We start from the raw sequence: 57,144 nt of genomic DNA, 5'->3' as shown, positions 1-57,144 counted from the left end.
CGCCTCGGTGGCGTTGGAACGTTTCGGACGAGTTCTACGGGGTGGCAGGCAGATCGGATCGCAGGGCCGCAGCCCCGCCGGTCGGACGAAGCACGGCGATGGCGATGGTGCGGATGACGGTTTCCAGCCGGTCCAGGGAGACCCCCTGAGCGGGCAGATCGTTGATCGCCAGGCCTTCGCCGAAGGCGACCATGACCGGCAGGATGGTGTCGAGGTCGGCGCAGGGCGCGATCTCACCGCGGGCGATCGCCGCGCGGAGGAAGGAGCGGAAGCTCGCGTCGACATCCTTCATCGACATCTTGCAGGCAAAGTCGATGGCGTCGTTGCGCATCGATTCCGCGCGGATCTCGGCGAAGAGCGGCGCATTGCCGCTCTCGTGCATGTAGCGGATGTGGGCCATCGCGGCGGCCACGAAGCCGTCGACCACGTCACAGCCCTGCGTCAGGAGCGAGAAGATCTCGGCGTCGCGGCGCCGGTCGGCCTCGGTGATGGCCTCGATGATGGCTTCCTTCGACGGGAAGTAGCGGTACAGCGCGCCGGGGCTCATGCCGACCTCCGCGCAGATCTGCTGCATCGAGGCTCCCTGGAAGCCCGAGCGGACGAAGCAGGCCTTGGCCGCGTCGAGGATGCGCGCGACCTGCTGGTCGCGCCGCTCGCTGCGCGTCACCGCGGCGTCGGCCTCGACGTCGGCAATGGGATCGGCGGACTGGAGGAGAGGCATGGGCATCCGTTTATGCGAATGATCATTCGCGATTTAAGCGAATGATTGATCTCAGTCAAGATGCTGCACCGCAAAAGATGCATGGGCGGGCGAAGCCGTGCCCCTGCGGTTACAGCTGGCGATCCGGCCGGATCTCGGCAATGGCCGCGAATGTAAAGTTGTGTTGCTGCAGACAGGACGGTGGCAGGAGCGGTGGCAGAACCGGCGGGACATGCGGAGACAGTCTGCTGTTTTCCGATGAGCAACGCCCATCAGCCGGGCCGGAACGGCGCCGGATCGGTGAGCTGGCCCCGTATCTCCGCTCTCCGCCCTGCCGGCGTCAGCGCAGCGACGCCAGGAAGGTCGCGGCCGTCGCGCGCATGGCGGCGAGCTGCGCTGCGTCCATCCGGTCGAGCGTGGCGATCATCATCGCCATGCGGCGGTTGCCGGCGAAACGCCGGCGGTGGCGGGCGAGGAAATCCCAGTAGAGCGGGTTGAAGGGACAGGCATCCGGCCCGACGCGCTGCTTCACGTCGTAGCGGCAGGACCCGCAATAGTCGGACATCCGGTCGATATAGGCGCCCGACGCGGCATAGGGCTTCGAGGCGAGCAGGCCGCCGTCGGCGAACAGGATCATGCCGACGACGTTGGGCATCTCCACCCATTCGTAGGCGTCGTGGTAGACGAGGAGGTACCACTCCTGCACCGCGCGCGGGTCGAGCCCCGCGAGCAGGCAGAAATTGCCGATCACCATCAGCCGCTGGATATGGTGCGCATAGGCATTCGCCCTCGTTTCGCCGATCGCCTGCGCCAAGCAGTTCATCCCGGTCTCGCCGGTCCAGAAGAAATCCGGCAGCGGCCGGTCGGCGCCGAGCGCGTTCGAGGCAGCGTAGTCCGGCATCTTCAGCCAGTAGATGCCGCGCACGTACTCGCGCCAGCCGATGATCTGGCGGATGAAGCCCTCGACGGCGTTCAGCGGCGCGTGGCCGGCATGGAAGGCATCCTCGGCGCGGCGGCAGCATTCGGCGGGCAGAAGCAGGCCGCAATTGATCAGCGCCGACAGGTTCGAGTGGAACAGCAGCGGCTCGCCCGCGCGCATCGCGTCCTGATAGTCGCCATAGCGCGGCAGCGCGTTCTCCACGAACCAGTCGAGCGCCTTCAAGGCGTCCTCGCGGGTGACCGGGTAATCGAACGGCTCCAGGTCGCCGAAATGGCCGGCGAAGTCGCGGGCGACGAGGTCGAGCACGCGCCGCGTCTTCTCGTCCGGGGCAAATCGCGGGCGTTCGGGCACGGCGATCGTCTCCGGCAGCGGCTTGCGGTTCTCCTTGTCGAAGTTCCAGGCGCCGCCCTCGGGGTCCTTGCCGCGCATGAGGTACCCGGTCCTGCGCCGCATCTCGCGGTAGAAGAACTCCATGCGCAGGTCCTTGCGGCCCTCCGCCCAGTCGGCGAAATCCTGCGTGGAGCAGAGGAAGCGCTGGTCCTCGCGGATCTCGACCGGGCAGCCGAACAATTCGCTCCAGTCGGCCATCGCCTGCAGCACGCGCCACTCGCCGGGCTCGGTGACGACGATCCGCTCCGGCCGGTGCCTCTCCACCGCGCGCCGCAGCGCCTCCGTCAGGCTTACCGGCCCGCCCGCCTCGCCGAAGGCGGCATAGTCGATCGCGATCCCCTCCCCGCGCAGCCCGTCTGCGAAATGGCGCATCGCCGAGAAGAGGAACGCGATCTTCTTCCTGTGATGCGGCACGTAGGTCGCCTCCTCGCCGACCTCGGCCATGACGACGACATCGCGCGCCGGGTCGAGCCCGTCGAGGCTGGAGATCGACCGCGAGAGCTGGTCGCCGAGAATGAAGCGGAGCGTGCCGGGCATGGCGGGTGATATGGAGGCCGGCGCGCGAAGGTCGAGGGGCACGTTGCCGCGGATCCGTGGACCCGGCGCGGGCGCACCGATACGTTGCAGCCGGCGCGAAGCGCGCGTATTCTGGCCGAAACGAAGGATCGACATGAAGACCGTCTTCGCCGCATTCGCCCTGCTTCTCTCGCTGTTCACCGCCGGTGCGGCCCAGGGCGCCGACGCCTGCGTGCTCTTCGAGCATGCCGGCTTCGGCGGCAGGACGCTGTTCGTCCCGCCCAACGGCTCGGTGGCCCGCTTCGGTCCCTTCAACGACCGCCTCTCTTCGGTGCAGGTGCCGCCCGGCTGCCGCCTGACCATCCACGAGCACGTTGATTTCGGCGGTGCGTCGCTCAGCCTGTCCGGCGACGTCGGCTTCGTCGGCGAAACGTGGAACGACGAGGCCTCGTCGGCGAGCTGCGCCTGCCGTTTCGTCCAACAGCAGCCGCGCGGCTGCACGATGTATCGGGACGCCGGTTTCCGTGGCCGCGCGTACGAGCTTGCGCCCGGCGAACGGGTCCCGTTCGTGGGCCGCAACTGGAACGATCAGGCCTCGTCGGCCCGCGTGGAACCCGGATGCCGGCTCACCGTGTTCGAGCATGCGGACTTCCAGGGAGCCTCGCTGAGCCTGCGGCGCGACGCCGAGTATTTCGGCCACGACTGGAACGACCAGGTTTCGTCGGCCATGTGCTCCTGCCGCTGACCCCGGTCGCCGTGCACGACCGATGCCAGGCATCGCGACGGCAGAAGCAAGGAGACAGCCGATGCACAGACCCGTCGTCCCGCCCGCTCTGAAGGGCGTCTACGAGCAGTGGCACTTCGCGCCGGCGGTCGTAGCCAACGGCTTCGTCTTCTGCTCGGGCATCGTCGGCACCAGCCCCGGCGGCGAGACGCCGGGCGCCGACGGGCTCAGGGGCGCCGAGGCAACGCTTTCCGGCGCCGACGCGCCGCTCGCCGCGCTGATGGCGGTGAAGGACCCGGAAGCCCAGTTCGCCACCGCCTTCGAGGCGCTGAAGGCGATCCTCGCCGAGGCTGGCTGCGCCCTCTCCGACGTCGTCGAGATCACCACCTACCACGTCGACATCGCCCGCCACATGGAGACCTTCATGCGGGTACGCGACCGCTACCTGAGCGAACCCTGGCCGGCCTGGACGGCGATCGGGGTGAGCGAACTGATCGTGCCGGGGGGATTGATGGAGATCCGGGCAGTGGCGATGGTGCGGGGGTGAGCGGGCCGCCGTGAGCCCAACTTGTCCGAGGGGACGGCGAAGCGTATATCCTTCAATGAGCAGGTTGAGCGGGTTTCGAGCAGGACGGACGAGGATATGCGCGAGATCGGCGCCTTTGATGCAGGAAATAGGGGGACAGTTTACTTATTTCCGGCTACACTGCGTTTCCCAGAGACTGAATTCGATGGACGGAAATAAGTAAACTGTCCCCGTATTTCCTGCCGGAACGGACGTGGCCATGCGTGAGATCGGCACCTTCGACGCGGAAACCACTCTCGGCGCGCTGCTGGACCGCGTCGAGCAGGGCGAGGAAGGGGTGATCACCCGCAACGGCAAGCCCGTCGCCCGGCTCGTACCCGAAGGTGCGGCAAAGGATGGTCAGACCGCGCGGGCAGCGGCCGAGCGCATTCGAGCGCGCGCGAAGGACATTCCGCGCGACGAGGCGATCAGCATCGAGGAGTGGAAGCAATTCCGCAACGAGGGCCGCGCTTGACGCTGGTCCGAGAAAGCACGACGTGATCAACGTAGCTAACGCCACCGACCATTTCTCGACGTGTTCGATGACTGTTTTGCCGGTGCCGGTACACCCGCCATCGACAATGTGGATCGGGTAGCCAGTGAGGTCGCTACCGTATCGGGTTGTGAACGGGAGACAGGCCCACGCGGACGTTCATGTTTGCGGGAAGGTGCATACCCGCTTTGATTGCGACCGGCAGATGAACATTGATTTTGTCCTCTGGCTTCGCCAGTCGGATCACTTTCATGGCTCGGACCAGCAGGGCCATTATCGCAACCGCACCATGATCGTCGGCAGGATCACAAGCCATCGCGCCGAACGTTACGCTCACCGACTTCGCGTTTTTTTCCTCATCCCAGTGCAACCAGCCGACGCCAGACCCAATCTCTAGAACGGGAATCCACTCACCGGACTTCTCATCCTGAACGCTGAGTTTTGGCCATGAGCGGCCGACGCGGCATCCATGCTTGAAAGCGTTGTAGACGGACTTCTTCGTGAATAACGCAGCCTGCACGGTGATGAACTTGATAACGTCATCGTCCAAGATATTTTCCGTTCCGGGACGGCCCCAGAACTTTGCGGCGAGCCATTTGTCGAAGTCGGTAACGCCACTAACTTCTAGCGTTGAGGGTATTTCTCTTCTGGCAACAGCCTCCACGGCTTCGTTGAATTCCCTGCCGAAGGATTTCTTGGCGTATCGTGGAACCGGACCATGGGGAAAGCTGCCAAGCAGCACTGTAAGCAGGGTTTCGATGGCATGAAAGCGTATGAACATCAGCGCCGACGCTTTCATTTCATCCATCCCGTCGAGCAATTCAGCACCGAAGCTGGTATCTTTGCTCGACATCTCATCGAGCTGGAAATGCTGAGTAATGTCCTTCACGTACCGGATGCAGCTTGACTGCTTGAGATGGTAGAGCGGATCAATCTGTGACCAGAAAAGTTTATCTATATTCATGCGCCATCCCTCCCGCCGATTATCACAATATCGGCAAAGACGATGCAAAACCATGTGGCAGGTGACGGCTGCAATATCCCCTTACCCGAACTTCCCCGTCCTTGGAAATCCCTTCGGCACCATCCGCCCGGCGGCCGCCCGGTCGCCGGTCCATTCCACGAGGTCGGCCCTGCCCTTGACGAAGGCGCGGCCGGCGGAGTCGGTCCAGGTCAGGCCCTTGTCGATCTCGAAGGTCTTGATGTCTGACACGCCGCCGTCCTTGTAGCGCTGCAGGCGCACGCCCTTGCCGCGGGTCATCTCGGGGATCTGGGCGAGCGGGAAGACCAGCAGCTTGCGGTTCTCGCCGACGATGGCGACGTGGTCGCCGGTCACCGGCAGGCAGCGGGCGGCCTCGTCGGGCGTCTTGACGTTCATCACCTGCTTGCCCTTGCGGGTGTTGGCGGCGACCTCTCCCTCGGGCACCACGAAACCGTATCCCTCGTGCGAGGCGACGAGCAGGCGACGCTCGGGATCGTGGACGAAGGCGGTGACGATGTCCTGGTCGTTCTCCATGTCGACGATGATGCGGATCGGCTCGCCATGGCCGCGCCCGCCGGGCAGCCGGTCGGCGCCGATGGTGTAGAACTTGCCGCCGGTGGTCAGCACCAGGATCTTGTCGGTGGTCTGGGCGTGGAAGGCGAGCTTGAGCTTGTCGCCCTCCTTGAAGGCGAGGCCGTCGAACTCGGCCAGATGGCCCTTCAGCGCCCGCAGCCAGCCCTTTTCCGACACGACGACGGTGATCGGCTCCTTCTCGATCATCGCCTGCTGGATGTGGCTCTCGTCGTGCTCGGGCGCGTCGGCGAACTGGGTGCGGCGGCGGCCGAGGTCGGTGTGCGAGCCGAAGCGGTCGCGCAGCTTCTCCACCTCCCAGCGGATCGTCTTCCACTGCTTGGCGTCCGAGGCGAGCAGCGCCTCGATCTGCGCCTTCTCCTTGGTCAGAGTGTCGAATTCGGTCTTGATCTCGAATTCCTCGAGCTTGCGCAGCGCGCGCAGGCGAAGGTTGAGGATGGCTTCTGCCTGGGTGTCGGTGAGGTTCCACCGCACCATCATGACGGGCTTCGGCTCGTCCTCCTCGCGGATGATGCGGATCACCTCGTCGATGTTGAGATAGGCGATCAGGTAGCCGCCGAGGATCTCCAGCCGCCGCTCGATCTCGGCCAGCCGGTGCTTCGACCGGCGGACCAGCACCTCCTTGCGGTGGTCGAGCCACTGCTGCAGCGCTTCCTTCAGCGACAGCACGTTCGGCACGCGGCCGCGCGACAGGACGTTCATGTTGAGCGGAAAGCGGTTCTCCAGCTCGGAGAGCTTGAACAGCGATTCCATCAGGATCGCCGGGTCGACCGTGCGGCTTTTCGGCACCAGCACCACGCGCACGTCCTCGGCGCTCTCGTCGCGCACGTCCTCCAGCAGCGGCAGCTTGCGCGCCATCAGGAGCTCGGCGATCTTCTCGATCAGCTTGGCCTTCTGCACGCCGTAGGGAATCTCGGTGACGACGATCTGCCAGGTGCCGCGGCCCTGGTCCTCGACCGTCCACTTCGCCCGGACGCGGAACGAGCCGCGGCCGGTCCTGTAGGCCTCCACGATCGACGGCCACCGGTCGACGATGATGCCGCCGGTCGGAAAGTCCGGCCCGCGCACCATGTTCTCGTCGGCATCCTCCGGATGCGGGTCCTTGGTCAGAAGGTCCTCGACCGTGCAGTCTGGGTGGTCGATCAGGTGCAGGCAGGCCTTGGCGAGTTCGGCCACGTTGTGCGGCGGGATCGAGGTGGCCATGCCGACAGCGATCCCGGTCGAGCCGTTGGCGAGCAGGTTCGGGAAGGCGCCGGGCAGGACCGTCGGCTCCTCGTTCTCCTCGTTGTAGGTCGGGCGGAAATCGACCGCGTCCTCGGTGATGCCGGACAGGAGGTCCGTCGCCGCCACCGTCATGCGCGCCTCGGTGTAGCGCATGGCGGCCGCGTTATCGCCGTCGATGTTGCCGAAATTGCCCTGGCCGTCGACCAGCGGGTAACGCACCGAGAAGGGCTGGGCGAGCCGCACCAGCGCGTCGTAGATCGACTGGTCGCCATGCGGGTGGAACTTGCCCATCACCTCGCCGACGATCGAGGCGCATTTGGCGAAGCGCTGGTCGGGATTGAGCCTGAGCAGGCGCATGGCATGCACGATGCGGCGGTGCACCGGCTTCATGCCGTCGCGCACGTCGGGCAGCGCCCGGTGCATGATCGTCGACAGCGCATAGGCCAGATAGCGCTCCTCGAGCGCTTTCTTCAGGTCGACGGGCTCGATGCCTGAACTGTCATCGCCGGAGTCCGGCGGCGTCTGGGATTTCGACATGTCCGGCAGTTATCGAATCAGGCGATTCGGAGCAAGCGAGAGCCAGTCTTCGTCAAGCCTTTCCGACAATGCCGCGCGATCGTCTTCCATCGGCGCAACGGCCGATCCGACTTGCCATTCCGAAAGTGGCGAAGTTTACAGAAGGCCGACGCAATCTGCAGCTAGACATCATCCTGACGATTTCGGCGTCGACCATTCGGACAGCGCGCAGGCGCGACCAACTCAGGGAACCAACATGACGTACCTCAAGTCGAAACTTCGCAGCCTCGCCGTGAGCGGCCTCGTGCTCGCCGCCATGCCCCACGTCGCCCATGCACAGAGCGCGGACGAGGTCGGCCAGCGGATCAAGGCGCTGCTGACCGCCCAGGGGCTGCAGCTCTCCTGGAGCGGGATCGCCGAGCAGAACGGCGGTTTCGTCCTGCAGGGCGTCAGCGCCTCCGCGGAGGGCGTCGAGGGCAGCGCGCCGATCGGCGACATCACGCTGTCGGGCATCAGCCGGGACGGCGACACCATCGTCGTCGCGGAGGTGACGATGCCGAACTACGCCTACACGGAAGACGGCATGTCGCTTTCCATCGAGGGCATCGCGATGACCGGGCTGCAGCTGCCGGAGGCGGATGCCTCGGATCCGATGAACACGCTGATGGTCTATGACACGGCGGACGTCGGCCGGATGTCGTTTTCGGCCGGCGGCCAGGAGATCTTCTCGATGAGCCAGGTGCACACCGAGACGGACACGGCCGACGACGGAACCATGGCCTTCGCGGCGGCGGTGGAAGAGTTCTTCGTCAATCTCGCGATGGTGGAAGATGCCCAGTCGAAGGCCGTCATCGACGCGCTCGGCTACCAGACGCTCAAGGGCTACATCGAGATGGCCGGCACCTACAATCCGCAGGACGGCCGCATGGTCCTCGACCAGTACGACACCTCGATCGCGAACGCCGGCACGCTCGGCATGACGGTCGACATCAGCGGCTACACGCCGCAGTTCATCCAGGCGCTGCGCGAGATGCAGGCGAAGATGTCGGCGAGCGAAGGCCAGGACCAGTCGGTGCAGAGCATGGCCATGCTCGGCCTGATGCAGCAGATCAACCTGCACGGCGCCACCCTGCGCTTCGAGGACGACAGCCTGACGGAGAAGGTGCTGTCCTTCGTGGCCGCCCAGCAGGGCGTCCAGCCGGCCGACATCAAGAACCAGGCCAAGGCCGTGCTGCCCTTCGCTCTGGCCCAGGTCGGCGATCCGGACCTGACGGCCACGGTGAGCGCGGCAGTCAACGCCTTCCTCGACAACCCGCAGAGCCTGGAAGTCAGCCTCGAGCCCGAGAACCCGCTCCCCTTCGCCCTCGTCGCCGCCAGCGCCATGACCGCCCCGCAGGCGCTGCCCAAGCAGCTGGGATTCGGGATCGTGGCGAACGAGTAGGGATTTGGGCAGTCGGCAGTAGGCAGTCGGGGTCGGGAGCAGCGGACGACACGTCGCAAGTGGTCTGCCCGAAGTCGAGAATCCCGACTGCCGACTGCCCTCAGTGCTACCGCAGCAGCTGGAACTCCGGATCGCGGCGAACGAGTGCGGCAGTCGGGCGTCGGAGTCAGCGGACGGCCCGTCGGGCAAACGGTCTGCCTCAGGTCAAAACCCCGACTGCCGACTGCCGACTGCCGACTGCCCCTCCCCCACGCACTCCCCCACCACCGCCAGCGCGCCGGCCATCAGGCCGGCGTCGCTGAACGGGAAGCCGGGTCCCTCGCCCGTCAGGGGCACGTGGACGAAGCCGCTCATGGCGGGCGTGAAGCCGTCGCAGGCGTGGGCGCGCGAGAGCATGAAGACGGTGTTGCAGAGATAGCCGCCAGCATCGTCCGACCATTCGACCGGCAGGCCCATCTCTGCCAGCCGCCGCGCGATCGCCTCCAGCGGCAGGCCGGAGGGCAGCGTGTCCGGTCCCGCGCAGACCTTGCCGGCCGCGCGCAGAATCCCCGCATTGTCCGGCCGGTCGGCCTCGAAGCGGTTGCGCGCCAGCCGCTCCAGCCGGAAGCCGGCGCATTCGGTGGCGAGGCCGAAATGGATGGCGACGTCGGGCGCGAAGTCGCGGCCGATCGCCGAGAGCCGCGGGCCGACCGCGTCGTAGTCGACCGGCAGAACCTCGGCGCGGAGGGCCGCCATGCCGTCGAGCGCGGGCGGGGCCGCTCGCAGCGCCGCCACCAGCCGTTCCGTCGGGTTGACCGGCGCGCCCGGAAAGGGCTCGAAGCCGGTCACCAGGACGCGCAGGCCGGCGGCCATCGGGCTAGGCGTCCTTCTTCTGCGGCACCACGCGGATGCCGAGTTCGCGCAGCTGCGCCGGCAGCGCCTCCGACGGCGCGCCCATCAAAAGGTCCTGCGCCTGCTGGTTCATCGGGAACAGCGTGATCTCGCGCAGGTTCTTGGCTCCCACCAGCAGCATGATGATGCGGTCGACGCCGGCCGCCATGCCGCCATGCGGCGGCGCGCCGTACTGGAAGGCGCGGTAGAGGCCGCCGAAGCGCTCCTCGACGTCGGCCTTCGACAGGCCGACCTTCTCGAAGGCCTTGACCATCAGCTCCGGCGACTGGTTGCGGATCGAGCCCGAGGCGATCTCGAAGCCGTTGCAGACCATGTCGTACTGATAGGCCTTGATGGTCAGCGGATCCTGCTTCTCCAGCGCCTCCAAGCCGCCCTGCGGCATCGAGAACGGGTTGTGCGCGAAGTCGACCTTCTTCTCGTCCTCGTTCCACTCGAAGAAGGGGAAGTCGACGATCCAGCACAGTTCGTAGCGGTCGCGGTCGACGAGGTTCAGTTCCTCGCCCGCCCGCGTGCGGGCCTCGCCGGCGAACTTGTAGAATTTCGCCGGGTCGCCGGCCACGAAGAAGCAGGCGTCGCCGTCGCCGAGCCCGAGCTGCTGGCGAACCGCCTCGGTGCGCTCGGGACCGATGTTCTTGGCGAGCGGACCGGCGCCCTCGACCGCCTCGCTCTCCTTGCGCCAGAAAATATACCCCAGCCCCGGCTGCCCCTGTTGCTGCGCCCAGGCGTTCATCCGGTCGCAGAAGGCTCTGGAGCCGCCGGTCTTGGCCGGAATGGCCCAGACCTCGGCCTTCGGGTCGTTGGCCAGGATGTTGGCGAAGACCTTGAAGCCCGAGCCCGCGAAATGCTCCGACACCGCCTGCATCTCGATCGGGTTCCTGAGGTCCGGCTTGTCGGAGCCATATTTGCGCAGCGCCGTGTCGTAGGGGATGCGCGGGAAGCTCTGCGTCACCGGCTTGCCATTGGCGAATTCCTCGAACACGCCGCGGATCACCGGCTCCATCGTCGTCCAGACGTCTTCCTGGGTGACGAAGCTCATCTCGAGGTCGAGCTGGTAGAACTCGCCCGGCAGCCGGTCGGCGCGCGGGTCTTCGTCGCGGAAGCAGGGCGCGATCTGGAAATAGCGGTCGAAGCCCGCCACCATCAGGAGCTGCTTGTACTGCTGCGGCGCCTGCGGCAGGGCGAAGAACTTGCCTTGATGGATGCGCGACGGCACCAGGAAGTCGCGCGCGCCCTCGGGCGAGGAGGCGGTCAGGATCGGCGTCGAATACTCCGTGAAGCCGACGTCGGTCATGCGCCGGCGCATGTCGGCGATGATCTTCGTGCGCTGCACGATGTTCTTGTGCAGCGTCTCGCGGCGCAGGTCGAGGAAGCGGTATTTCAGCCGGATGTCCTCGGGATAGTCCGGCTCGCCGAACACCGGCAGCGGCAGTTCCTTGGCCGTCGACAGGACCTCGATCTCGTCGGCATAGAGCTCGATCTCGCCGGTCGGCATGTTGGCGTTCACGGTCTCGGGCGTGCGCGCCTTGACCTTGCCGTCGACCCGGATCACCCACTCGCCGCGCACCGTCTCGGCCGTCTTGAAGGCCGGCGAATCCGGATCGGCGACGATCTGGGTCATGCCGTAATGGTCGCGCATGTCGATGAACAGCAGCCCGCCATGATCGCGGACCCGGTGAACCCAGCCCGACAGGCGCGCGGTCGTGCCTTCGTCGGACTTGCGGAGTTGAGCGCAGGTATGGCTGCGGTAGCGATGCATGAGGCTGTCCGGTCTTCTCGAGAAACGATGCCGGGGCCGCCGGCGGCGACCGCCCGACCCCTCAAAATCCGCGCGAAAAGCGCATGGGCGGGGTGGTTTGTCAAGAATGGAGCCGCCAGCCCGAACTCCGCGATCCTGCTCCACCCGGCATGGCGTCTCCTCACCTTCGTCATCCTGGAACGGCGTCCGAGCGAAGCGAAGGACGACGTATCCGGGATCCATGCCTCGGCCGACGTCGAAAGGCCGGACGGTGCAGGATGAAGCGGCCAGTCCGAAACGACACGGTGGAGACGATGGTGTGTGCCTCTCCCGCACCGGATCGCAGGGCATGGACGCCGAGGCATGGATCCCGGATACGCGCCGCCTCGCTCCGCTCGGCGGCCCGTTTCGGGATGACGAAGTCGGCGGGCAGGACGCGTAGCGTTGCAGGTCCGGGCCACCTCCCTTCGTCATCCCGGAACGGCGTCCGAGCGAAGCGACGGACGACGTATCCGGGATCCCTGCCTCGGCCGACGTCGAAAGGCCGGACGGTGCAGGATGAAGCGGCCGTCCGGAACGACGCCGCGGAGGTGGCGCCAGCATGCCCCACGCAGGCCCATCCGTCGTTCTTTCAACCGAATAGGTCTCCTTGGCACAACCGGGAGCGACACGGCCGGTCCATCATCGGCACCCTGCCACTCGCAAGTCTCCGCGCATGTCCTCCATCCGGCCGCTGATCCCGCTCCTCCTCGCCGCCGGCATCCTGCTCGGCGGCAACGGGCTGCAGGGCACGCTGATCGCGCTGCGCGGCGCGCAGGAGGGGTTCGCGCCGTCGACCATCGGCCTCATGGGCACGGCCTATTTCTGCGGCTTCCTCGTCGGCTGCCTGGCGATCTCGCGCATGATGAAGGCGGTGGGGCACGTGCGGGCCTTCTCGGCGCTCGCCGCCATCGCCTCGGCCGGCACGCTGCTGATGGTGCTGATGATCGACCCGCTCGTCTGGTCGGCCATCCGCTTCCTGTCGGGCTTCTGCTTCGCGGGCCTGTTCACCATCATCGAGGCCTGGCTGAACTCCGGCGCGGCCAACGAAAGCCGGGCCCGCATACTGGCGCTCTACCGCATCGTCGACATCGGCTCGGTGACCGGCGCGCAGTTCCTGATACCGGCGATCGGCGCCGACGGTTTCGCGATCTTCGCCGTCATGTCGATCATGATCACGCTGTCGCTGGTGCCGGTGTCGCTCGGCGACCGGTCGAACCCCGCGCCGCCCGAGGACGTCAAGCTCGATCTGGCGCGCGTCTGGCGCATCTCGCCGCTCGGCGCCATCGGCTGCATCGCCATCGGCGTCACCAACAGCGCCTTCCGCACGCTGTCGCCGGTCTATGCGGAGGCGATCGGCATGTCGGTGGCCGACGTCGTCGTCTTCGTCAGCGTCGGCATCATCGGCGGGGCCGTCATGCAGTATCCGCTCGGCCATCTGTCGGACCGCTGGGACCGTCGCCTCGTGCTCCTGACGACCACGTGCTGCGCGCTGGCGGCCGCGCTGGCGCTGGCGCTGGCCGGCGGCACCCATCCGGCCACCAACTTCGTCCTCGTCTTCGTGTTCGGCTCCTTCGCCATGCCGCTCTACTCGCTGTCGGCGGCCCATGCCAACGACCGGGCGGGCAAGGGCGAGTTCGTGCAGGTGAACGCCGCGCTGATGCTGTTCTATTCCTTCGGCGCCATCGGCGGGCCCTTCGCCGCTTCCACCGTCATGCAACTCTTCGGGCCGAACTTCCTGTTCGTCTTCAACGCCTGCGTCTATTCCGTGTTCATCGGCTTCATCCTCTACCGCATGGGCGCGCGCGGCGGCGTCCCGCCCGAGCGGCGCGGCCGCTTCACGGCGCTGCTGCGCACGTCGACCCTCTTCGCCCGGCTGGCCAGACGCAGCGGCGACAGGGACGCGGATCGCGGCGCAGACAGGGGGCCGTCCACGCCTGCGGACTGAGCCGCGGTCAGCAGGGCACGTCGGCCGCTCGCGCCTTGCCGATGCCGGGAAGCTGATATTCCGGATGGCCCTCGGACTCTTCCGGCAAAGGCAGCGGCGTGTTGGCGATCCTGCATGCCGTGCAAAGACCGGCACGGCGACGCCCGATCGATGATGCTTCCGACCGGCACTGCACCATCGAACGCAACCTCGATGTCGAGGGGGAATGCGACGAGGGCGGGCCGCGGCGGTCCGCCCGCCCGCCCCGGCCCAGCCGCGCTACCGATCGGTATTCAGGTCGTTCAGCAGGATATCGAGGATCCGGTTGCCTGCTGCCGCCGGTTCGGCCACGGCCCCCTTCGGCTTCGCTTCGCCGCCCGTGCCGCCTCCGACGATGATCACCTCCGTCGGGGGAGTGGGTCGCACCTCGTAGAACGCGACGACGAGGGTGTTGGTCTTGATCCTGCGTGCATCGAACCCGCCGGACGCGCTCAGGTTCGTGATCCCGATCGCCGGCCTCAGGTTACCGTCATATGTGACGGCGAACTCGATTGTGCGACCGAAATCGCCGGGCTTCAGGTTCGGGCTCAGCGACTCCGCGAACCAGTCCTGCGCCTTCAAGGCGCCGCGGAAGGGCTTCACCGGATGGTCTACGCACCAGGCCGTGTCCTCTCCGTCCTTCGATACCCGCCCTTCCAGCAACGTCGTCTCCAGACCCCGGTCGCGCACCGCCGCCCCTGCCCCCAGCGCAAGCGACTGGTTGCTCGACGGGATGATCCAGTTCAGCGCCGTCAGACCCGCGCCCGCCTGCTTCTCGCGATTGAGCTTGATGCTGTATTTGGCGGCGTAGTCCTTCAGGGCCGGATACTGCACCTTGGCCGTGGCCAGAGCCGTCGCGATCTCGCAGTGGACGATCTCCTTGACCTCGGACGGCTTGATCTTCTCGAGGTCGGCATCTGCGATCGTGGATATACAACCGCTGCAAAGCAGCGGCGCAAGAAGCGCCAGTCTGCGCATGACGTATGTTCCCCCCTGTCTTCTCCCCAACCACGACCGGATAGTATAACCAGAGATTTATTTCTTCAATACAAAAAACCTTGGGTTGCACGCCCTGATCGCTGGAACCTGCGGGGGGCGATCGTGTCACTCCGACGCGGTGAAGACTCCGCGCCGCGAATCCCGTAAAGAAACCGCATGCACCTGATCACGACCCCCGACGAGCTCGCCGCCGTCGTCTCCGAACTGTCCAAGTCCGACTTCGTCACCGTCGACACGGAGTTCATCCGCGAGACGACGTTCTGGCCGGAACTGTGCCTCATCCAGATGGCCGCGCCGGGCGTCACCGCGCTGGTCGATCCGCTGGCGCCGGGCATGGATCTCGGCCCCTTCTTCGACCTGATGGCCAACGAGGCGGTCACCAAGGTCTTCCATGCCGCGCGCCAGGACATCGAGATCATCTTCAACCGCGGCCAGCTGATTCCGCATCCGGTGTTCGACACGCAGGTGGCGGCCATGGTCTGCGGTTTCGGCGACAGCGTCTCCTACGAGCAGCTGGTGCAGAAGCTGAGCGGCGGCCAGATCGACAAGTCGTCGCGCTTCACCGACTGGCGCCAGCGGCCGCTCACCGACAAGCAGCTCGCCTATGCGCTGGCGGACGTCACCCACCTCATCGACGTCTACGCGAAGCTGAAGGCCCAGATCGACGAGGAAGGCCGGGCCGACTGGCTGACCGAGGAGATGGAGATCCTCACCGCCCGGCGCACCTACGACCCGCATCCCGAAGACGCCTGGAAGCGCCTGAAGATGCGCATGCGCAAGCCGCAGGAACTGGCGGTACTGCAGGCGGTGGCGACCTGGCGCGAGTTCGAGGCGCGCGAGCGCAACGTGCCGCGCGGCCGCGTCATCAAGGACGACGCCATCTACGAAGTCGCCCAGCAGCAGCCGCGCGACGCCGCGGCGCTCGCCCGCCTGCGCACCATCCCCAAGGGCTGGGAGCGCTCGGGTCAGGCGACGGGCCTCATCGCCGCCGTCAACGCCGCCCTTGCCATTCCGAAGGACCAGATGCCCCGCCTGCCCCAGCAGCTGCATTCGCCGGAAGGTTCCGCAGCGGCGGCAGAGCTCCTCAAGGTGCTGCTCAAGCTGGTGTCGGACGAACAGAACGTCGCGGCCAAGATGCTGGCCTCCAGCGACGACATCGAGCGGATCGCCGCCGAGGGCGAGAAGGCCAGCGTGCCCGCCCTGCAGGGCTGGCGGCGCGAGGTCTTCGGCGAAAAGGCGCTGATGCTCGTCCAGGGCCGGCTGGCGCTCAAGTTCGACCGGCGCAAGGTCTCGGTCTTCGAGATCTGAAAGGCCCGGCACGGTCCCCGCGACGCCGCCGAGGCGGGCAGGCGCGGCCCGCTATCCCTCCGCGCGCATGTCGAGCAGCTTGCCGGTGATGCGGGCGAGCTGCTGCAGGCGGCCGTCGGGCCGCTCGCCCATCAGCCCTGCATGCGACTTCGGAATCACCAGCGTCAGGCCGCCGCGATCGTTTTCCTCCCAGCGCAGCTGCGGGATCACGCCCGGCATCGAGGCCGAGAACAGGTAGACGACGCGCAGGATGCCGCCGAGCAGGCGCGCGCGTTCCAGGTATCGCGGCGTGGCCAGCGCCCGGATCTGCGGCGCGGCGGCCTCGTCGAACAGGCCCTCGTGGCGGAACAGGTTGGCGAGCGCGATATAGGCCCGGCCGGGATGGTCGACGCCGATGAAGGCGCCGTGTGCGATGATGTTGAGCGACTGGGTGCCGCGATAGTCGGGATGGGCGCGCCAGCCGATGTCCGCGAGCAGGCAGGCGGCGCGGCGGTAGCGTGCCTCGTCCTCGGTCTCGTCGACGCCGAAGGCGGCGAAGGCGGCGCCCGTCCAGTCGGCGAGTTCGTGCGCGTGCCGCACCGAGCGGGCGCGCAGCAGCGCCAGTTCCTCCGACGACGAGATCAGCGGGTCCGTCGGCTTCTCGTCGTCCGGCAGCAGCGAGTAGAGATAGCCTTCGCGCACGCCGAGGGCGGAGATGACGATGCTTTTTGGCTTCATCACCGCCGTGATGTGGTTGAGCACGGTGGCGCCGTAGGCGAGCAGGCCGCGCCGGTTCTTCGAGACCCGCTCGATGCCCTTCATCTTGTCGATGTCGCCGCGGGCGACGCGCTTCAGGAAGGCGGACGAGGCCGCCACGTCCATCTGGTAGTGGTGCATGACGTGCAGCGGGTAGCCGGTGGCATGCATGTGCAGCCGTGCGAGGTTGCGCCAGGTGCCGCCGACGCAGTAGAAGTTGCGGCCCTCGCCCTGCTTCAGCAGGTCGGCGCGGGCGAGTTCGCTGCGGGCGATGCGCCCTGCCGCCAGGATAGATCCCTTCGACATGTCCTGCAGCCTCAGCCCGCCCAGCGGCAGCGTGATGCCGTCGCCGATCGCCTCGCCGCGCACGTCGACCAGTTCCAGGCTGCCGCCGCCGAGGTCGCCGACGATGCCGTCGGCGGGGTGGAAGCCGGAAATCACGCCGAGCGCCGAGTAATAGGCCTCCTCGCGGCCGGACAGCACGCGGATCTCGGTGCCCAGCACCTCCTCGGCGCGCTGGATGAAGTCGGCGCCGTTGTCCGCCTCGCGCGCCGCAGCGGTGGCGATGACGTGCAGCTCGGTCGAGCCCGCCTGCTCCGACAGGGCGCGGAAGCGGCGGAATTCCTCCATCGACCGGCGCACCGCGTCGGGGTCGAGCCGTCCCGTCGAAACGAGGCCCTTGCCCAGGCCCGCCAGCATCTTCTCATTGAACAGCACCGTGGGCGCGCGCGCGATGCCCTCGTAGACGACAAGACGAACCGAGTTCGAGCCGATGTCGATGATGGAGATGGGCTGGCGGTTCTGCAGGCGCCCCTGGGAATTCGCGATCATGCGGCGGTGGTCGCCTTGCCCTTCTTGCGGCGCGCCTGCCGCACGATGCGTTTCGGCGCACTGGATTTCAACGCCATTCCGCGGCCCGACAGGCTGGGATTCGTCATGAAATACTCCTGCGCGTTGAATGGTTCCTCGCCCTCGTCCGGAACGATCCGGCGGGACGTGCCGTCGGGCAGTACTTCGAAACTTTGCTGGTTGTCCATGATGTTTCCGATCATGATCTGGCCCAGCACCTGCTCGTGCACGGTCCGGTTGATCAGCGGCACCAGCGTCTCGACGCGGCGGTCGAGATTGCGCGGCATCATGTCTGCCGAGCCGATGTAGACCAGCGCCTCGTCCGACGGCAGGCCGTGGCCGTTGCCGAAGCAGAAGATGCGGCTGTGCTCCAGGAAGCGGCCGATGATCGACTTGACGCGGATGTTGTCGGAAAGGCCCGGCACCTGCGGCCGCAGGCAGCAGATGCCGCGGATGACGAGGTCGATCTCCACGCCTGCCCGCCCCGCCTCGTAGAGCGCGTCGATCACCTGGGGGTCGACCAGCGAATTCATCTTCATCCAGATCTGCCCCGGCCGGCCGGCCTTGGCATGCGCCATCTCGTCGGCGATGTGGGTGAGGATGCGCTGGCGCAGCGTGAAGGGCGACACGGCGATGCGCATCTCCTCGGCGGGCTCGGCATAGCCGGTGATGAAGTTGAAGATGCGGGCGACATCCTGCGCGATCGCCGGATCGACCGTGAAATAGGACAGGTCGGTGTAGATGCGCGCGGTGATCGGGTGGTAGTTGCCGGTGCCGACATGGACGTAGCTGCGCAGCTTCATCTCCTCGCGGCGCACCACCAGCGACAGCTTGGCGTGGGTCTTCAGCTCCAGGAAGCCGAACACCACCTGGACGCCGGCGCGTTCGAGATCGCGCGCCCAGCGGATGTTGGCCTCCTCGTCGAAGCGGGCCTTCAGCTCCACCAGCGCGGTGACCGACTTGCCGCTCTCGGCCGCGTCGATCAGGGCGCGCACGATCGGGCTGTCGTTGGAGGTGCGGTAGAGCGTCTGCTTGATGGCCACCACCTCCGGGTCGGCGGCCGCCTGCCGCAGGAACTGCACCACGACGTCGAAGGATTCGTAGGGGTGGTGGACGAGGATGTCCTTCTCGCGGATCGAGGCGAAGCAGTCGCCGCCATGCTCGCGGATGCGCTCGGGAAAGCGCGGATTGTAGGGCTTGAACTTCAGGTCGTCGCGCTGCACGCCCACGATCTCGGAAATCTGGTTCAGCGCCAGCGGCTTGTTGAGCAGGCTGATGCGCGACGACGCGACGCCGAGTTCCGTGGCGACGAAACTGCGCAGCGCCTCGGGGATGTCGCGGTCGAACTCGATGCGGATCACCGAGCCGCGGCGGCGGCGCTTCAGCGCGGTCTCGAAGAAGCGGACGAGATCCTCGGCCTCCTCCTCCACCTCGATGTCGCTGTCGCGGATGATGCGGAAGGTGCCCATGCCCATGACCTCGTGGCCCGGGAAGAGCTTGTCGACGAACAGGCCGACGGCGTCCTCCAGCGCCACGAAGCGCACCGCCCGCTCGCCGTCCGGCAGGCGGATGAAGCGTTTCAGCGCCACCGGCAGGCGCAGGAGCGCGGTCATGCGGTAGCCGTCGCGCAGGTTGCGCAGGTCGAGCGCGATCGAGAAGCCGAGGTTTGGGATGAACGGAAAGGGATGCGCCGGGTCGATCGAGAGCGGCGTCATGACGGGATAGATCTCCGCGTCGAAATGCTGCTCCAGCCAGCGCGTTTCCGCCGGCGTCAGGGCGTCCGGCCGCACGATCTGGATGCCTTCCGGCTCGAGCAGGGTCTGCAGGGCCGAGAAGCTCTCCTGCTGGTCGGCCTGGAGGCGCGCCACCTTGAGGAGCAGCTGTTCCAGCTGCTGTTCGGGCGTGCGTCCGTCGGCGCTCAGCGTGGCGATGTTCTCGCGGACCTGGCCGGCCAGGCCGGCGACGCGGACCATGAAGAACTCGTCCAGATTGGCAGCCGAGATCGACAGGAAGCGCACGCGCTCCAGCAGCGGATGGTTCGGGTTCTGCGATTCCTCCAGCACGCGGCGGTTGAACTGCAGCCACGAGAACTCGCGATTGACGAAGCGCTCCGGACTGCCCTCGGCCAGATCCGGGCCGGGCGGCAGGTCCTTGCGGAACTCGTTGCGTTCGGCGGCTGGGCTGTCCAATTCGGTCACGGTCTCGCTCGATCTCTTCCTGCGGTGCCGGCGGGTCCGGCGGAGCCGCGATCGATACCCGCGGCGCATGACGCCCGGATATCACAGGCTTGCAAACACGCCGATTATGATACAGATGCGTGCCGGGCGTCACCACCCCGCACGATGCACTCCAGGAGATGACGATGGCCGGACACACGATCCCCCATTTCCAGAACGACGCCGGCCATCCGGTGGTGACGATCGGGGTGAAGGAGTTCATGTGCGTCGGGGCGACCGAGCCGTTCGACCATCCGCACGTGTTCCTCGACATGGGCGACGACGTCGAGAAGGTCTGCCCCTACTGCTCCACCCTCTACCGCTACGACTCCGCGCTGAAGGCGTCCGAAACCCGGCCCGCGGGCTGCGTCTACCTGACGCGCGCCGCCTGATCCCGCGCGGTCTTCGCGCGTGAAGACCGTGTCTCCCGACAGGCCGATCCTCGTGGTCGGCGCCGGCATCGCCGGGCTGACCATGGCGCTGGCGCTGGCCGAGCGCGGCTTTTCCGTCAATCTGTTCGAGCGCGCCCGCGTGCTCGACGAGGTGGGCGCGGGCCTGCAGCTTTCCCCCAACGCGACGCGCATCCTCGACCGCCTCGGCGTCGTCGAGCGGCTGCGCGCCGCCGCGGTCCAGCCCGAGGCGATCGTGCTGCGGCGGGCGCGTTCTCTGCGCGAGATCGCCCGCGTGCCGCTCGGTGCGGGTGCCGTTGCCCGATGGGGCGCTCCCTACCTCACGGTGCACCGCGCAGACCTGCAGGCCGCGCTCGTGGCCCGCGTGCAGCGCGAGCCGTCGATCCGGCTCGTCACCGGCGCCACCGTGCGCGACGCCGCCTATCACGCGCGCGGCGTGACGCTGTCGATCGACCATGCCGGCGCCGTGATCGAGGCCGCGGGCGACCTCGCGATCGCCGCCGACGGCGTCTGGTCGACCATGCGCGGCACCGAGGGTCCGCCGCGCAGCGCCTTCTCGGGCCTCACCGCCTGGCGCGCCACGCTGCCGCGCGGCCCGTCCGGCGGGCGGCCGGATGCGGTCCTGTCGGGTGCGGTCGTCACGGCCTTACTGCACGGGCGCTTCCATCTCGTGGCCTATCCGATCCGTGCCGGCCAGGCGGTCAATCTCGTCGCGGTGACGCGCGGCGCGGCGCTCACGCCATCCTGGTCGGTCCCTGCCGCGAAAGACGAGCTCGCCGCCGCGCTGTCGCGCGCGCCGGCGCTGGCCCGCCTCGTCGGCGAGGCGGGTCCCTGGACGCGCTGGCCGCTCCACACGGTCGATCCGCGCGGCCCCTGGACCAGCCCGCGCGGCATCGCCCTGATCGGCGACGCCGCCCATGCCATGACCCCCTTCGCGGCGCAGGGGGCGGCGATGGCGATCGAGGACGCCGACGTGCTTGCCGAGACGCTGCACCGCCATCGCGACGACTTTCCTGCCGGACTTTCGCGCTACGAGCGCGAGCGCAAGCCGCGGGTCGCGCGCGTCGTCCGCCGCGGCGCCTTCAACCGCTTCGTCTGGCACGCCGCCGGCCCGATCGCGCTCGGCCGCGACGCCGTTCTGCGCCTGCGCGGCCCCGACCGCACGCTCGCCGACCTCGACTGGCTCTACGGCTGGCGCGGGACCGGCTCGGCGGACTGACGGAGCGGCCGGTTCCCTTGCCAGGCGTCGCAGGCCCTGCACGCCTCCGTTCATTTCGTCATCCCAGCTTCGTCGCGCCCCCTCTGCCTGCCGGCATCTCCCCCACAAGGGGGGAGATCGGCAGCTCGCGCGGCCCGGCACGGCCGGCACGACCGGCATGGCCAGGCAGGCCTCCACCCTCGCGATGATCCGCAGCCGTCGGATCCGTGACCGCCGCCACCGACGCGCCATCCCTCCCCTTCGTCATCCCGGAACGGCGTCCGAGCGCAGCGCAGGACGCCGTATCCGGGATCCATGCCTCGCCGGCCGCGCCCCCCGATCCGGTGCACGACGAGGCACGCGCCGCCGACCGTCGGCGCCGTCCCTCCGCCGGCGCCGCTCCACGGCCGCGGCCGTCGTCAAGGTCGCCGCCAAATCCTCCAGCGTCGCGCCCCCCCTCCGTCGTCGTTTCGCGACGCCACCTCCGCCCCCACTTCGTGGGGTGGAGGACAGACCGCCACCCTCGCGCCGCTCCTTTCCTTCGTCATCCCGGAACGGCGTCCAAGCGCAGCGCAGGACGACGTATCCGGGATCCATGCCTCGCCGGCCGCGCCCCGCGATCCGGTGCGCGACGAGGCACGCGCCGCCGACCGCCGGCGCCGTCCCTTCGCCGGCGCCGCTCCACGGTCGCGGCCGTCGTGACGGTCGTCGCCGCATCCTCCAGCGTCGCGCCCCCCCTCCGTCGTCGTTTCGCGACGCCACCTCCGCCCCCACTGCGTGGGGTGGAGGACAGGCAGCCGCCGTCGGGTCCGCGACCGCCGCCGCCGTCACCGCCCCTCCACCTTCGTCATCCCGGAACGGCGTCCAAGCGCAGCGCAGGACGACGTATCCGGGATCCATGCCTCGCCCGCCGCGCCCCGCGATCCGGTGCACGACGAGGCACGCGCCGCCGACCGCCGGCGCCGTCCCTCCGCCGGCGCCGCTCCACGGCCGCTCCCTTCGTCACCGTCGCCGCCAAATCCTCCAGCGCCCCCCCTCCGTCGTCGCTTCGCGACGCCACCTCCGCCCCCACTGCGTGGGGTGGAGGACAGACCGCCGCCATCGGGTCCGCGACCGCCGCGGCCGTCACCGCCCCTCGGCTTCGTCATCGCGGAACGGCGTCCAAGCGCAGCGCAGGACGACGTATCCGGGATCCATGCCTCGCCGGCCGCGCCCCGCGATCCGGTGCACGACGAGGCCGCCGAGCGCCGGCGCCGTCCCTTCGTCGGCGCCGCTCCACGGTCGCGGCCGTCGTCAAGGTCGCCGCCAAATCCTCCAGCGGCCGTCCTCCCCCGGCGAGTGGGGCACGCAGAACGCCCGCATCACCGCCAGCAGAATCAACCGCTTGCACGAAGATTCGCCCGCTCTTTCCACACCCCCGATCCCCGGCTCCATACTGCGCCGCGGTCGAAGGAGGACGAGAGCGTGGGCGGGTCGCGGGGGGATGGACGGAAGCTGAGGCGGATCATCGCGACGCTGGTCGCGCTGGCCGGCCTGGCCGATGCCGCCGCCTGCCGCGCCCATCCCGTGCGGTGGCTGGTGCTGTTCTTCCTGCGCCGCGGCGAACGCGTCGCGCTCGACCACGTCGCCTGGGAGCTCGGCGTCAAGCCGGCGGTTCTGGCGGCCGAACTCGCGCCCGCGGCCGGTCCGGGCGACGCCGGTCCGATGGATGCCGTCCTGATGGCCTGGCGCCTGCGCTGGCTCGCCATGGTGCTCGGCGCGGTGCTGGAACGCTCCGGCGGCCGCGACCGGGTGCCCGGCAGGACCGCCTGCGGCCCCGGTGCCGGCGCGCTCACGCGCGCGCCCGTCCTGCCGCCGCGGGCGCCCGACACGTCGTAAGGCGAGCCGTGCCGCCGCGGGCGCCATGACCGTCCCTGCGCCGGCCGCCCAGCAGATTCCCCGGACCCCGACAGGCCGGGCGGCAGAGCCGCCTCCCGGCCCGCGGGTGTTTGCGGAACATGGGGACAGTTTACCCGTGCAAGGCCAGCGACCATCCGAGGAAGACCGGCAGCGGCGTCCAGGCGCCGGTGCGGATTCCGGCGGCGCGCAGGGCGGCGGCCGTCCAGACGTTGCAGCCGGCGAGCGCGTTGAACCAGCCATGCGCCTCGTAGAAGCGGTCATGGGCGCCGTAGCCCGGCGCGACGAGCCGGAAGCGGCCGTCCGGCGCCACGAAGCTCGCCTCGACATGGTCGAGCAGGGCTTCGAAACCCGCCGCGTCGAGCGCGAGCGCCGTCACGGCCGGGTGGGAGAGCGGGATGTCGCCTGCCACCGCGACATGCATCACCGACCGGTCGAGCGTGAAGGCCCGCAGCACCGGCAGCGGTTTCAGGTCGGCCCAGGTCGGCGTCTCGACGTAGAAGGAGCGCCCGCCCCAGCCGACGACCAGCCAGCGCACGGCCGGATCGCCGATCGGCAGGCCGTCGGCCGCCAGCGCCGCGAAGCGGGCGCGGATGTCGGGGTCCGCCGGGAGGGCGATGTCGGTGTGGATCGGGTTCGACAGCAGGAGCACCGTGCGGCGCGGCCCCTCGCCTGTCCCGGCGGCCTGCGGTGCGGGCAGCATCGGGCGCGGCACCAGCACACCGGCCGCCACCGCGACGATCGCGACGGCGAGGACCCGGAGGCCCCGGCGCAGCAGCCGGCGCACGGGCCGCCCCGTCGCGCGACCGGCGCCCGTCAGTGCAGGATCTGGCTCAGGAACAGTTTGGTGCGCTCGTGCTGCGGGTTGTCGAAGAACGCGTCGGGCTCGTTCTGCTCGACGATCTGGCCCTGGTCCATGAAGATGACCCGGTTGGCGACCTGGCGGGCGAAGCCCATCTCGTGGGTGACGCAGAGCATGGTCATGCCCTCCTCCGCGAGCCCCACCATGGTCTCCAGCACCTCCTTGATCATCTCCGGGTCGAGCGCCGAGGTCGGCTCGTCGAACAGCATGATGCGCGGGTTCATGCAGAGCGACCGGGCGATCGCCACGCGCTGCTGCTGGCCGCCGGAGAGCTGGCCCGGATATTTGCCGGCCTGTTCGGGGATCTTGACGCGCTTGAGGAAGTGCATCGCCACCTCCTCGGCCTGCTTCTTCGGCATCTTGCGCACCCAGATCGGGGCGAGCGTGCAGTTCTCCAGGATGGTGAGATGCGGGAAGAGGTTGAAGTGCTGGAACACCATGCCGACCTCGCGGCGCACCTCGTCGATCTTCTTCAGGTCGTTGGTGAGCTCGATGCCGTCGACGACGATCTTGCCCTTCTGGTGCTCCTCCAGCCGGTTGATGCAGCGGATCATCGTCGACTTGCCCGAACCCGACGGGCCGGCGATGACGATGCGCTCGCCGCGCATGACCTTGAGGTTGATGTCCTTCAGCACGTGGAAATCGCCGTACCATTTGTGCATGCCGACGATCTCGACGGCGACGTCGGTCTTGGAGACCTGCATCTTCGACCGGTCGACCGCGATGTCCTCGGCGGCGGCGCTGTTTTCAGCCATGTCAGTTCCCCTTGTCGTTGGCGAGGGCCGTTCTTCCGGCGGCCTATCGCTTGTGTCCGGTATCCAGCCGCCGCTCCATGAAGATGGAATAGCGCGACATGCCGAAGCAGAAGATCCAGAAGACGAAGCCGGCGAAAACGAGCCCCGACATCGGCGTCTGCGGCGAGGCCCAGGCGGCGTCCGAGAAGTTCTGGCGCACGATGCCGAGCAGGTCGAACATGCCGATGATGGAGACGAGGCTCGTGTCCTTGAACAGGCCGATGAAGGTGTTGACGATGCCGGGGATGACGAGCTTCAGCGCCTGCGGCAGGACGATCAGGTACATCTTCTGCCAGTAGCCGAGGCCGAGCGAATCAGCGCCTTCGTACTGGCCTTTCGGGATCGCCTGCAGGCCGCCGCGGATCACCTCGGCCATGTAGGCGGAGGCGAAGAGCGAAACGCCGACCAGCGCGCGCAGGAACTTGTCGAAATTGACGCCCGCCGGCAGGAACAGCGGGAACATCACGCTCGCCATGAACAGCACGGTGACCAGCGGCACGCCGCGCACCGCCTCGATGAAGATGACGCAGAGCATCTTGACCACCGGCATCTTGGAGCGGCGGCCGAGCGCCAGCACGATGCCGAGCGGCAGCGACACCGAGATGCCGACGAAGGACAGCACCAGCGTCACCAGGAGCCCGCCCCACAGCGATGTCTCGACATAGTCGAGGCCGAAGGAGCCGCCGACCAGCAGGAAGAAGGAGACGATCGGGAAGACGAAGAAGAAGACGACGGCGTTGAGGCCCTTCCGCGGAACCCTGGGGATCAGCAGCGGCACGAGCAGCACCACGAACATCGCGGCCACGAGCATCACGCGCCAGCGCTCGTCGAGCGGGTAGCGGCCGAACATGAACTGCTCGAACTTCGCGCCGACGAAGGCCCAGCAGGCGCCCGACCAGCCTTCCGGCTGGATGCCGCCCTGGGCGAGCGTGGCGCAGACGGAGCGGTCGGGTCCGGTCCAGACCGCGCTGAACAGCGCCCAGTTCAGCAGGGGCGGGACGATGAGCGCCACGAGCAGCAGGCCGACGAGCGTCAGGACGATGTCGGCCGGCGTCGCCAGCATGTTGATGCGCAGCCAGCGCACGATGCCGCGCTCGCTCGCCGGCGGCGGCGCATTGGCCAGCATCTCGGCGCGGACGAAGGAGATGTCGTGCTCTTGCATGTCGGACTATCGCTCCACCAGCGCCATGCGGGAATTGAACCAGTTCATGAACACCGAGGTGGTGAGGCTGAGCCCGAGATAGACCACCATCCAGATGGCGACGACCTCGATCGACTGGCCGGTCTGGTTGAGGACCGTGCCGCCGATGGCGACGAGGTCGGGATAGCCGATCGCCACGGCGAGCGAGGAGTTCTTGGTCAGGTTCAGGTACTGGCTGGTCAGTGGCGGGATGACGATGCGCATGGCCTGCGGCACGACGACGAGGCGCAGCGCCTGGCCGGGCCGCAGGCCGAGCGCGTAGCTCGCCTCCGACTGGCCGTGCGAGACGCCGAGGATGCCCGCGCGCACGATCTCGGCGATGAAGGAGGCGGTGTAGAAGGACAGCGCCAGGTAGAGTGCGAGGAACTCCGGCTTCACGGTGAAGCCGCCGTTCAGATTGAAGGTGCCGAGCACTGGATAGTCGAACGAAAGCGGCGCGCCCATCGCGAGGAAGGCGACCACCGGCAGGCCGACGATCAGCCCGAGCGACGTCCAGAGCACCGGGAAGGTCTGCCCGGTCGCCATCTGGCGCGCGCGGGCTTGGCGGGCGACGAACCAGGCCATGGCGATGCCGACGACGAGCGCCACGGGGATCAGCCAGGCGCCCTCTCCCCAGATCGCGCGCGGAAAGAAGAAGCCGCGGCTGTTCAGGTAGCTGGAGAAGGGCAGTTCGATGGAGTCGCGCGGCAGCGGCAGCACCGACAGCACGCCGAGATACCAGAAGAAGATGACGAGCAGCGGCGGGATGTTGCGGAAGACCTCGACATAGACCGTGCAGATCCGCGAGATCAGCCAGTTCTTCGACAGCCGGCCGATGCCGATCAGGAAGCCGACGATCGTGGCGGTGACGATGCCGACGGCCGCGACCATCAGCGTGTTCAGGAAGCCGACGACGAGGGCACGCCCGAAGTTCGAATCAGAGCTGAAGGGGATCAGCGAAATTGCGATGTCGAAACCGGCCCGGCTGGTAAGGAATCCGTATCCGGTCGCAGTATTATTGCGTTGCAGATTGTCGATCGTGTTGTTGACGATCCACAAGACCGCCAGCGCCAGCACCACGAAGACGAGGATCTGGAAGACGATACTGCGGATTTTCGGATCGTAGAGGATCGACGAGCGGGAGGCGCTGTCGTCGCGCAGCGTTTCCTGGGAAGCCATCGGGGACCTTTCGGGAAGTATCCGGCCGGCAATGAGCCGCCACCGGGTTCCGGTCGAGAAGGGTCCGGGGGGCGGCAGGCGCCCCCCGGTTCCGTTGACTTGCCCTTAGCGGATCGGCGGGGCGTACATCAGCCCGCCCTTGGTCCAGAGCTGGTTGAGCCCGCGGGCGATCTTCAGCGGCGATCCGGTGCCGATGTTGCGCTCGAAGCTCTCGCCGTAATTGCCGACCGCCTTGACGACGTTGACGACCCAGTCCTCCGACAGGCCGAGCGAGGCGCCGAGCTTGGACTCGGCTTCCTGGCCGAGGATGCGCTTGATCTCGGGGTTGGACGAGCCCTTCATCTCCTCGACGTTCTCGGAGGTGATGCCGAGTTCCTCGGCCGTGATCATGGCGTTCAGCGTCCACTTGACGATGTCGAACCACTGGTCGTCGCCCTGGCGGACGGCGGGTCCGAGCGGCTCCTTGGAGATGATCTCGGGCAGCACGACGTGATCGTCCGGCGCCGCCAGCGTCAGCCGGATCGAGTAGAGGCCCGACTGGTCGGTGGTGTAGACGTCGCAGCGGCCGGAATCATAGGCGGCGTTCACCTCTTCGAGCTTCTCGAAGACGACGGGGTTGTATTCCATGTTGTTGGCACGGAAGTAGTCGGCGAGGTTGAGCTCGGTGGTCGTACCGGTCTGGACGCAGACGGAGGCGCCGGAGAGTTGCAGGGCGGAATTGACGCCCGGCAGGTTCTTGGCGTTGATCATGAAGCCCTGGCCGTCATAGTAGTTCACGCCGGCGAAGTTGAAGCCGTTGGCAGTGTCGCGGGTGAGCGTCCAGGTGGTGTTGCGCGCCAGGAGGTCGATTTCGCCCGACTGCAGCGCGGGGAAGCGCTCCTTGGCGGTGGTCGGGGTATACTTCACCTTGGTGGCATCGCCGAAGATCGCCGCGGCCACCGCCTTGCAGATGTCGACGTCGAAGCCGGACCAGTTGCCGGCATTGTCCGGCGAGGCGAAGCCGGCGAGGCCGGTGTTGACGCCGCACTGGACGAAGCCCTTGGCCTTCACGTCGTCGAGCGTGGCGGCCGATGCGGCGGAAGCAGCGAGCCCGAATGCGGCGGCGCCGAGTACGCCCGTCAAGATCGTCGTTTTCATAACCTGAAACCCTTTGTTCGCTCCGGTGGATCCCGGATTTTCATTACCCTCGCGGGAGTTGTTGCAGGCGCCAAACCCTCCGGCGATCACGTGCCGTCTCGGCACGCCCCCTGCATCTCCCGTCACGCAGGCATCGAAGGCGATTATGTCCGTTTGGTCAAGGGCGAATGGATCATTGGGCCAGCGTTTCACGGCGTTTCACACGCATTTGCAGTTCGAAATCACGTCAGATCGGGATCGTGCCGTCGATTTCGGCAGATGCGAGGCGCGCGTGCCACCGGCTTGGGCGGCGTCCCACCGTAGGCTCCGGGGATGTTGCGTGCCGCGCCGGCCCGTCCTATGGCTCGACAGTCGCAACCGCTGTCGACGGAGAAGCCGGACATGCAGAACCGAGACGAGACGAAGGGCGTGAACACGCGGCTGGCGCACATGGGCAACGATCCGCGCGACTATCACGGCTTCGTCAATCCGCCAGTGGTGCACGCCTCGACCGTGCTCTTTCCCGACGCCGCGACCATGGCGGCGCGGAACCAGAAATACACCTACGGCACGCGCGGCACGCCGACCACGGACGCGCTGTGCGCGGCGATCGACGAGCTGGAGGGCTCGGCCGGCACCATCCTCGTCCCGTCGGGCCTCGCCGCGGTGACGGTGCCGCTGCTCGCCTTCCTGTCGGCGGGCGACCATGCGCTGATCGTCGATTCCGTCTACAATCCGACGCGGCGCTTCTCCGACACGATGCTGAAGCGGCTCGGCGTCGAGGTCACCTATTACGATCCCCATGTCGGCGCAGGCATTGCCGCGCTGATGCAGCCGAACACGAAGGTGGTGTTCACCGAGGCGCCGGGCTCCAACACCTTCGAGATGCAGGACATTCCGGCGATCGCCAGAGCGGCGCATGCCGGCGGCGCGGTGGTGATGATGGACAACACCTGGGCGACGCCGCTCTATTTCCGGCCGCTCGACCACGGCGTCGACATCTCCATCCATGCCGCGACGAAATATCCGGCGGGCCATTCCGACGTGCTGCTCGGCACCGTCTCGGCCAACGCCGCCTGCTGGCCGCAGCTGCACGAGACCTTCCTGACGCTCGGCTGCTGCGCGGCACCCGACGACGTCTACCAGGTGCTGCGCGGGCTGCGCACCATGGGCGTGCGGCTCGACCGGCACCAGAAGAGCGCGCTCGCGGTGGCGCGCTGGCTGGAAGGGCAGCCGGGCGTCGCGCGGGTGCTGCATCCGGCGCTCGAGAGCCATCCGGGCCACGCGATCTGGAAGCGCGACTTCACCGGGTCCTCGGGCATCTTCTCGATCGTGCTCGACGGCGGCGGAACCAAGAAGGCGCACGCCTTCCTCGACGCGCTGAAAATCTTCGGCCTCGGCTATTCCTGGGGCGGCTACGAATGCCTCGCCGTCCACGTCTGGCTCGGCGACCGCACCGTGGCCAAGGGCGATTACGAGGGCCCGGTGCTGCGCCTGCAGATCGGGCTCGAGGACGTCGAGGACATAGAGGCCGATCTGTCGCGGGCGCTGGCGGCGGCGGCGACCGTGGAGGACTGAGCGGACCGCAAGCGGGACGATGGAACCAAACCACTGCAGACGAGTTGAGGGAGCCCTCGTATCGGTGTGTTTTTCGTAGGAAAGCGGAAGTGTTGGAAGGTCGGCAGCAGATTGTCCTCATCGTGGAGGACGAGTTCCTGATCGCGCTGGACATGGAGGCGGCGCTTCAGGACGCCGGCTATTCCGTGTGCGGGATCGCGGCGACGCGCGCGGAAGCGTTGGCGCTGGCCCAGGCGGATCGTCCCGACATCGCGCTGGTCGATCTGCATCTCGCCGACGGCGTCACCGGCCCCGAGGTCGGAGCGGCACTGGTCCGCCAGGGCACCCGAGTGATCTTCGTGACGGCCAATCCCGCGCTGGTCGTCGGCCGTGTCGAAGGCGCGCTCGGCGTGCTCACCAAGCCGGCCGATACCGGCACGCTGCTCGACGTGGTCGGGTGGGCGGCTCTCGGCGGGGGCCAGACACCGCCGGCAGGCCTTCAGCCGATCGCGGGCTGACCGGTCAGCCCACAAACGGCTGACCGTGTTCCGTCCGCACGAGGCGGGCAAGTTCCACATCGACGTCGACTTCGAGTCCCTCGGCGTTCCACCGCCGCCTGATCACACCGCCGAGTTGCCGCTCGACGCTGAGGTCGGCGAGCAGCGTCCCGAAGCCGCGATGATCCGGCTCGTCGGCGATCCGGGGCCCCTCTGCCTCGCGCCAGCGCAGCCGCAGCATCGATCCGTCTACCTCCATGACGATGTCGACCACACCCTCCTCGTTGCTCAGGGCGCCGTACTTCAGCGCGTTCGTGAGCAGTTCGTGGATGATGAGGGACATCGGCGTCGCACCGCGATCGTCGATGGCGACGAGCCCGCCGGTGATGCGGATGCGTCCGTCGTCATAGGCGGGATAGGGTTCGGCCAGCCGCGACAGAAGTCCCTCCAGCGTGGTGGTGCCGTGATCCGGCCTCGAGCGGTCGCTGTGCGGGCGCGCGTATTCATTGGCCCTGCCCAGCGCACCGACCCTGTGCCGCAGCTTCTCGGCGAAGGAGGCCGCCTCCGGAAACTGCCGAGCCGAGAGCGAGATCATCCCCGAGACCACCGCGAAGATGTTCTTGATGCGGTGGCTGAGCTCGCGTCCCAGGATCTCGTTCTGCTCGGCGATGACCTTGGCGTCGTGAATGTCGGTGCAGGTGCCGATCCAGCGCACGATCCCGCCCGACGCGTCGCGGATCGGGTGGGCGCGGCCGATCGTCCAGCGGTAGGTCCCGCTGCGGTGCCGCAGCCGGTACTCGACCTCGTAGGGCTCGCCCGTGGCAAGCGACCGGCGCCAGCGATCCCAGGCCGCCGGCTGGTCGTCGGGATGGAACATCCCGGCCCATCCTTCCCCGTCGGTCGAACCGTCGGGGACGCCGGTGAACGCGTACCACTGGGCATTGTAGTAGTCGTGGAACCCGTCCGGCCGCGTCGACCAGACCATCTGCGGCATGGCGTCGGTCAGTCTGGCAAAGGTGGTATCGTCGATGGGGAGGTAGGGCGCGGACTCTGGAACGGGTCTTGTCAAGGCGGGCTCGCGGAATCGGGTCGAAGATGCGTAAGCGGCATAACGCGACCGCGCCGGTTTCGATCCATCGCCCGGGCAAGACCCCGGCCGTCGCGGAGAGGCGCTGCGGAAGCCGCGTGCCGATCACCGAAGATGACTGATGAAGTGGCGATCCCGGCAGGACTCGAACCTGCGACCATCGGCTTAGAAGGCCGGTGCTCTATCCATCTGAGCTACGGGACCGTCCCGCCGGCCCGGAAGGCCGGGTCGTCGTCGCCGGGACGTTCAGTGCGTCCACGGCACCTTGCGGTCATAGCGGAAATTGTCGGAATAGGAAATCTGCCGCCGCTTGGCTTCCTTCGGCTCCTGGACGCGGAAGGGGATGCCGTGCTTGGTGGCGTAGGCGACGGCCTCCTCGCGGGTATCGAAGACGAGGCGGATCTGGCTCTTCATGTCGTTCGACGTGGTGTAGCCCATCAGCGGGTCGATCTTCTTCGGTGCCTCCGGATCGAACTCCAGCAGCCACCGGCCGGTCTTGGCCTTGCCGGACTGCATGGCGGTCTTGGCCGGGCTGTAGATACGGGCTGACATGGCGGTTCCTTCCGATAGATCGTCGCGTCCTCTAAACCCGGCGGACGGCAAAAGGCAACCGCAAAGCCGGACCGGCTGCGAAATGCGGCGCGGATCCGGCGGTCCGGAACGGGCCGATCCGTCAGTGCGTGTCGAAGATCTCCTGATAGAGCGCGAGCTTCGCCTCGGTCGCGGCCATCTCCTCCCGCGTCGGCTTCAGCGGGTCCTTCGCCGGCGGGAGCATGCCGAACTTCATGATGCAGAGCATCAGGAGGATGCGCGCCTTGACCGAGGTGAGGTTCGAGCCGGCGATGAAGGGGCCGCCGCGGATGGCGAAGCCCTCGGTGGTGCCGCGCCCGACATTGACGACCGGGAAGCCGCTGAAGACGGCCCTGAGCAGGATGCGCGACTTGGAGGTGGCGGCCGCCTTGCCGTAGGGGTTCAGACCCTCGAGCACGAAGCCCGAGAGAGGCGCGTGCTTCAGCTTGTAGTCCATGAAGGCGATGGTATCGACCTCCTGCGCCGGATCGCTCGTCCAGTCGTCCTCGATGTAGCTCGCATCCTTGACGATGGAGACCTTGGGGATCGCTGTCTCCAGGATGGCGTCGGCGGCGTCCTTCACCGCCACGTCCAGCGTCTCGATGCCGCTCTCGCCGAGGCGGATGCCGGTGACGGAACTCGGCAGCTTCGAGACGTTCACCTCCGACTGCCAGGTGTGCTTCGTCGCCGGCACGTAGCGCAGCACCGAGCCGGTGCCGCCGCCGCCGGCCCCCAGGATGCCGCCATGGCCGCCGGCGACCGCATAGCCGCCCGGCCGCGCGTCGACCTTGGTGACCTCGCGGGCGGCGAAGACGCGCTGGTCCTGCACCATGACGACGCCGACGCGGTTGCGCCCGTGCTCGTCGGCCCAGACCTTCGAGGACAGCCAGTCGACGGAATCGGCGAGGTTCTTCGGCCCGTCATTGCTGATCTGGCCGTGGTAGCGCTGCGAGGCGTTGCCGATGACCGGGACCGTGACGTCGAGGGCGAGATTGAACCAGTAGACGGTCTCCTCGACGCGCGGGCTGCCTTGCGTCCAGATCGCGCCGTCATAGTCGCCCGACGACAGGATCGTCTGCGCCATGTTGGTGATGCGCGCGAGCGTCATGCGCGGCGGCGACTGGTTGAGATGCGCCGGCCGGTAGGGGAAGAAGTTCGCGCCGGCCACCTCCGGCGCGATGTCGCCCTCGCCCATGTCCGTCCGCTCGGCCGCCGGCAGGCCCTTGGTGTAGCCGGCGGACGGCGCGAGGCGGAAGAAGTCGACGTCGGCGACATTCGAGATCGTGTTGCCGATGCCCAGGCTGTCGACGCCGAGACGGTCGACCTCCTCGAAGGTGCGCGCGCCGTCCGGCATGAAGGGCTGGCGCGAATGCGCGCGATCGGCGCGCATCGTGGTGCCGTCGGTCTCCCAGGCCGAACCGTCGGCCTGGCGGGCCATGTAGGGCAGCGGGTAGTAGCCGTCCTCCGGACCGATCTCGACCTTGTAGACCGGCCTGTCGTCGGGCGAGGTCCTTTCGGTGGAGAAGTTCCCGGCGGCGTCGAGATAGCCGTCGGCCGGCGCGTAGAGTTCGGCCACGTCCTTCTCCAGCGGGTGGGCGGAGAACTGCTCGACATAGACAGTGACGGGCGCGGCGAGCTTCTGCGGCCGCAGCGGGTCGAAGCGCGAGGGCTTGCCTTCCACATCGGTGAGCAGCGGCAGGCCATGCGCGGCGCGCGCCTTGTTCGACGTCACCAGCGGCGGCGTGTTCTGGATCGTGGCGTTGGGACCCGCCAGATGCGCGATCCGGATCTTCTTGCCCGTGCCCTTGGTGGTTGCGGCCATGGTGTTCGTCCTTGCTGGTGTGGCGGCCAAAAGCGCCGCGTCGTGTCAGAATTCGGTGTCGTCGACGGTGAAGACGTGCCGCTCGAAGCGGTCGGTGAGCGCGCCCATTTCGGCGCGCTGCCGTGCGAATTCGGGGCTGGCGTCGCGGGCGGCGAGATCGGCGGCGAAGGCGGCCTCGTCGGCGAAGCTGCACTCCCAGCGCACGTCGGGTCCGGGGCCGCCCCGGTTGACCAGGATGCATCCGGCGGCGAGGCCGAGCGTGCGGCGCAGCCGCGATCCCTCGCGCCGCCGCTCCAGGACCGCGTCGGCGAGGCCCGGCTTGGCGAAGTAGTTGGTGGTCTCGACGATCATGGCGCTCCCCTGCCCTCCCTGCCGGCTATCGCTGGAACTCGAGGCTCAGGATCGTCTGCGGCATCGCCTCCATGCCGAGCGCCTTGGCGCCCGCCGTCTCGAGCAGCAGGTCGAAGGTCTTGTGCAGCGTCGCGTCGTCCTGATCGCCGAAGGAGCGCAGCATGTCGCGGCGCATCTGGTCGCGGTAGAAGACGATCGCCTCGGGCGAGAGCTTCATGTTGGTGCCCTGCTCCTGCCAGACGCCGTCGTCCTTCATGAGGATGTCGTAGACCTCCTGGTAGGCGGCGACGAAGGCCTTCACGTTCTGCGGCTTCTCGGCGGCGTAGCGCTCCGTGGTGCCGATCATCAGGTAGGGCGCCAGCGGCAGGCCGAGTTCCTCGGCGACGTCGCGGATGGCGAAGGCGTTGCGGAACTTCCCCGTCGCCAGCATGTCGGGCGCGATGGAGGAGAACATGATGGTGGCGTCGATGGCGCCCTGTTCCAGCGAGCCGCGCAGCAGCGGTGGCGCCGCCTCGACCAGTTGCGCGTCTTTCGCCAGATCGAGCTCGTAGTTCTTGCGCGCCAGCGTATCGACGAGGATCCAGTCGGTGCTCTGGCGCGAGAAGATGCCGAACTTCCTACCCTTGAGATCGCCGACGCCCCTAATCGGAGACTCCTTCGGCACGACGATCGTGCTCACATAGGTGATGAAGGGCGCGATCCCGATCACGTCGATGCCGCCGTTGCGCATCAGGGCGAGCGTGTTCCAGTCGAACAGCGCGATCTCGGCGCTGCCGGACTGGATGGCGGCGGCGGCGGCCTTGCTGTCGGAGAAGACGATGCGCTCGAGCTGGAAGCCGTATTTCGTGTCGAGGTCGAACTTGTCGATCACGAAGGGGATGAAGGACTGCGAGCCGTAGGGGCTCGCCATCATGCGGACGACGCCGCCGTCGCCGATGGGTTCGGCCGCACCGGCGACGGGGTTCGCGGCGAGCATGCCGAGGGCGATGGCGGCGGACGCCGCGGCACGTGCGAAGTGGAACATGGCGAACAAATCCCGTGAGCGGTGTGTGTGTGCGGAGCGTGAGAGGACGGCATGGCGGGCGCGGTCCGCGCCCGCCGCCGGAGGGTTCAGGGCTGATAGTCGAGGGTCAGGACCGCGTCGGGCATGGCCGTCATGCCCATGGTGTCGGGTCCGGCCGTGTCCAGCAGAACCTTGAAGGTCTGGTCGAGCACGCCCGCCATCGCCGGCGTGAAGGCCTTGATGAACTCCTTGCTGGCGTTCTGGCGGAACATCTCGGTCGCCTCGGGGGCGAGCTTCATGTTCTGGCCCTGCTCCTTCCACACGTCGGCATTGGAGAGGAGGATGTCGATGGCCTCCTGATAGGCGGCCACGAAGGCCTTCGCGTTCTGCGGGTTCGCCTTCGCGTAGTCCTCGCGCATGGCGTACATGAGGAACGGCGCCTCGGCGAGGCCGAGTTCGGCGACGACGTCGTGGATGGTCATCAGCAGCTTGGCGTTGCCCGACAGGATCATGTCGGGGGTCAGCGAATTGTACATGAGCGTCGCGTCGAGCTGGCCCTGCTCGAGCGAGCCGCGCAGCAGCGAGGGCGCGCCTTCCTGCAGCGTCACTTCCTTGGCGAGATCGAAACCGTACTGCGTCTTGGCCACGGCCTGGAGGATGATCCAGTCGAAGCCGGTCTTGGTGTAGGTGCCGAGGCGCTTCCCCTTCAGGTCGGCGAGCGTCTTCACCGTCGAGTCCGCCGGCAGGAGCACCGTGTTCACATAGGAGAGGAAGGGCGCGACGCCGATGACGGGGATGTTCTGGTTGCGCAGCCGCGCGACCGAGATCCAGTCCTGCACGACCGCCTCGATGCTGGCGCTCTGCAGCGCGGCGACGGCGGCCTGGGGGTTGGTGAAGGGGATCACCTCCAGCTTGAAGCCGTATTTCTCGTCGAGATTGAACTTGTCGATGACGTAGGGCGGGTAGGACTGGGTGCCGACCGGGTTCGACATCAGTCGAATGGTCCCGCCATCGCCCATCGGCGTTTCGGCGGAAGCGCCGGTGGAAAGGAGTGCGCCGGCGAAAAGCACGGCCGCCATGGCCAGTCTGCGCGTCAGGATCATGCGAATGCTCCGTGGTGGGTTCGGTGTCGATGCTGGGGGACGTCGTCAGTGATGCTCCGGCCGGTTTCCCATGTGCCGCTGCAGGCTCTCGACCACGCGCTTGCTCTCGACGAAGAGCGCGGTGTCCTCGTAGTCGCGCGGCCGCTGGATGTGGCGGAGATTGATCTCCTCTTTGATGCGCCCGCCGGGGCCGGGGCTCATGACCAGCACGCGGTCGCCGAGGAAGGTGGATTCGAAGGCGTTGTGGCTGACGAAGAGGATGGTGGTGCGGAAAGCCGACCAGATGGTCAGCAGGCTCTGGCGCAGCCGCCGCGCGGTCAGTTCGTCGAGCGCGCTGAACGGCTCGTCCATCAACAGGATGTCCGGCTCGATGGCGAAGGCCCGGGCGATCGAGGCGCGCTGCTGCATGCCTCCCGACAACTGGAGCGGGAAGAAATCGGCGAACTTGGAGAGCTCGACCAGCCCGAGCACCCGGTCGATGCGCCCGGCCCACTCCGTCCGCGGGAAATCGGCCGCCTGGAGCACGAACTCGATGTTGCCGCGCAGCGTCCGCCAGGGCATCAGCCGCGCTTCCTGGAAAACGTAGGCGACGCGGAAGCCCTGGCCGATCTGTTCGGCCAGGGGACGGCCCTGGATGGCGACGGTCCCCTCGTAGGTGTCGTCTAGACCGGCGACGATGTTGAGCAGGGTCGACTTGCCGCAGCCGGACGGCCCGAGCAGGCCGACGATCTCGCCGGTCGCGATGTCGAAGGAGACGCCGTCGAGCGCCTTCCAGCCGCCCTTGCCGCCGCGGCCGGGGAACTGCTTGTGGATGTCGGTCAGGGAGATCTGGGACATGGCGGCCTGTACCGAAGCGGGGGGACGGAAGGGAAAGGTCATGGCGCCGGACCTCAGTTCCGCTTCCAGCGGAAGATGCGGCGTTCGATGGTGCCGAGGATCGCCACCTCGATGAACAGCATGACGAAGACGAAGCTCAGCGCGTAGGCGAGAACCTCGGTCATGTTGAACATCTGGTAGAAGAACTCGATCTTGTAGCCGACGCCGCTGCCGCGCCCGAGCAGTTCGACGAACAGCACCATCTTCCAGACGAGGCCGATGCCGAAGCGGGTGGAGGCGAGCAGCATCGGCGCCACCTGCGGCGCCATCACCGACACGATCTGCTGGCGCCGGTCGGCCCGGAAGGCACGCGCCATGCCGATCAGGCGGGTGTCGATGCCCTTCACGCCCTCTCGGATGTTGATGGCGAGCACCGGAATGACCGGCGCGGCCGCCCCGAGGACGGCGGCGGTGTCGTTGAGGCCGACCACCATGTAGAGCGTCAGGATGGTCACGAGGGCGGGGATGGTGATGCCGCAGATGATCCAGACGTGGAAGAAGATCCCCGCCGTGCGCGACAGCGCCATGGAGAAGCCGAGCACGAGCGCGACCCCCATGGCGATGGCAAAGGCGGCCGCGATGCGCCCGAGCGTGATGGCGATGTCGGTGAAGATGTCGCCCTGCAGGACGTTGGCGACGAGCGCCGACACCACGCGGACCGGACCGGGCAGCACGCTCGAGGGAAGCGTCATGGAGCCGAACTGCCAGAGCGCGACCAGCGAGACCACGGAGAGGAACGAGATCACGGCATGGCGCGTCCGGTCCGACCCGGCGATCGCACCTGCGAGGGAAGCGATCCTGCCGGAGGCAGTCGCGTCGAAACCGGTGACCAGAGCCATCAGCCTTGTCCTTTCGTGTCAGGAGTCGAGGAGGTTCTCGCGCAGCGTCGAATAGCGGTATTCCTTGCGGAAACGGCCGCGGCGCTGCAGTTCGGGGATGAGGAAGTCGACGACGTTGAGCAGGTCGCGCGGCACCGCCGGCGGGTGGGCGATCATGAAGCCGCCGCGCTCGCCGGTGGCCACGAAGATCTCCTCCAGATAGTCGGCGACCTTCTCGGCCGAGCCGACGATGGCGTGGTCGTAGCCGGCGGTGTGGTGCTTGATGACCTCGTAGAAGGCGTCCTTCGTGATCGTCTCCTGCGGGTCGATGCCGGTCGTCATATTGAGGAAGCCGACGGGCGAGGCGTTGGCCTTGACGATCTGCTCGTTGATCTCGGCGATGGTGAAGCTGTCGGGCAGCTTCGACAGGTCGTAGCCGATCTGATGCGACATGAAGGCGCCGACGGCCTCCGGCGGCACGGCGGTGAGCAGCTGCTCGTGGCGGCGCTTCGCATCCTCGTCGGTCTCGCCGACGATCAGCACCACGTCCCAGACGATGCCGACGCCGGACGGGTCGCGGCCCTGGGCGGTGAGCGCGGCGTCGAGCGCCTTGCGGTGCTTCACCTGCTTGTCCTTGCCGGGGCTGGCGGCGAAGACCATGTCGGCGAAATAGGCCGAGGCCTGGATGCCGCGCGGCGAAGCGCCGGCCTGCACCAGCACCGGCCGGCCCTGCGGCGAGGGCACGCAGGCGAGCGGACCCATGACGTTGAAGAACTTGCCGCGATGGCCGATGGCCTTGACCTTCGCCGGGTCGGCCATGACGCCGGAGTCGCGGTCGAGGATGAAGGCGTCGGGCGCCACGCTCGCCCAGAGTGCCTTGCAGACGTCGACGAACTCTTCCATCCGCTCGTAGCGCTGGTCGTGCTCCATCAGCTCGTCGAAACCGTAGTTCGCCGCGTCGGCCTTCCGCGACGAGGCGACGACGTTGAAGGCGATGCGCCCGCCCGTCACATGGTCGAGCGAGTTCAGGAGCCGCGACGTGTAGAACGGGTGCATGTAGGTGGAGGAGTAGGTCAGCCCGAAGCCGATGCGCGAGGTGATCTGCGACAGCGCGGCGATGTAGGGGCTCATGTCCTGGCGCGGCCAGCCGACGCCCCAGCGCACGGCGTCGTCGCGGTTGCCCTTCCAGGTGCTCGGAATGCCGGTGCCGTCGCCCCAGAACATGAAGTCCATCAGGCCGCGCTCGGCAATCAGCGCCAGTTCCTTGAAGAAGCGCATGTCCGGATAGTGGGCGTTGGTCCAGGAGCCCGGCAGGCGCCAGCGCCCTTCGAGCTGAATCCAGGACAGGTCGTAACCGATATGCATCTTGGTGGTCATTGCAGGGATCCGTCAGGCAACAGGAAGCTCGTCGGTCGCCGGGGGCGACCGTGCGGATAAGCGACTGTGGAAGCCCGGCCCGCGGGCCGGGAAAGCAATCGTCAGGCCGCGACCCGCGCGGCGGGTGCGTCGGCCACGACGATGTCGTGTCTGGCGAGGATGGCCTTCAGCTTCGGCAGCACGACCGCGCCGAACAGCTTCAGGTCCTTCACGAAGTCGACGCAGGTGAACTGGATGCCGTCGATGCCGGTCTCGATGATCAGCTGCGCCAGCTTCTCGGCCATGGTGTCGGGCGCGCCGATGACCGGGTGGCCGGAGCCGAAACCGACGGTGTTCGGCTGGCGCAGATAGGAGGTCCGGTCCTTGTAGCTGTCGCGGTTGTCGCGCTCGAAGGAGGCGATCAGATTGTCGAGCGCCTCGGTGTCGAGGTCCTCGCGGATCAGCTCGAACTCGCGCTCGGCAGCCTGGTCGGTCTCGCCGTGCAGGAGCAGCATGGAGGTGACGACCTTGATGGAGCGGCCCTCGGCGGCCGCCGCCGCGCGGGTGCGCTCGACGTCGGCCGGGCGCAGGCCGACGAACTGGTAGTCGGAATGCCTGGCGGCGAAGGAGAGGCCGTCGGAAGACAGCCCGGCGCTGACCAGATAGGGGTAGGGCTTGCGGATCGGCTTGGGGTCGGACACGCAGTCGGCGAGCTTGAAGAAGCGGCCCTCGAAGGTGCTGCGGTCCTGGCTCCACAGCATCTTCATGACGCGGATCCACTCGTCGGCATATTCGTAGCGATAGTCGCCGTAGCCCTCCGGCACCACGCCCATCTGCTCCAGCTCCTCCAGCGTGTTGCCGGTGACGATGTTGATGCCGAAGCGGCCGCCGGAGATGTTGTCGATGGTGGCGATGATCTTGGCCGCCACCGCGGGGTGGAAGAGCAGCGGGTTGACGGTGGCGAAGAGCTTCAGCCGCTTGGTCAGCGGGGCCAGCGAACTGGCCACCGACATCGGCTCGATCGTGTTCTTCCAGAAGCCGGATTCGCCGCCGAAGCCCATCCACTTGCCCATCCAGAACAGGTAGTCGAGGCCGATGTCCTCGGCGATCTGCGCGATCTGGTGATGCAGCTCGAAGGTGGGGTGGTAGCGCGGCGTGCGCTTCGACATGAGGAAGCCGTTGCTTCCGACCGGCATGAAGACGCCGAGTTCAACCTTGCGCATGGGGAAAGCCTCCTGTGGGCGATGCTGCGTTCTGCGTCATCTCAGTTCTCGCGGGTCAGCGCGCTCTCGTGCCAGCGCCGCAGGAGAAGGTGGGAGATGAAGCTGGTGAGGAAGAAGATGGTCACGCCGGTGGCGGTGATGAGCAGCAGGGCCGCGAAGAGCCGCGGCACGTTCAGCCGTCGGCCCGCTTCCAGGATGCGGAAGGCCAGGCCCGATTCGGTGCCGGCCGAACCGGCGGTGAACTCGGCCACGACCGAACCGATCAGCGCCAGCCCGCCGCCGATCCGCAGGCCCGTCGCGAAATAGGGCAGCGCGCCTGGCAGCTTGACGTAGCGCAGCCGCTGCCAGGCGGTGGCGTGGTAGATGTCGAAGAGGTTGAGGAGGTTGTGGTCGGTGCTCTTCAGCCCCTGCGTCATGTTCGACAGGATCGGGAAGAAGGCGACGAGGAAGGCGCACATCAGCAGCACGGCGTGCGTCGAGGGCGCGTAGATGATCAGGAGGGGCGCGATGGCGACGATCGGCGTGACCTGCAGCACCACGGCATAGGGATAGAGGATGCGCTCGAGCCAGGGCGACTGCGCGAAGGCGATGGCGACGAGGACCCCGCCTGCGAGCGCCAGCGCCAGCGCCGAGAAGGTGATGGAGAGTGTCACCCAGAGTGCCGAAAAAAGCATCGGATAGTCGGCGAGGAAGGCGCGGATGACCTCCATCGGTCCCGGCAGGATGTAGCGCGGCACCTCGTAGGCGGTGACGTAGAACTGCCAGACGAGTAGCACGACGACGAGGGTGGCGAGCGGGACGGCGACATGCAGGACGCGCCGGAGGATCGCGCGAAGCGGGCTTTCGGGTGCCGCCGTGGCGGCCAGGGGCGCGGCGGTGTGACCGGCGGGTTCCAGGGAGATGCTGCTCATCGGTGTGCGTCCGCGTCCATCGACTGGTGCAGGACCTCCGACACCTCGCGGCTGGCGGCCGCGAAGTCGGCGGTGGTCCGGACATCCCCGCTGCGGGGATAGGAAAGCGTGTTGGGCAGGTCGGCGATGACGCGGCCCGGGCGGGCGGCCATGACGACGATGCGGCTCGACAGGTAGACCGCCTCGAAGACGGAATGGGTGACGAAGATGACCGTCCAGCCCTGGTCGCCCCAGAGGCGCAGGATGTCGTCGTTGAGCTTCTGGCGGGTGATCTCGTCGAGCGCGGCGAAGGGCTCGTCCATCAGCATCACCTTCGGCCGGGTGACGAGAGCCCGGGCGATGGAGACGCGCATCTTCATGCCGCCCGAGAGTTCGCGCGGATAGTGCTCGGCGAACTTGTCGAGCCCGACCATGCCCAGCGCATCCATGACCCGCTCGGTCGCCGCGCGGCGCGAAACGCCTTTCAGCCGGAGCGGCAGCCAGACGTTGCGGAACACGGTCGCCCAGGGCATCAGCGTCGGCTCCTGGAAGACGAAGCTGATTTCGCGCTCGGGTTCGCCGGCATGGGTGTAGCTCGACGTCGGCCACTCGATCCGGCCGACGCTGGCGCTGCCCAGCCCTGCCACCAGCCTGAGCGCCGTCGACTTGCCGCAGCCGGACGGGCCGAGCAGGCTGACGAACTCGCCCGGCCGGACGTCGAGCGACATGCCCGACAGCGCGATCGTGCCGTTGGCGAAGACCTTGCCGACGTCGCGCATCGACACGATCGGACGGTCCGGGCGGCCAGCACCCGTCGGGTCGGGAGAATCCGCGGCCATGTCCTGGCCCGCGCTGTATCGCTGTAGCATCTGCACCCCTCGAACTGTCCGTGGGGGCGCCGCGAATGCGGCGCCGCCGATCCAACGTCAGTTGGCGGCCAGGTCCTTGTAGAGGTCCATGCCGACGCCCTTGCAGACGAACTGCGTCGTGTAGGCCTTGGACAGATCGAGCGTGCCGTCGAGGACGCCGGCGTCGACCATCGCCTTGTAGAAGCCGGCGTAGCGCTCGTCGGTCATGCAGCCGATGCCCTTCTCCTTGGCGTCGGCGGCGAGCACGATCTCGTATTTCTTCATCTGAGCGATCGAATAGTCGATCTGCTCGTCCGTCATTTCCGGATTGTCCTTCTTGATCAGTTCGTTGGCGGCCGCGTTGTCGCCGTAGAGATAGTTGTACCAGCCGACGATGGAGGCCTCGACGAAGCGCTTGACGAGATCGGGCTTGTTCTCGACGAGGTCGACCTGCGTCTCGATCGTGGTCGCGTAGCCGGTGTAGCCGTAGTCGGCGAGCAGGAAGGCCTGCGGGTCCCAGCCGGCCTGCTTCCTGATGTTGAGCGGCTCGGAGGTGATGTAGGCCTGCTGGCCGGACTTGGGATCGGCGATGAACGGCGCCGGATTGTAGGTGTAGGGCTTGTACTGGCCGTCCGTGAAGCCGGGATAGGTGGCCTTGAGCCAGCGGAAGAAGGTGTCGTAGCCGTCGCCGCCGAGGAAGATCGTCTCGAGCTTGGCCAGATCGGCGATGGTCTCGATGCCGGTGCCCGGATGCGCCAGCAGCGCCTGCGGGTCCTTCTGGAAGATCGCGGCGACCGTGGTGGTGGGGATGTCGTTGGCGACCGCGTCGAGCGCGCCGAGCGTCGAGCCCTGGATGAACTGCACCTGCCCCGCGATGAGACGGGCGCGGTTGGGGGACTGCGGGCCGCCCATCAGGATGGTCACCTTCAGTCCGTACTTCTCATAGGTGCCATCGGCGACGGCCTGGTAGAAGCCGCCATGCTCGGCCTGGGCCAGCCAGCCCGTGCCCATCGAAACCTCATCGAGGGCGTAGGCGCTGGTGGTCGTGGCGAGCGCCACGGCGACCGAGCCGAAGACGCTCCTCGCGCTCCTGCGTTCTGACATTTCAGTACCCCTGTTTTCAAATATTCTTGTTGCGCAAATTTGAAGACCGTTTCCCGCGGCCTGTCAATGGGAAATGCTGCACTGCGGCAGATGCAATGCCAAGACCGGCCGGCCCGTCGAAGCGCTCCTTTCAAGTATTTCGGAAGCAACGCCACTCTCTTCCCGATACGCGCGCATGCGCGCCGGGGCGCCGCCATGCTGCGCCGCAATGTCCGGCGGCACGAAAAATTTTCATCTCTCGGCGACAAAGTTTGTCCAAAGTGGAGGCATCCGGAAATTCTGCCCGGTTTTTGGGCGCGGCGTGCCGGTCATGCGCCGCAACAGCCGACGGACCCCGCGCGGGACCGGAAGCGAGCGCAGGCCGCATGAAAAAAGGCCGCCGGGCGAACCGGGCGGCCTCGAGGGAAATGGGAGCAGGCGGCGCTCCGCGCGGCAGCGCTACTCTGCGGCTTCCGGCACGTCCGGGCGCTCGTCCGGCCGCAGCGGGTCGAACATCAGGAAGCGGCTGTCCGGGAAATGACCGAGCACGCCGCGCAGCAGGCGGTCGATCTCGGCGAAATCCTTCTTCTCGATGGCGTCGACCACCCTCAGATGCTCGCGGATCTGCCGCTTGTTGGCCTCGACGCTGGTCCGCTTCAGGCCGAAGCACCAGAAGCGCGCGGCATTGTTGTGCAGCCGGATGGCCGTCTGCTCGATCTGCGAGTTCTTGCAGGCCGCCGCCAGCGCCCGGTGGAACGCCCGGTCCATCACCACCAGCGCACGGATGTCGCGCGCCTCGACCACGGCCTCGTAACCGTCATAGGCGGCGCGGATGGCAGCCAGATCCTCCGGCGAGGCGCGGTGCGCGGCCAGTGCGGCGGCATGGCCCTCGACGAGGATCCGCGCCTCGAACACGTCCTGGAGTTCGCGCAGGCCCAGATCGCCGATGCGGGTGCCGATGCGGGCATGGCGTTCGACCAGCCCCTCGAGCGACAGGCGAAAGAGCGCGTCGCGCACCGCCGCCTGGCCGAGCTTGAAGTCCCGCATGATCTGCTTTTCGTCGACCCGCGCTCCCGGCTCCAGGTCGCCGACGATGATCGCCATCAGAATCACTTCGTAGGCGTCGTTGCGCAGCAGCGTCTTTGCTTTGGCTGGTGGCTTCCTGCGGACCATTGTACTTCCTCCCGATGCTGTGTCCTGGCCCATGCACGACGCGCCGGACCCCTGCCGGCCCGTCGCCGGACAGGCATTCTGGAGGTCGCTCTTAACATTTCACGATGGCGAATGACAGCCCCGCAAACCGACGCGGCAGCGCCCGATCGACGCAGCCGGGGACAGGCTGAGGAGCGGGCGCCGCGACAGCAGGAAGGATCAGCCGGCCGCCGCGAAGCGCGCATAGGCGCCGTCCAGATAGACGAGCGGCGAGGCCATGCTGTCCGGGAGCCGCACCGCGACCACTTCACCGATGAAGATGGTGTGCGAGGAGGCTTCCACGCTGGTGGTCACGCGGCAATCGAAACTCGCCAGCGCATTCTCGTAGACGGGGGCGCCCGTCTCCAGTTCGCCCCACCGCCCTTCGGCAAACCGCACTTCGCGGAACTTCGAGGAACTGAACCGGGCGGCGATCGTGTCGTCGCCCTCGGACAGAAGGTTGACGCAGAAGATGCCCGACGACAGCAGGACGTCGTAGCAGGACGCGCTCTTGTTGATGCAGGTGAGCAGCGACGGCGGCGTCAGGCAGACCGACGTCACGGAGGTGGCGATCATGCCGTGGCGGACGCCGGCGTCGTCGCGCGTGGTGATCAGCGACACGCCCGCGGCGAGGCGCCGCATGCCGAGTTTGAAGAGGTCGACCCGTTCGTTCATGCCATCACCCGTCCCTGGTAGTGGATCAATGGTTCAGCGTCTCCGACGCTTTCGAAAGCCGCGATCCTGCCGATCGCGATGACGACGCCGTGGCGCTCGATCGCCTCGTCCAGCCGGCAGTCGAGCACACCGACGATACCGGGAAGGACCGGCGCACCGGTGGCGAGGGTGCGCAGCGCCAGGCCCTCGAAGCGGGCGGCGCCCTTCAGCCCGTCGCGCGCAGCGAAGCGTTCGAAGACCGGCAGCCCCGACCTTGCGAGGTAGTTGATGGCGAAGACGCCCGACGCGAGGATGTCGGCGCAGGCGCTCGTCCTGCGGTCGATCGACACCGTCATCGTCGGCGGTGACGCCGTCAGGTGCGTGGCCGAGAGGCCGAGAAAGCCCGAAGGCCCGTCGCTGCCGATCGTCGTGACGATCGCGGCTCCGACGGCGCGGCATCCGATGGCGCCCCAGAACGACCTGGCATCGATTTCGGGCAAAGTGCCTGCGCCTTCGACCATGCTACCGCACCGCTTCTGACATTTCTGATTCAAAGGCTATCAGAACCGTTGTGCACTGCAAGATGGAAAATCTCCCGGCGTGCAGGATGTTTTACACCGGCCTGTTTTCGTTGAATTTATCGCGTATTCTTCGGGCGCTGCGACGCTTCCCGGGGTGGCGCGCCGGACGGGTCGCGCCGCTCGACGCCTCGGGCAGGCACGAAGTTGCGACCCTTTTGGCAGATTTGATATTTTCGTTTGTCGATCGTTGACATTTTTACTGCGTGCGGCGAAGACGGTCACGTTGCGTCTTTCAGGAAAACCCGCCGATGTCGCTGGAACTCTCCGTCCGCGCCCGCGAACGCACCGTCTTCCTGCTCTCGCTGGGCGGCTTCGCCAGCGGCGCGAACGTGCGGGTGATGGACACGGTGCTGCCCCAGCTCGCCGACGAATTCGGCGTGGCTGTGGGCCTCGCGGCGCAGACGGTGACCGCCTATGCGCTCGGCTATGGCGGCATGCAGATCCTGCTCGGCATCGCCGGCGACCGTTTCGGCAAGTTCCGGCTGGTGACGCTGCTGTGCTTTGCGAGCACCGTCGCCTGTCTGCTGGCGGCGGCGGCCGGGACGCTCGGCCAGCTGACCGCAGCGCGGCTCCTGTGCGGGGCGGCCGCTTCGGCCATCATTCCCGTGTCGCTCGCCTGGGTCGGCGACATGGCCCCCTTCGAGGAGCGGCAGCCGATCCTGGCGCGCTACGCGAGCGGCGGCATCCTGGGCATGGTGACGGGGCAGATCATCGGCGGGCTGGCCACCGAATACTGGGACTGGCGCGCGGCGCTGGTGATCGTGGCGCTGGTCTATTGCGGCGCGGGCATCGGGATGATGCGCGAAGCACGGCTCAACCCGCTGGTGACGGCGCGGCCACTCGCGGGAGGCGCGAGGCTGCCGCCGCTCGCGGCGATCGCCACGATGCTCCGGCGCCCGTGGTCGCGCGTGGTGCTGGCCTCGGTGTTCATGGAAGGCGTGACGGTCTACGCCGCCGTCACCTTCGTCGGCATCGACCTGAAGGAACGGTTCGCCGCCAATTACGGCCTGATCGGCCTGATGCTCGCCTTCTTCGCGGTCGGCGGCATGCTGTTCACCCGCGGCATGCGCCAGCGGATGCGCACGATGTCGGCACGGCAGCTCATCGCCACGGGCGCGGCGTCATCCGGGATCGGCATGATCCTGTTCCCGCTCGTGCCGGCGATCTGGCTCGTCCCGGTGCTGATGATGGCGATCGGTTTCGGCGCCTACATGCTGCACAACACGCTGCAGACCTTCGCCACCCAGCTTCTGCCGGAGGCGCGGGCGACCGGCTTCTCGGTCTTCGCCACGCTGTTCTTCCTGTCGCAGTCGCTCGGCGTCGCACTCGGCGCGCTGATGCTCGGCGGCAGCGGCGCGGGCACCGTCTTCGTGACCGCGGCGCTGCTGATCGCCCTGTTCGGCACGTGGTTCGCGACGGTGGCGTGGCGGATGGTTCCGGCGGCCGATCGCTGAAGCCGGAAACCGGCATCGATCCCGGGACGCCGTCCGGGCCTTCCGGCACGCGGGAAGACAATGGTCGGAGTGGCAGGATTTGAACCTGCGACCCTCTGGTCCCAAACCAGATGCGCTACCAGACTGCGCTACACTCCGTCCGGCGTTCCTGCGGCAGGGACCGCAGGGCCTGCGAGGGCGGATCGCCCCGAGCCGCGACGGACCCGCTCGTGCGGTTCCGCGCGACGCCATGATCGCTCGCAGGACCGGCTAGCACGCGGGAACGGCAGGCGCAACGCCTTCCGCGAGCATCGGCCGGGTTCGACCGGCTCGGCAGCCGGCCGCCGCGGTGCGTATGCGACGGACCGGCGCGACCCGCCGGGTCATCACCCCTTCGAAGACAGGAGTTCGATCAGACGTTCCGCGACCGGTCGCATGACGGCGTCCGCGGCGGCGAGATCGAGGAACCTGCGGTAGGCCGACACCGCTTCGGCCGCGCGGCCGAGGTCGCGGAAGGCGTCGCCCTTCGACATCTGGATGTCGGCATCCGACGGCGCCAGTTTCTCGGCATCGAGGAGCAGCGCCAGCGCTTCCTCGTGGCGGCCGAGGCGCTGGAGGCTCACGGCCCACTGGAGGCGATAGCCGGCATTGCCCGGATCGAGTTCGGACGCCCTGGCCAGCCGCGCCACCGACGCCTCCCACGCGCCGAGGATGGCGAGGATGCGACCGTGCGCCATCTGCGCCTCGGCGTCGCCGGGTGCGTAGTCGGCGGCGTCGCGGTAGATCCGTTCGGCCGCCTCGTGATCGCCGTTCGCAAGATGCATGGCGGCGAGTTCGCCGAAGGCCAGGAGGTAGCCGGGGTCGAGTTCCAGCGCGCGCGTCAGCAGCGCCACGCCCTCCGCCGTGCGACCGGCAGCCAGTTCGATGCGGCCGGCCTTCGTGAAGTAGCGCGGATCGACCGGATCCCGTTCGGCGGCGTCGAGATAGTGACGCACGGCAGTCGCCGGATCGCCGGTCGCGAGGGCCAGCTCGGCGAAGCCTTCCGCAGCATGCACGTTGCGGCGATCGCGGGCCTGCACCGCCTCGAAGGCGGCGCGCGCGCCGGCGAGATCACCGGTCCGCAGCAGCACGTTGCCCAGATTGTTGCGCGCGGGAAGAAAGTCGGGGTCGAGCGCGATGGCGGCGCGGAACTCCGCCAGCGCGGCAGCGGTGTCGCCTGCGTCCGACCGGATCAGGCCGATCAGATTGTGGGCCCATTTCGCATCCTCGTGGTGCGAACGGATCAGACGGCGGGCGAGGATCGTGGCCCGAAGCGGCTCGCTCTCGGCGGCCGCGCCGATCGCCACGACGGGATCGAGCACCGAGAGGATGCCGGACGCGGCCTCGGCGAAGTAGGCCCGTTCCGTCCGACCGCCCATCGCCGGCAGGTCGACGATGTCGACGCCGTCGCGCACCACGCGCAGGCGGAGGCTGACGGTCTCCGGCGTGCATTCGGCCGTGGCGCAGACGAACTCGCCGGCGATTCGCGTCTCGTAGGCATCGAAGAGGCGCCGGACGTGGAAGACCAGCGATTCGATGGAAACGCCGGAATCCGGGAAGGAGAACTCGACGCGGCGGTCGTCCGGCAGGGCGACGATCGTCTCCTTGGAAGTGCGCGCGGCGCGCGTCACGTCGCTCAGCCCGTCCCAGATCCGGCTCGCGGCCACCTCCGGGGTCAGGCCGCGGGCCGCCAGCGCCTCGGGCACGGCGATCGGCTCGATGATGACCTGGTCGCGCCGGAACTGTCCGACCAGCACCGGCAGCAGCAGGACGACGAGGCCGAGGAAGACGAGATTGAACAGAACGGTCCTGGCATTGGTGGACCAGCTTTCCAGGGCCGGCAGGGAAAGGCGCCCGGCAAGCCGCGAAAGCACCGACGCGCGCTCCGCCTCCTGGATCTGCTCCGCCCTGCGCCTGGTGCGCCCCATCGTTCCGTCCCCGCCAGAGGATCCGCGTCTGCCGCCGGGACGCTACCAGAACACGGGGAAAGTCCGGCGGGCAAGCCCCTTGAGCGGGGCCGGCTGCAAGAGGACGCACATGCAGATGGACGGCGGGCCAGCCGGGCACGCGCAGCACGTCTGCACGAAACCTGCACCACGATCCTCCGGTCCTGCACCGGCGCGCCATCAAGGCCTCCGGCGCTGCGCCTATTCCGCAGCGATGCGCGACGACCTGCCCAGCCCCCTCCCCCGCCGTCTGCTCACGGATGCCTGGTGGCTGGCCGACGATATCGCGCGCCCGTCAAACGAGAGGGACCACGATGCAGAACGCCGCCAGCCCCGTCGCCCGTCCGCGACGATCCTTTCGATCGCATGTCCGCATCCTGCGACCCGGCGTCGCGATCGCGCTGGCCGCTGCCGCGGACTGGCTGTTCTTCGATCGTCCGACGGGCGTGTCGCTGCCCGTATTCGCTGGTCTCCTGGCGCTTGCGGTGCTGGCGGGGAACCGTCTCCGGGCGAACCGGCGTGAAGCCGCCGCCGCGACGGCCCCGCTCGCCCTGTGCCTGCTGCCGTCCATCGAGACCACCGGTTTCCTGGCGCTGTGTTTCGGATTCGGCGGGCTCGCGGCGTTCACGCTGGGGATGACCGGCCGCCTGCGCGTGCCGTGGCCGACGGCGCTGCGGAGGTCGGGCATCCTGCTGACCGGGAATGCGGCGGCCCGCCTGCGGCGCGCGGTCTCGCAGCGCCGCGGCCGACGTTCCGTTTCCGGTCTGCGGGCGGTCCTTTCCACGCTGGGTGCCTGGGTGATCCCGGCGGCGATCGGTCTGCTATTCATTCGACTGTTCGCATCCGCCAATCCCGTCTTCGGGTCCTGGATCGGCCTGCTCGACCTGCGGTGGATCCTGATGGACCTGCAGCCGGCGCGCTATGCGTTCTGGCTCGTCGTCGCCTTCGCCGTCGTCCCCTTCGTCCGGGTGCCGGCCTTTCGGCAGCGGCCACGCGCCAGGGCTGCCGGTGCCCGCACCGGATCGTCCGGGATCGGCGGCGGACTCGTGCTGCGGTCGCTGATCGTGGTGAACCTGGTCTTCGCCCTGCAGACCGGCCTCGACCTCGTCTACCTCTGGGGCGGCGCGGCCCTGCCGCCGGGCGTGACCCACGCTGAGGACGCCCAGGACGCCGCGCACGTGCTGGTGCTGTCGGCGCTTCTCGCCGCGGGACTGGTGCTGCTCGCCGGTCCCGCCGCCCTGACGCCGGAGCGCAGCCGATCGCGGACGGCGATCCGCGTGCTGCTGCACGCCTGGATCGCGCAGAACGTGGTGCTCGTGCTCTCGGCCATGCTGCGGCTCGAACTCTACGTCGAGACCTATGCGCTGACCGAGGCCCGCGTCACGGCGTTCGTCTGGATGGGGCTGGTTGCGACCGGTCTGGTGCTGATCGAGTGGCGGCTCGCCTTCGCCAGGACAGCCAGATGGCTGCTCGGGTCGAACCTGTTGTCGCTCGCGGTCGCGCTCTATGCCATGACCCTCGTCGACGTCGCTGCCCTGGTCGCCCGCTACAACGTCGCGCACAGCAGGGAGTTCACCGGTACCGGAGCGCCACTCGACCGGTCGTATCTCTGCCTGCTCGGCGGCTCCGCCCTGCCCGCCATCGACGCGTTCCTGGAGCGGCGGCGGTCGGCCGCGGCGCCCGGAACCGAAGACTGGACCACGCCGATCCCGCCTGCCGAGCACCATCTGACGGACTGCGCCGCAAACCTCCGCCGGGAATTCGCGGACAGGCCCGGGGACTGGCGGGGCTGGACCTTCCGCGAGCACCGGTTGCGCCGCTACATTGACCGGACGAACGATTCCAGCCGGAGGCCGGACGATGCCGCTGACGATCCTGGTCGCCGATGACGATCCGCACATCCGCGCGGTGATCGATTTCGCGCTGCGGAAGAACGGACACGCGACCCTGATGGCCCGCGACGGCAAGGAAGCGCTGGCGCTGTTCCGGCGTCACGCACCTGATCTCGTCGTGCTCGACGTCGGCATGCCCGAAATGGACGGGCTGGACGTGTGCCGCGTCGTGCGCCAGACGTCGAACGTCCCGATCATCTTCCTGTCGGCCCGGGACGAGGAGATCGATCGCGTGCTCGGGCTGGAGATCGGCGGCGACGACTACATGGTCAAGCCGTTCAGCCCGCGCGAGCTGGTCGCCCGGATCGGGGTGATCATGCGTCGCGCCGCGACCGTGGCGGAAGAGACCGCCCCGACCGCTCTCGTCCAGGGAGATCTGCGCATCGACCAACGGGCGCGCAGCGCGAGCCTGGCAACCCGCCCGCTCGCCCTCACCGGCACCGAATTCGCGATACTGCGCGCCATGGCGGAGCAACCCGGCTACCTGTTCGACCGCGAGCGGCTGATGGCCGCCGCCTATGGCGGCAGGGTTCGCGTCTCCGGCCGGACGATCGACAGCCACATCCGCAACATCCGCGCCAAGTGCGCGGCAGCCGGTTCGTCGAGCGTCGTCGAGACCCTGCACGGCATCGGCTTCCGCCTGGGACCCTGCGTGGCGGACATGCAGGCAGCGCCGCCGGGATTCGCGGGCGAACGGCCGTGAACCGGCCGCGCGAGGGTTCCGACCGGCCGGAAAAATGGCGACCGCCGATGGCGATGGTGATCGGCCTCGTGCTCCTGTCGGTGCTGACGCTGCCGCTCGCGGGCATGGCGGCGGTGGTGATCGCGACCCGCCCGACCGACGTGCTCCTGCAAAGCCTCGCCCGCAACATCGTGCCCGTCGGTCTGGCGGGCCTGCTGGTGGCGGGGGCTGCGAGCCTGCTTGGGTTCCTCCTCTGGAGGCTGGTGTCGCGACCGGTCCGGGAGCTGGCGGCCTGGAGCGAGCAGGTCGCGCGGGCCGATGCCGCGCGGCCGGACGGGATGCGCTACGGCACCCGCGAACTCGCCCGGCTCGGCGCCAGCATCGACGCGATGGTGCGCCGTCTCGAGGAGCGGTCCGCCTACATCTCCACCTATACCGCCCACGTCTCGCACGAGCTGAAGTCCCCGCTGACCGCCATCGCCGGTGCGGCCGAGATCCTGCGTGATTCCGGAGACGAGATGGACGCCTCGGAGCGGGCGCGGTTCCTCGCCAACATCGAGCGGGACGCGCTGCGGCTGTCGTCGCTCGTGGCACGGATGCGCGAACTCGCCCGGGTGGAGACCGGCCGGACCACCGGCACGTCGGATCTCGGCGAACTCGTCGCGACGCTTGCGGAGCGCTTCCGTACCCTCGACCTCGAGACGGCCGGCGCCGCGCCCGAACTGCCGCTGCCCCTCGACGACGCGCTTCTCGTGCTGTCGCATCTGGCCGACAACGCCGTGGCGCACGGCGCCGGACGGATGCGGATCTCCACCGGCGCGACCCCGGACGGCATGGTCGCGTTCGTCGAGAACGACGGCGCCCCCATTTCGCAGGGCAATGACGACAGGATCTTCCAGCCGTTCTTCACGACGCGTCGCGAGGCAGGCGGGACAGGCATGGGCCTGGCGATCGTGCGCGCGCTGCTGAGGACCCATGGCGGAGACATCGATCTCGATCGGCCGGAGTCGGGCATGACGTCCGGAGGCTTCCAGGTCCGCTTCCGGATCGCGCTTGCTTCTCCGGCCTGACCCTTCACCGAACTGCCGGAACCCCCTGCGGCCCTCGGGGCGACGAACGTGGGGCCCCTGCCGCCCGCTGGCACCGTCACCCCTGCGGCCGGCGCGGCTCCGGAACCCGATGCGGGCGGTCGCGGTTTGGATCGGTTGCAGAAGGAAGGGTTCGTGAAAGACCGGATACGCTCCGATTCCCAGATCGCCCGGCGCGCGGTGCGCGACGTGGCGCGCGCTGCCGGCGGCGCGCTGGTGTTTTCGCTGCCCATGCTGATGACGATGGAGATGTGGCAGCTCGGCTTCTATCTCGACCGCATCCGGCTGCTGGTGCTGGTTCTCACCGCCATTCCGCTGCTCGTGGTGCTCTCGCGGCACATAGGGCTGGCGGAGACCCGGCGCTGGAGCGACGACGTGCTGGATACGGCGATCGCTCTCGGCGTCTCGGCGGTCGTCTGCGCGGTGCTGCTCACGCTGTTCGGTACGGTCACGCTCGAAACGCCGCCGGACGAGGCGGTCGGCAAGGTCGCCATCCAGATGGTTCCGGCGGCGATCGGCGCGCTCCTCGCCAAGAGCCAGTTCGGCGCCGGCGCGCCGGACGGGAACGGCGACAGCCTCCGCCAGCGCAAGGAGACCTATGGCGGCGAGATGTTCCTGATGGCGGTGGGCGCGCTGTTTCTCGGCTTCAACGTCGCCCCGACCGAAGAAATGATCCTGATCTCGTTCCAGATGAGCGAATGGCACGCGCTCTGCCTGGTCGTCCTGTCGGTCGTCCTCATGCACGGCTTCGTCTTCGCGGTCGGATTCGCCGGCGGCAGCGAAGCCTCCCCCGATGAACCCTGGTGGAGCCCGTTCCTGCGGCTGACGCTACCCGGCTACGTCGTTGCCGTCTCGGTCAGCCTCTACCTCCTGTGGATCTTCGCCCGCCTGGACGGCCTGAGCGCCGACGGCATCGTCATGGCAACGGTCGTGCTCGCCTTCCCGTCGGCGATCGGGGCGGCCGCGGCAAGGCTCATCCTTTAGGAGGCGACGGATGTCTCACCACCGCGACGACGAGAAGCGACGCCCCGGTGTCGAGTGGGTGTTCGGGATCCTCTCCGCGCTCCTGGTCGCCGGCCTCGCCGGGTTCCTCGCCTACCAGGCGGCATTCGGCGAAAACCGTCCGCCGGATCTCTCGGCATCGATCGAGCGGCTGGAGCGATCGGGCACGGGTACGCTGGTCATGGTGATGGTCGTCAACCACGGGGACGAGGCGGCGGCCGACGTGGGCATCGAGGCGGTCGTCGGGTCCGTGGGCACGGATGCCGTCCGCAAGGAGATCCGTTTCGACTACGTCGCGGCCCGGGCCATCCGGCGCGGTGCCTTCGTCGTGGAGAGACGGGACGTCGACGCCGGGGACGTCGCGCTGCGGGTCCAGGGCTACGCGGAGCCGTGACCGGGCAACCGGCCGGCCTCGGGAAGGTCTCCTCCTGGCGAGCACGTCCGAATCATGCTCGATGTTTCGGCTCCAGGAGGATGTCGTGCTCGTCACGCGGCGCTCGTGCCCCCGCCACGGACGCCGGCGCTGTGGATTCCGGGTTCCGCTGAGCGGCCCCCGGACTGACGTTTCACGACGATAGCCGCATCGCGACGAAGGCTGAGGACGAGGGGCTGGAGGCCGGCGCCCCCTCCGCCCCGCATCGTCCGGGGAACGCTGCGCCGGGCGAAGCCAGGCAGAGCGTCTCCGGGACCTTCGTCTTCGGGCGGCCGGTTCCCGCCGTCACGCCGCCTGTCGCTCGAGGCCGCCCTCGCTCCAGCCGAGGCCGGGCTGCCAGCGCGCGGCGACGCGGCCCTGCTCCAGAGCCAGCAGATGCAGCCAGCCGTTGTCGAACAGGGCACGCACACCGTCGTGGCGCGCCAGCACGCCCGCGATCGCCTCCGGCGGCGCCTCCACCAGAACCGTGAGCCGCAGCGGCTCGTGCACGGGCCTCTCCCCGTCGTGCACCGCCTGCCAGGGAAGGCCGGCGCGCAGCATCCCGCCGTTGCCCTCGACGACACCGATGCCGCCGACCACGTTGTGGATCAGCTTGTTGCCGGAGCCGAAGAGATCGGGTGCCACCGTCGAGCCGTAGTACTGCAGACTGATCCAGCTCGCCACCACGACGGGGGCCGTCAGGATCAACTCCAGCGTCGCGAAGCCCTCGTCGGCCCGCCAGTCGTAGCTATGCAGGAAGGTGCGCCCGCCGAAGTCCCGGCCGGCGGTGGCAGCCCGCGGCGCGGCGATGAAGGCAGCGCAGCCCGCGAGCCCCCATTCCGGACGGGGTTCGGCCCAGTTGGCAGCGCGATCCGCGACGGATGCCGCGGTGGCGCCGGGCAGCCGCAGCGCGCGCTCGGCGCGCGCCTGTGCCGCCGCCCGCGACAGCCATGCCCGCGCCTGCGCGATGTCGGCGGCGCGATCGGGAGCCGGGGCGTCGGTCCAGAGCGTCACGGCATCGGTGGTGGTGTCGTGCAGCCCCGCGACGAACAGCGTGTCGGCGGGCATGTCGATGCCTTCGGTCGACAGGCCGGAGCGGGTCTCGGGGTCGTTCAGCAGGGACGCCAGCAGCCGCGCCGAGACTTCCCCGGTCTGACCGCCGCAGGCACCGCAATGATAGGCGCTGGCATGGGGGTTGTTGGTCGTGCTCGACCCGTGGCCGAGCAGCAGCACCAGCCGGCCGAATCCCTCCCGCAGCCCCATCGCCCGCAGCACGGTCGCGGCAGTCGATGCCTTCTGCGCGGCGGTCCAGCCGCCCTCGAGGCGGGGTGCCGGCGCTGCCGGTTCGGTCCCGGCGCCGAATCCGAGGGCGTCCTTCACCAGCTTGGTGCCGTAGAAGGGCCCCGCCGCCTCGACGAAGGCGAAGGAGGATACCGCCGCCTGCCTGAACCGGCCCCAGGCGCGGACCGCACGTGCGCCGATGCGTGCCGTCGCTTCCACGTCCGGTTCGGCGGATGAGCAGGAGAAGACCGACGGCCGCAGCAGCACCGGCAGATGCGCCTGCGCGACGTCGGAGGCGAAGGGCCGGTGTGCGACCGGAAGACCGAAGAACCCGGCAAAGCCGAGGGTGGCGATCGCCGGGTCGGTCGCCTCCAGCGCGCGGCGGAACACTTCCGACCGCACGTCGATGCAGAAGACGGCCTGCAGCGCCGGCCGCGACGGCGTCTGCGCACTGCCGGTGAGGACCCCGCGCAGCCGCCGCTGGTGCGCGCGCTCGGCGGCATCCTGGAGGATCGCGTCGGCGACGTGATCCGACGTCGGCCGGACGGGCTCGGCATGGGCGGCGACGGTACGGGTCCAGTCGAGCGCCACCGCCGGCGTCGCGGCGAGGAGCGCCTCCTCCCAGACGAGCCGGATCGCAAGCAGGTCGGTCATGGTCCCGTCGGTCGTCCCCTGCTGCTCGGCCTGCCACAGCAGCCAGCGCGCGTGCTGTGCCCAGCCGCCGAGATCGATGAACAGCCGGTGGAACAGGGTCCCGGCGGCAGCGCCGTCGAGGCCGAGCCGTTCGGACGCCCGCAGGATGGCCCGCTCGGACGTATCGGGAGCGGTGGCCGCATGGGAGCAGAAGCCAGCGAGGCCGGCGATCTCCGGCGTCAGGTCGTGGGTGGCCCATTCCCGCCAGGCCGCGAAGGCCCCCTTGCCCGGCGCCGGCGTCCAGAGCGCCTGGCCCCGGTCGAAATGGCCCGACGCCCAGAGACCGAAGCTGCGGGCAAAGATGGCGGGCCAGTCGACGCCCGTGGCGGCGGCGGCGAGTTCGGCGACGGTCGGCAGGGCCCGCGGCTCGGGGGCCTGCGCCGCGGCGAGCGCCTCGAGCTGACCGATGCCGGCGGGCCCTGCCGGAGAACCGCAGGCGGCCAGCGCCAGCGCGAGGTCCTCCTTGCCGATCTGCCCGCCGGCGATCATGGCGGCATAACGGGGGCGCGGCAGGGTCAGCCGCACGCCGGCGACGCGCTCAAGCCGCGCGGCGGCATGCGCCAGATCCTCGTCCGTCTGGCCGAGGAAGGGGTTGACGGCCACCGTGGCGTCCAGCGGGAAGGCGGGCGGTATGGCACGGAGGGCCTTCTCGGCCGCGGCGAGGATGGCGCCGGCCCGAGCCTGGTCGGTCTGCGATGGGTTCGCGAGCAT

General features: G+C 68.2%; 49 protein-coding genes and 2 tRNA genes. 17 read left to right on the top strand and 34 right to left on the bottom strand.

Annotated elements, in window-relative coordinates; genetic code table 11:
• Positions 1-34 precede the first annotated feature (34 nt).
• Positions 35-727, bottom strand: coding sequence for a TetR/AcrR family transcriptional regulator (locus tag IAI54_RS00255; protein WP_235679204.1), 693 nt, complete (start codon positions 725-727; stop codon positions 35-37).
• Between the two features lie 313 nt (positions 728-1,040).
• On the bottom strand, positions 1,041-2,567 hold the full coding sequence (locus tag IAI54_RS00250; protein ID WP_187970472.1) for a cryptochrome/photolyase family protein: 1,527 nt from the start codon (positions 2,565-2,567) through the stop codon (positions 1,041-1,043).
• 133 nt (positions 2,568-2,700) lie between these two features.
• Here IAI54_RS00250 and IAI54_RS00245 point away from each other — a divergent pair, with 133 nt between their 5' ends.
• The 3 genes from IAI54_RS00245 (at position 2,701) to IAI54_RS00235 (ending at position 4,310) form a co-directional block, all read left to right on the top strand.
• Positions 2,701-3,291: a peptidase inhibitor family I36 protein gene (locus tag IAI54_RS00245; RefSeq protein WP_187970471.1), complete on the top strand. Its 591-nt coding sequence runs from the start codon at positions 2,701-2,703 to the stop codon at positions 3,289-3,291.
• Positions 3,292-3,352: 61 nt separating this feature from the next.
• Positions 3,353-3,817 (top strand): RidA family protein, encoded by a 465-nt coding sequence (locus IAI54_RS00240; RefSeq protein ID WP_187970470.1) that lies wholly within the window; start codon positions 3,353-3,355, stop codon positions 3,815-3,817.
• A 238-nt stretch (positions 3,818-4,055) separates the two neighbouring features.
• Positions 4,056-4,310, top strand: coding sequence for a type II toxin-antitoxin system Phd/YefM family antitoxin (locus IAI54_RS00235; RefSeq protein WP_187970469.1), 255 nt, complete (start codon positions 4,056-4,058; stop codon positions 4,308-4,310).
• Between the two features lie 133 nt (positions 4,311-4,443).
• On the opposite strand, the gene IAI54_RS00230 is transcribed toward IAI54_RS00235, so the two are convergent.
• Positions 4,444-5,292: a hypothetical protein gene (locus tag IAI54_RS00230; RefSeq protein ID WP_187970468.1), complete on the bottom strand. Its 849-nt coding sequence runs from the start codon at positions 5,290-5,292 to the stop codon at positions 4,444-4,446.
• Between the two features lie 81 nt (positions 5,293-5,373).
• Positions 5,374-7,662 (bottom strand): DNA topoisomerase IV subunit A, encoded by a 2,289-nt coding sequence (parC, locus tag IAI54_RS00225; RefSeq protein ID WP_187970467.1) that lies wholly within the window; start codon positions 7,660-7,662, stop codon positions 5,374-5,376.
• Positions 7,663-7,897: 235 nt separating this feature from the next.
• On the opposite strand from parC, the gene IAI54_RS00220 reads away from it, so the two are divergent.
• Entirely contained in the window at positions 7,898-9,082 is a 1,185-nt protein-coding gene (locus tag IAI54_RS00220; RefSeq protein WP_187970466.1) for a hypothetical protein, read from the top strand.
• A 204-nt stretch (positions 9,083-9,286) separates the two neighbouring features.
• Here the strand turns inward: IAI54_RS00220 and IAI54_RS00215 are convergent, their stop codons facing one another.
• A complete protein-coding gene (locus IAI54_RS00215; protein WP_187970465.1) occupies positions 9,287-9,934 on the bottom strand; it encodes a pyroglutamyl-peptidase I in 648 nt (215 codons plus the stop codon).
• A 4-nt stretch (positions 9,935-9,938) separates the two neighbouring features.
• Complete coding sequence (aspS, locus tag IAI54_RS00210; protein WP_187970464.1) at positions 9,939-11,729, bottom strand: aspartate--tRNA ligase; 1,791 nt, start codon at positions 11,727-11,729, stop codon at positions 9,939-9,941.
• 694 nt (positions 11,730-12,423) lie between these two features.
• Here aspS and IAI54_RS00205 point away from each other — a divergent pair.
• Positions 12,424-13,695 (top strand): MFS transporter, encoded by a 1,272-nt coding sequence (locus IAI54_RS00205; RefSeq protein ID WP_187970463.1) that lies wholly within the window; start codon positions 12,424-12,426, stop codon positions 13,693-13,695.
• 258 nt (positions 13,696-13,953) lie between these two features.
• Here IAI54_RS00205 and IAI54_RS00200 read toward each other — a convergent pair whose 3' ends face one another.
• Positions 13,954-14,691, bottom strand: coding sequence for a hypothetical protein (locus IAI54_RS00200; RefSeq protein ID WP_187970462.1), 738 nt, complete (start codon positions 14,689-14,691; stop codon positions 13,954-13,956).
• A 177-nt stretch (positions 14,692-14,868) separates the two neighbouring features.
• Between IAI54_RS00200 and rnd the strand changes: the two genes are divergently transcribed.
• Positions 14,869-16,020, top strand: a complete 1,152-nt coding sequence (gene rnd / locus IAI54_RS00195) for a ribonuclease D (protein ID WP_187970461.1) — start codon at positions 14,869-14,871, stop codon at positions 16,018-16,020.
• Between the two features lie 51 nt (positions 16,021-16,071).
• Here the strand turns inward: rnd and ppx are convergent, their stop codons facing one another.
• Both ppx and IAI54_RS00185 read right to left on the bottom strand, forming a co-directional pair.
• On the bottom strand, positions 16,072-17,586 hold the full coding sequence (ppx, locus tag IAI54_RS00190) for an exopolyphosphatase (protein ID WP_187970460.1): 1,515 nt from the start codon (positions 17,584-17,586) through the stop codon (positions 16,072-16,074).
• A complete protein-coding gene (locus tag IAI54_RS00185; RefSeq protein WP_187970459.1) occupies positions 17,583-19,871 on the bottom strand; it encodes an RNA degradosome polyphosphate kinase in 2,289 nt (762 codons plus the stop codon). The genes ppx and IAI54_RS00185 overlap by 4 nt, the downstream gene beginning before the upstream one ends.
• Before the next feature lie 95 nt (positions 19,872-19,966).
• Between IAI54_RS00185 and IAI54_RS00180 the strand changes: the two genes are divergently transcribed.
• From IAI54_RS00180 to IAI54_RS00170, 3 genes are all read left to right on the top strand, one after another.
• Positions 19,967-20,212, top strand: a complete 246-nt coding sequence (locus tag IAI54_RS00180; protein WP_187970458.1) for a zinc-finger domain-containing protein — start codon at positions 19,967-19,969, stop codon at positions 20,210-20,212.
• 19 nt (positions 20,213-20,231) lie between these two features.
• The gene (locus IAI54_RS00175; RefSeq protein WP_338021483.1) at positions 20,232-21,449 is read left to right on the top strand and encodes an FAD-dependent oxidoreductase; all 1,218 of its coding nucleotides are present in this window, start codon (positions 20,232-20,234) and stop codon (positions 21,447-21,449) included.
• 1,443 nt (positions 21,450-22,892) lie between these two features.
• Positions 22,893-23,306 (top strand): hypothetical protein, encoded by a 414-nt coding sequence (locus tag IAI54_RS00170; protein ID WP_187970457.1) that lies wholly within the window; start codon positions 22,893-22,895, stop codon positions 23,304-23,306.
• A 130-nt stretch (positions 23,307-23,436) separates the two neighbouring features.
• Here IAI54_RS00170 and IAI54_RS00165 read toward each other — a convergent pair whose 3' ends face one another.
• The 5 genes from IAI54_RS00165 to IAI54_RS00145 all read right to left on the bottom strand — a co-directional run bounded on the left by IAI54_RS00165 (position 23,437) and on the right by IAI54_RS00145 (position 28,476).
• Positions 23,437-24,111, bottom strand: coding sequence for a TIGR02117 family protein (locus IAI54_RS00165; RefSeq protein WP_187970456.1), 675 nt, complete (start codon positions 24,109-24,111; stop codon positions 23,437-23,439).
• 29 nt (positions 24,112-24,140) lie between these two features.
• Complete coding sequence (locus IAI54_RS00160) at positions 24,141-24,941, bottom strand: amino acid ABC transporter ATP-binding protein (RefSeq protein ID WP_187970455.1); 801 nt, start codon at positions 24,939-24,941, stop codon at positions 24,141-24,143.
• A 43-nt stretch (positions 24,942-24,984) separates the two neighbouring features.
• Positions 24,985-26,142: an amino acid ABC transporter permease gene (locus IAI54_RS00155; protein ID WP_187970454.1), complete on the bottom strand. Its 1,158-nt coding sequence runs from the start codon at positions 26,140-26,142 to the stop codon at positions 24,985-24,987.
• Positions 26,143-26,148: 6 nt separating this feature from the next.
• A complete protein-coding gene (locus IAI54_RS00150) occupies positions 26,149-27,339 on the bottom strand; it encodes an amino acid ABC transporter permease (RefSeq protein ID WP_187970453.1) in 1,191 nt (396 codons plus the stop codon).
• A 105-nt stretch (positions 27,340-27,444) separates the two neighbouring features.
• On the bottom strand, positions 27,445-28,476 hold the full coding sequence (locus IAI54_RS00145; protein ID WP_187970452.1) for an amino acid ABC transporter substrate-binding protein: 1,032 nt from the start codon (positions 28,474-28,476) through the stop codon (positions 27,445-27,447).
• A 381-nt stretch (positions 28,477-28,857) separates the two neighbouring features.
• On the opposite strand from IAI54_RS00145, the gene IAI54_RS00140 reads away from it, so the two are divergent.
• Positions 28,858-30,033: a cystathionine beta-lyase gene (locus tag IAI54_RS00140; protein WP_187970451.1), complete on the top strand. Its 1,176-nt coding sequence runs from the start codon at positions 28,858-28,860 to the stop codon at positions 30,031-30,033.
• Positions 30,034-30,122: 89 nt separating this feature from the next.
• Positions 30,123-30,530, top strand: a complete 408-nt coding sequence (locus IAI54_RS00135) for a response regulator (RefSeq protein ID WP_235679203.1) — start codon at positions 30,123-30,125, stop codon at positions 30,528-30,530.
• Between the two features lie 4 nt (positions 30,531-30,534).
• On the opposite strand, the gene IAI54_RS00130 is transcribed toward IAI54_RS00135, so the two are convergent.
• From IAI54_RS00130 to IAI54_RS00050, 17 genes are all read right to left on the bottom strand, one after another.
• The gene (locus tag IAI54_RS00130; protein WP_210321193.1) at positions 30,535-31,578 is read right to left on the bottom strand and encodes a sensor histidine kinase; all 1,044 of its coding nucleotides are present in this window, start codon (positions 31,576-31,578) and stop codon (positions 30,535-30,537) included.
• A gap of 145 nt (positions 31,579-31,723) precedes the next feature.
• Positions 31,724-31,800 (bottom strand) — tRNA-Arg (locus tag IAI54_RS00125).
• A gap of 42 nt (positions 31,801-31,842) precedes the next feature.
• Complete coding sequence (locus tag IAI54_RS00120; protein ID WP_187970450.1) at positions 31,843-32,148, bottom strand: ETC complex I subunit; 306 nt, start codon at positions 32,146-32,148, stop codon at positions 31,843-31,845.
• Between the two features lie 121 nt (positions 32,149-32,269).
• Entirely contained in the window at positions 32,270-33,988 is a 1,719-nt protein-coding gene (locus IAI54_RS00115) for an asparaginase domain-containing protein (RefSeq protein ID WP_187970449.1), read from the bottom strand.
• A gap of 45 nt (positions 33,989-34,033) precedes the next feature.
• Entirely contained in the window at positions 34,034-34,339 is a 306-nt protein-coding gene (locus tag IAI54_RS00110) for a hypothetical protein (RefSeq protein WP_187970448.1), read from the bottom strand.
• Positions 34,340-34,364: 25 nt separating this feature from the next.
• Positions 34,365-35,363: an ABC transporter substrate-binding protein gene (locus tag IAI54_RS00105; protein WP_187970447.1), complete on the bottom strand. Its 999-nt coding sequence runs from the start codon at positions 35,361-35,363 to the stop codon at positions 34,365-34,367.
• A gap of 86 nt (positions 35,364-35,449) precedes the next feature.
• Entirely contained in the window at positions 35,450-36,445 is a 996-nt protein-coding gene (locus IAI54_RS00100) for an ABC transporter substrate-binding protein (protein ID WP_187970446.1), read from the bottom strand.
• A gap of 45 nt (positions 36,446-36,490) precedes the next feature.
• Positions 36,491-37,282 (bottom strand): ABC transporter ATP-binding protein, encoded by a 792-nt coding sequence (locus IAI54_RS00095; protein ID WP_187970445.1) that lies wholly within the window; start codon positions 37,280-37,282, stop codon positions 36,491-36,493.
• A gap of 53 nt (positions 37,283-37,335) precedes the next feature.
• A complete protein-coding gene (locus IAI54_RS00090) occupies positions 37,336-38,160 on the bottom strand; it encodes an ABC transporter permease (protein WP_187970444.1) in 825 nt (274 codons plus the stop codon).
• A gap of 18 nt (positions 38,161-38,178) precedes the next feature.
• Positions 38,179-39,516: an NtaA/DmoA family FMN-dependent monooxygenase gene (locus IAI54_RS00085; RefSeq protein WP_187970443.1), complete on the bottom strand. Its 1,338-nt coding sequence runs from the start codon at positions 39,514-39,516 to the stop codon at positions 38,179-38,181.
• 101 nt (positions 39,517-39,617) lie between these two features.
• Positions 39,618-40,718, bottom strand: a complete 1,101-nt coding sequence (locus tag IAI54_RS00080) for an LLM class flavin-dependent oxidoreductase (RefSeq protein WP_187970442.1) — start codon at positions 40,716-40,718, stop codon at positions 39,618-39,620.
• A 41-nt stretch (positions 40,719-40,759) separates the two neighbouring features.
• Positions 40,760-41,629, bottom strand: a complete 870-nt coding sequence (locus tag IAI54_RS00075) for an ABC transporter permease (protein WP_187970441.1) — start codon at positions 41,627-41,629, stop codon at positions 40,760-40,762.
• Entirely contained in the window at positions 41,626-42,447 is an 822-nt protein-coding gene (locus tag IAI54_RS00070; protein WP_187972944.1) for an ABC transporter ATP-binding protein, read from the bottom strand. Before IAI54_RS00070 ends, IAI54_RS00075 begins: the two co-directional genes overlap by 4 nt.
• 87 nt (positions 42,448-42,534) lie before the next feature.
• The gene (locus IAI54_RS00065; RefSeq protein WP_187970440.1) at positions 42,535-43,560 is read right to left on the bottom strand and encodes an ABC transporter substrate-binding protein; all 1,026 of its coding nucleotides are present in this window, start codon (positions 43,558-43,560) and stop codon (positions 42,535-42,537) included.
• 438 nt (positions 43,561-43,998) lie between these two features.
• On the bottom strand, positions 43,999-44,712 hold the full coding sequence (locus IAI54_RS00060) for a GntR family transcriptional regulator (protein WP_187970439.1): 714 nt from the start codon (positions 44,710-44,712) through the stop codon (positions 43,999-44,001).
• 198 nt (positions 44,713-44,910) lie between these two features.
• The gene (locus IAI54_RS00055; protein ID WP_187970438.1) at positions 44,911-45,405 is read right to left on the bottom strand and encodes a flavin reductase family protein; all 495 of its coding nucleotides are present in this window, start codon (positions 45,403-45,405) and stop codon (positions 44,911-44,913) included.
• Positions 45,402-45,905 (bottom strand): flavin reductase family protein, encoded by a 504-nt coding sequence (locus tag IAI54_RS00050; protein ID WP_187970437.1) that lies wholly within the window; start codon positions 45,903-45,905, stop codon positions 45,402-45,404. The genes IAI54_RS00055 and IAI54_RS00050 overlap by 4 nt, the downstream gene beginning before the upstream one ends.
• A 308-nt stretch (positions 45,906-46,213) precedes the next feature.
• Here IAI54_RS00050 and IAI54_RS00045 point away from each other — a divergent pair, with 308 nt between their 5' ends.
• Entirely contained in the window at positions 46,214-47,419 is a 1,206-nt protein-coding gene (locus IAI54_RS00045; RefSeq protein ID WP_187970436.1) for an MFS transporter, read from the top strand.
• A 61-nt stretch (positions 47,420-47,480) separates the two neighbouring features.
• On the opposite strand, the gene IAI54_RS00040 is transcribed toward IAI54_RS00045, so the two are convergent.
• Both IAI54_RS00040 and IAI54_RS00035 read right to left on the bottom strand, forming a co-directional pair.
• A tRNA-Pro gene (locus IAI54_RS00040) sits at positions 47,481-47,557 on the bottom strand.
• A gap of 227 nt (positions 47,558-47,784) precedes the next feature.
• On the bottom strand, positions 47,785-49,365 hold the full coding sequence (locus IAI54_RS00035; RefSeq protein ID WP_187970435.1) for a tetratricopeptide repeat protein: 1,581 nt from the start codon (positions 49,363-49,365) through the stop codon (positions 47,785-47,787).
• A 332-nt stretch (positions 49,366-49,697) separates the two neighbouring features.
• Between IAI54_RS00035 and IAI54_RS00030 the strand changes: the two genes are divergently transcribed.
• From IAI54_RS00030 to IAI54_RS00010, 5 genes are all read left to right on the top strand, one after another.
• On the top strand, positions 49,698-51,272 hold the full coding sequence (locus tag IAI54_RS00030; protein WP_187970434.1) for a DUF4153 domain-containing protein: 1,575 nt from the start codon (positions 49,698-49,700) through the stop codon (positions 51,270-51,272).
• Positions 51,244-51,978, top strand: coding sequence for a response regulator transcription factor (locus tag IAI54_RS00025; protein WP_187970433.1), 735 nt, complete (start codon positions 51,244-51,246; stop codon positions 51,976-51,978). The genes IAI54_RS00030 and IAI54_RS00025 overlap by 29 nt, the downstream gene beginning before the upstream one ends.
• Positions 51,979-52,025: 47 nt before the next feature.
• The gene (locus tag IAI54_RS00020) at positions 52,026-53,027 is read left to right on the top strand and encodes an ATP-binding protein (RefSeq protein ID WP_187970432.1); all 1,002 of its coding nucleotides are present in this window, start codon (positions 52,026-52,028) and stop codon (positions 53,025-53,027) included.
• 153 nt (positions 53,028-53,180) lie between these two features.
• On the top strand, positions 53,181-54,029 hold the full coding sequence (locus IAI54_RS00015) for a TIGR02587 family membrane protein (RefSeq protein WP_235679202.1): 849 nt from the start codon (positions 53,181-53,183) through the stop codon (positions 54,027-54,029).
• A 10-nt stretch (positions 54,030-54,039) separates the two neighbouring features.
• Positions 54,040-54,441: a hypothetical protein gene (locus IAI54_RS00010; RefSeq protein WP_187970431.1), complete on the top strand. Its 402-nt coding sequence runs from the start codon at positions 54,040-54,042 to the stop codon at positions 54,439-54,441.
• Positions 54,442-54,765: 324 nt separating this feature from the next.
• On the opposite strand, the gene IAI54_RS00005 is transcribed toward IAI54_RS00010, so the two are convergent.
• Positions 54,766-57,144 (bottom strand): YbcC family protein, encoded by a 2,379-nt coding sequence (locus IAI54_RS00005; protein WP_187970430.1) that lies wholly within the window; start codon positions 57,142-57,144, stop codon positions 54,766-54,768.

The organism is Aquibium microcysteis (assembly GCF_014495845.1).
GTDB lineage: Bacteria > Pseudomonadota > Alphaproteobacteria > Rhizobiales > Rhizobiaceae > Aquibium > Aquibium microcysteis.
Note: the sequence above shows the minus strand (reverse complement) of the source record. Positions and strands in the feature narration are given on the sequence as shown.

Coding starts and splice junctions, on each gene's coding strand:
- IAI54_RS00255 (WP_235679204.1), bottom strand. CDS start 727: ATGCCCATGCCTCTCCTCCAGTCCGCCGATCCCATTGCCGACGTCGAG.
- IAI54_RS00250 (WP_187970472.1), bottom strand. CDS start 2,567: ATGCCCGGCACGCTCCGCTTCATTCTCGGCGACCAGCTCTCGCGGTCG.
- IAI54_RS00245 (WP_187970471.1), top strand. CDS start 2,701: ATGAAGACCGTCTTCGCCGCATTCGCCCTGCTTCTCTCGCTGTTCACC.
- IAI54_RS00240 (WP_187970470.1), top strand. CDS start 3,353: ATGCACAGACCCGTCGTCCCGCCCGCTCTGAAGGGCGTCTACGAGCAG.
- IAI54_RS00235 (WP_187970469.1), top strand. CDS start 4,056: ATGCGTGAGATCGGCACCTTCGACGCGGAAACCACTCTCGGCGCGCTG.
- IAI54_RS00230 (WP_187970468.1), bottom strand. CDS start 5,292: ATGAATATAGATAAACTTTTCTGGTCACAGATTGATCCGCTCTACCAT.
- parC (WP_187970467.1), bottom strand. CDS start 7,662: ATGTCGAAATCCCAGACGCCGCCGGACTCCGGCGATGACAGTTCAGGC.
- IAI54_RS00220 (WP_187970466.1), top strand. CDS start 7,898: ATGACGTACCTCAAGTCGAAACTTCGCAGCCTCGCCGTGAGCGGCCTC.
- IAI54_RS00215 (WP_187970465.1), bottom strand. CDS start 9,934: ATGGCCGCCGGCCTGCGCGTCCTGGTGACCGGCTTCGAGCCCTTTCCG.
- aspS (WP_187970464.1), bottom strand. CDS start 11,729: ATGCATCGCTACCGCAGCCATACCTGCGCTCAACTCCGCAAGTCCGAC.
- IAI54_RS00205 (WP_187970463.1), top strand. CDS start 12,424: ATGTCCTCCATCCGGCCGCTGATCCCGCTCCTCCTCGCCGCCGGCATC.
- IAI54_RS00200 (WP_187970462.1), bottom strand. CDS start 14,691: ATGCGCAGACTGGCGCTTCTTGCGCCGCTGCTTTGCAGCGGTTGTATA.
- rnd (WP_187970461.1), top strand. CDS start 14,869: ATGCACCTGATCACGACCCCCGACGAGCTCGCCGCCGTCGTCTCCGAA.
- ppx (WP_187970460.1), bottom strand. CDS start 17,586: ATGATCGCGAATTCCCAGGGGCGCCTGCAGAACCGCCAGCCCATCTCC.
- IAI54_RS00185 (WP_187970459.1), bottom strand. CDS start 19,871: ATGCGCCGCGGGTATCGATCGCGGCTCCGCCGGACCCGCCGGCACCGC.
- IAI54_RS00180 (WP_187970458.1), top strand. CDS start 19,967: ATGGCCGGACACACGATCCCCCATTTCCAGAACGACGCCGGCCATCCG.
- IAI54_RS00160 (WP_187970455.1), bottom strand. CDS start 24,941: ATGGCTGAAAACAGCGCCGCCGCCGAGGACATCGCGGTCGACCGGTCG.
- IAI54_RS00155 (WP_187970454.1), bottom strand. CDS start 26,142: ATGCAAGAGCACGACATCTCCTTCGTCCGCGCCGAGATGCTGGCCAAT.
- IAI54_RS00150 (WP_187970453.1), bottom strand. CDS start 27,339: ATGGCTTCCCAGGAAACGCTGCGCGACGACAGCGCCTCCCGCTCGTCG.
- IAI54_RS00145 (WP_187970452.1), bottom strand. CDS start 28,476: ATGAAAACGACGATCTTGACGGGCGTACTCGGCGCCGCCGCATTCGGG.
- IAI54_RS00140 (WP_187970451.1), top strand. CDS start 28,858: ATGCAGAACCGAGACGAGACGAAGGGCGTGAACACGCGGCTGGCGCAC.
- IAI54_RS00120 (WP_187970450.1), bottom strand. CDS start 32,148: ATGTCAGCCCGTATCTACAGCCCGGCCAAGACCGCCATGCAGTCCGGC.
- IAI54_RS00115 (WP_187970449.1), bottom strand. CDS start 33,988: ATGGCCGCAACCACCAAGGGCACGGGCAAGAAGATCCGGATCGCGCAT.
- IAI54_RS00110 (WP_187970448.1), bottom strand. CDS start 34,339: ATGATCGTCGAGACCACCAACTACTTCGCCAAGCCGGGCCTCGCCGAC.
- IAI54_RS00105 (WP_187970447.1), bottom strand. CDS start 35,363: ATGTTCCACTTCGCACGTGCCGCGGCGTCCGCCGCCATCGCCCTCGGC.
- IAI54_RS00100 (WP_187970446.1), bottom strand. CDS start 36,445: ATGATCCTGACGCGCAGACTGGCCATGGCGGCCGTGCTTTTCGCCGGC.
- IAI54_RS00095 (WP_187970445.1), bottom strand. CDS start 37,282: ATGTCCCAGATCTCCCTGACCGACATCCACAAGCAGTTCCCCGGCCGC.
- IAI54_RS00090 (WP_187970444.1), bottom strand. CDS start 38,160: ATGGCTCTGGTCACCGGTTTCGACGCGACTGCCTCCGGCAGGATCGCT.
- IAI54_RS00085 (WP_187970443.1), bottom strand. CDS start 39,516: ATGACCACCAAGATGCATATCGGTTACGACCTGTCCTGGATTCAGCTC.
- IAI54_RS00080 (WP_187970442.1), bottom strand. CDS start 40,718: ATGCGCAAGGTTGAACTCGGCGTCTTCATGCCGGTCGGAAGCAACGGC.
- IAI54_RS00075 (WP_187970441.1), bottom strand. CDS start 41,629: ATGAGCAGCATCTCCCTGGAACCCGCCGGTCACACCGCCGCGCCCCTG.
- IAI54_RS00070 (WP_187972944.1), bottom strand. CDS start 42,447: ATGGCCGCGGATTCTCCCGACCCGACGGGTGCTGGCCGCCCGGACCGT.
- IAI54_RS00065 (WP_187970440.1), bottom strand. CDS start 43,560: ATGTCAGAACGCAGGAGCGCGAGGAGCGTCTTCGGCTCGGTCGCCGTG.
- IAI54_RS00060 (WP_187970439.1), bottom strand. CDS start 44,712: ATGGTCCGCAGGAAGCCACCAGCCAAAGCAAAGACGCTGCTGCGCAAC.
- IAI54_RS00055 (WP_187970438.1), bottom strand. CDS start 45,405: ATGAACGAACGGGTCGACCTCTTCAAACTCGGCATGCGGCGCCTCGCC.
- IAI54_RS00050 (WP_187970437.1), bottom strand. CDS start 45,905: ATGGTCGAAGGCGCAGGCACTTTGCCCGAAATCGATGCCAGGTCGTTC.
- IAI54_RS00045 (WP_187970436.1), top strand. CDS start 46,214: ATGTCGCTGGAACTCTCCGTCCGCGCCCGCGAACGCACCGTCTTCCTG.
- IAI54_RS00035 (WP_187970435.1), bottom strand. CDS start 49,365: ATGGGGCGCACCAGGCGCAGGGCGGAGCAGATCCAGGAGGCGGAGCGC.
- IAI54_RS00030 (WP_187970434.1), top strand. CDS start 49,698: ATGCAGAACGCCGCCAGCCCCGTCGCCCGTCCGCGACGATCCTTTCGA.
- IAI54_RS00025 (WP_187970433.1), top strand. CDS start 51,244: ATGCCGCTGACGATCCTGGTCGCCGATGACGATCCGCACATCCGCGCG.
- IAI54_RS00020 (WP_187970432.1), top strand. CDS start 52,026: ATGGCGATGGTGATCGGCCTCGTGCTCCTGTCGGTGCTGACGCTGCCG.
- IAI54_RS00010 (WP_187970431.1), top strand. CDS start 54,040: ATGTCTCACCACCGCGACGACGAGAAGCGACGCCCCGGTGTCGAGTGG.
- IAI54_RS00005 (WP_187970430.1), bottom strand. CDS start 57,144: ATGCTCGCGAACCCATCGCAGACCGACCAGGCTCGGGCCGGCGCCATC.